This window comes from Nonomuraea sp. NPDC003201 (genome assembly GCF_053590415.1).
The window spans coordinates 1-45,948 of record NZ_JBSFTC010000062.1 but is presented as its reverse complement, the minus strand read 5'-3'; the positions used below and the strand labels follow the sequence as shown (position 1 = coordinate 45,948).

The window sequence follows — 45,948 nt, the reverse complement described above, 5'->3', positions numbered from 1 at the left end:
CCGAGCCGAGGCGCCGCGGAGCCCGGGGCGTGGCGAGCCCGGGGCGCGTCCAGCCTCGTGTGCGGCAAGCCCGGGCGTGGTGAGCCCAGTCTGTGGCGAACCCGGGGCGTGGCGAACCTGGGGCGTGGCGGACCCGGGCGTGGTGAGCCCAGGTTGTGGCGAGCCTGGGACGCGTTCAGCCTCCTGTGTGGCGACCGGAGCGTGGCCGGCTCCGAGTGTGGCGGGTCGGGGCGGGTGTCGGCGGGCCGGAAGCGGTGGGCCGAGGCCGTGGTCGGCGGCGCGAATCGGTATCAGAACGTGATGGTCGGCCCGTCCTTAAGCACACTCCACTTGAGCCACTCCTTCCAGTTCTCCTGCCAATGACCCCACCCGTTCGTGGGCTCCAGCTTCCGCGGCGACCCCGTGATGATGATCGGATCCCCGATCAGCGTGTTCTTGACGAACCAGATCGCGTTCTCCGGGCTGATGTTCACGCACCCGTGGCTGACGTTCGAGTTGCCCTGCGACCCCACCGACCAGGGCGCGCTGTGCACGTACTCGCCGCTGTTGGAGATGCGGACGGTGTGGTAGACCATCAGCGAGTAGTAGCCCGACTGGCCGGGCCCGATCCCGGGCGAGGTCATGAGCGTGGAGTCCTCGCGCGACATCGCCAGGTGGATGCCGCCGGTGGTGTAGTACTTCCACTGCCCGCCCTGCCCCGCGCTCATCGGCATCTCGCGGATCTTCTTGCCGTCGCGCCGGACGTAGAGCACGTGCTCGTCGGTGCTGCCCTTGGTGATCTGCGAGCGGCCGATCTTGAAGTCGAGCCGTACGTCGCGCTTGCCGTACAGGCCGGGGCCCCCGCGCACGCCGGCCAGCTTCGCGTCCAGCCGCACCTTCGTGTGCGCGGGCCAGTACTCCAGCGGCCGGAAGTCCACGTGGCTGTCGTCGAACCAGTGCCAGGCGCCCTCCACGGGCCTGGAGCTGCGGACCGTGAGGTTGCGCTCGACGGACACCCGGTCGGCGACCGGCTTGTCGAAGGCGATCATGATGGGCATGCCGACGCCGACCGTCAGCCCGGTGTCGTCCTTGTTCGGGGTGATGGTCTGGATGTCGAACGTCTTGTTGCCCTTGACCGTGGAGAACGTGCTGGTGGTCTGGGTCTGCTTGCCCGCTTCGTCCGCGGAGACGGCGGTGATCGTGTAGCTCGACCCGGGGCGGGCGGTGACGGTGCTGCGCCAGTTGGTGCCGTCGGCGCTCAGGACGCCCTTGAGCGCCCCGGACTTGCCGCCGTCCACCCGTACGCTCTTGAGTGTGCCTCCACGGGCCGAGACGACCACAGGCTGGTCTGTGGCCACGTTCGCGGCCTTGTCCTGCGGAGAGAACGTCACAGCGGGCCCCTGGGCCCCGCCGGCCATGGCGACCCCCTCAGGCTTCGGGGCCGAGGCCCCCGAGCACGCCGCCAGCAGCGCCAGCGCCAGCAGGCCGGCCGATCCATTCGCTACGCGCCCCACGTATGACCTCCCTCGTCCGACAACGAACCCCTTGACCTGCTCACCACCCGGTTGTGCCCGAAAAGGCCCTTAGCGGCGGTCCGCATAGCAGACTTCTCATTACTACCCTCAGTGATCGAATAACCACATCGGATCACCGTTAAAGAACACAAAAAAACGGGCGTCCCCCCTCAAGGGAGACGCCCGCTCAGGCAGCCCGGGTCAGTGCGAGAAGTTGCCCCGGTAGTACTGGAAGACGAAGCCGATCATGGCCATGATGACCAGGAAGATCCCGATCAGGAACATCCAGAAGCCGATCACGAACCCGGCGAAGGCGAAGGCCGCCGCCAGGCACAGGAACAGCGGCCACCAGCTGCTCGGGCTGAAGAACCCGATCTCGCCCGCGCCGTCGCTGATCTCGGCCTGCTTGTCGTCCTCCGGCTGGGCGCCGATGCGCCGCGCGGTGAACATCAGGTAGTAGCCGACCATGAACGCGAACCCGACCGAGATCGCCATGGCCGTGGTGCCGACCGGCTCACCGTGACCCGTCGCCGCCTTGGTCCAGAACCAGTAGGCGACGTCGACACCGGCGAAGAACAGGCCGCACGCGAGGAACAGCCAACCCTGGACCTTCATCAGGCCTCGACCTCCGATGCCGTCGGCTTGGCGGACACGTGCGGGTAGTGCAGGTCGAACGCGGGACGCTCGGACCGGATGCGCGGCAGCGAGGTGAAGTTGTGCCGCGGCGGCGGGCAGGAGGTCGCCCATTCGAGCGAGCCGCCGTAGCCCCAGGGGTCGTCGACGGTGACCTTCGGCGCGCTGCGCCAGGTCTTCCAGACGTTGTAGAAGAACGGCAGCGTCGAGGCGCCCAGCACGAACGCGCCCACCGACGAGATCATGTTGAGGTCGGTGAAGCCGTCGGCCGGGCTGTAGTCGGCGTAACGACGCGGGAAGCCGAGCATGCCCAGCCAGTGCTGGATGAGGAACGTCGTGTGGAAGCCGATGAACAGCAGCCAGAAGTGCAGCTTGCCCAGCTTGTCGTCGAGCATCTTGCCGGTGAACTTGGGCCACCAGAAGTAGAAGCCCGCGAACATGGCGAACACGACGGTGCCGAAGACCACGTAGTGGAAGTGGGCCACGACGAAGTAGGTGTCGCTGATGTGGAAGTCGAGCGGCGGCGAGGCCAGGATGACGCCCGTCAGGCCGCCCAGGAGGAACGTGACGAGGAAGCCGACCGAGAACAGCATCGGCGACTCGAAGGACAGATGCCCTCGCCACATCGTTCCGACCCAGTTGAAGAACTTCACACCTGTCGGCACCGCGATGAGGAACGTCATGAATGAGAAGAACGGCAGCAACACCTGCCCGGTCGGGAACATGTGGTGCGCCCAGACCGTGATGGACAGACCGGCGATCGAGATCGTCGCGACCACGAGGCTGATGTAACCGAAGACCGGCTTGCGGCTGAAGACCGGCAAGATCTCGCTCACGATGCCGAAGAACGGCAGCGCGATGATGTACACCTCAGGGTGTCCGAAGAACCAGAACAGGTGCTGCCAGAGCAGCGCGCCTCCGTTGTCGGGGGCGAAGACGTGCGTGCCGAGCTTGCGGTCCGACTCCAGCACGAGCAGCGCGGCGGCCAGCACCGGGAAGGCCATCAGCACGAGCATGCTGGTCAGCAGGACGTTCCAGACGAAGATCGGCATGCGGAACATGGTCATGCCGGGCGCGCGCATGCAGATGATCGTGGTGATGAAGTTCACCGAGCCGAGGATCGTGCCGAGGCCGGACAGGGCCAGGCCCATGATCCACAGGTCGCTGCCGATGCCGGGCGAGTTGATCGCGTTGGACAGCGGCGTGTAGGCGAACCAGCCGAACGAGGCCGCGCCACCCGGCGTGAAGAAGCCAGACACGGCGATGATGCTGCCGAACAGGTAGAGCCAGTAGCTGACCATGTTGAGGCGCGGGAACGCCACGTCGGGGGCGCCGATCTGCAGCGGCATCAGCTCGTTGGCGAAGCCGGCGAACAGCGGCGTCGCGAACATCAGCAGCATGATCGTGCCGTGCATGGTGAACAGCTGGTTGAACTGCTCGTTGCTGGTGAACTGCATGCCCGGCTGCGCCAGCTCGGCCCGCATGATCAGCGCCATGACGCCGCCGATCAGGAAGAAGGCGAAGGACGTGATCAGATAGAGGTGCCCGATGATCTTGTGATCAGTGGAGGACAGCCACTTGGCGATCACCTGGCCCTTGGTGACGGGCCTGGCCGGCGCGCGAAGGGGTTCGTGGATGGCGGTCACTGGGCACTCCCAGCCTGGTTCGAAGCGATGTACTGGTTCCACTCGTTCGAGTCGACGAGCTTCACGTTGAACAGCATGCGGCTGTGGTCGACACCGCAGAGCTCGGCGCACCGGCCCGCGAAGATCCCCGTACGGGCCAGAGTGGTGATCTCGAACTTACGGCCCGGGTTGCCTTCCTTGATGCCGGGGATGACGTCCCGCTTGAACAGGAACTCCGGCACCCAGAACGAGTGGATGACGTCGTCGGTCGACAGGTCGAACTCGACCTTCGTGTTCGTCGGCAGCATCAGCTGGGGCCCCTGGTGATAGTCGCTCACCGGCGTGCCGGCGACGGGGGCCAGTGTCTTGCCGTTGACCGTCGTGGTGAAGCGCCAGCTCCACTGGAAGGCCTCGACCTTGACCTTCACGGTCGCGTCGCCGTCCACCTTGGCCAGCACCTGGCTGTCACGCGCGGTGAAGAAGAAGAACACCGACACCATGACGAGCGGGATCAAGGTGTAGAGCATCTCGATCGGCAGGTTGTAGCGCACCTGCGGCGGCAGATCGGCCGAGGACTTGCGCTTGCGGTGGAAGATGGCCGCCCACACGATCAGAAAGATGACGACCGCACCCGTGGCGAGCGCGGCGATCCAGGCCCCGTTCCACAGAGTCTGGACCACGCCCGCCTGCTCGGTGACATGGTCGGGAAGAAGACCACGAGACCAGTCGGCCTTCGGAACGTCATTAGCACACGCCGTAGCAGTGGCCAGCAGCAACGCCAAAGCGGCGGCACGCGGCACCCTGCGCCGGGCCAACGAACGCCGCATCGTACGGCGAGTCGGACTCACGGATCGCCTACCCCACAGATGAAGCCCAAGAGTCTTTCTCTTGGGCGCTCTTATTTCCAGATGCACAGCTGATTGCAGACACATTAGCGTGCAGGTGCTTCGCCCTGCCGCGCGACCCCTCGATGGCGCCGGAAGTGGGACGATGAGTCTCGTGGCGTATTTCGACGCGGCTTCGAGCGAGCCGCTCCACCCTCAGGCACGCGAGGCGCTGCTGGCGGCGATCGACGTCGGCTGGGCCGACCCCGCGAGACTGTACGGCCAGGCCCGCCGCGCACACCTGCTGCTGGAGCAGGCCCGCACGGAGGTGGCCGAGGCGCTCGGCGCGCGCCCGGACGAGGTGTCGTTCACATCGTCGGGCACGCAGGCCGTGCATCTCGGCGTGCTCGGCACCCTACACGGCAGACGCAGGGCCGGGCGCCACCTGGTCACCAGCGCGGTCGAGCACTCCAGCGTGCTGCACGCCGGTGGCGTGCACGAACGCGACGGCGGCACGACCGAGACGGTGGGCGTGGACCTGACGGGGCGGGTGGATCTCGAGCGGTTCACCGAGGCGGTCGCCCGGCCCGGCACCGCGCTGGCCTGCCTGCAGACGGCCAACCACGAGGTCGGCACGGTGCAGCCGGTGGCGGAGGCGGCCGCGGCGTGCCGCTCCCACGGGGTTCCGCTGCTGGTGGACGCGGCGCAGACGGCCGGCAGGATGCCGGTCCCGCCCGGCTGGTCGGTGCTGACGGCCAGCGCCCACAAGTGGGGCGGCCCCGCGGGGGTGGGCGTGCTGGTGGTGCGCAAGGGCACGCGGTTCCGCTCGTTCCTGCCCGAGGACGAGCGGGAGCGGCGGCGGGTGCCGGGGTTCGAGAACGTGCCCGGCATCGTCGCGGCGGCGGCCGCGCTGCGCGCGATGGCCGCGGACGCGGCGCAGGAGCAGGCGCGGCTGTCGGAGCTCGTGGCCAGGATCAGGGAGACGGTGCCGAAGATCGTCCCGGACGTCGAGGTGATCGGCGACCCGGTCGACCGGGCGCCGCACATCGTGACCTTTTCGTGTCTGTACGTCGACGGCGAGGCCTTGCTGACCGAGCTGGACAAGGCTGGTTTCGCGGTTTCGTCAGGAAGCTCGTGCACCGCTAGTACGCTTCGTCCATCGCACGTTCTTGAAGCGATGGGCGTGCTGACGCATGGCAATGTCCGGGTGTCGCTGCCCAGGGGGGCCTCCGCGGCCGAGGTCGACAGATTCCTCGCCGTGCTGCCCGATCTGGTGCGCCGCATCCGGCAGGACGCAGGAGTCGCATGACCGAGGTTACCCAGCCGGCTTTGACGATCGACGCGCTCGGGAAGAAGTGCCCGATCCCGATCATCATGCTGGCCGAGCAGATCAACTACGTCCCGCTCAACGCGGTGGTGGCCGTGCTGGCCGACGATCCGGCGGCCTACACGGACGTGCCGGCGTGGTGCAGGCTGAAGTCGCACCGGCACGTCGGCTCGTACGAGCTGCCCGAGGGCGGCTGGGCCATCCACGTCCGGCGCAACTACTGACATTCCCCCCGAAAGTGGGGTAGAGGCTTCCCGTACGAAGTCACCGACTTTCGGGGGAAAGCCATGACCAGAGGACATCCGCACGAGACCGCCCGTGACGTGATGCATCCGGGGGCCGAGTGCATCGGCGCGCACGAGACGCTCGACAGGGCGGCTCAGCTGATGCGCAACATGAACGTGGGGGCACTGCCCGTGTGCGGCCCCGACGAGCGGGTGAAGGGGATCATCACCGACCGCGACATCGTCGTCAAGTGCATCGCCTCGGGGCACGACCCGTCGAGGACGACGGCGGGCGAGCTGGCCGGGGGCCTGGTCTTCGTCACCCCGGAGACGTCCGTGGACGAGACGCTCACGCTGATGGAGCAGCACCAGATCAAGCGGCTCCCCGTGCTGTCGGACAACCGCATCGTCGGCATGATCACCGAGGCGGACCTGGCCAAGCACCTGCCGGACGACAAGCTCGCCGAGTTCCTGCACCACGTCTACGCGAGGAGCTGAGCCGTGCGGGCCGCCCCGGGGCCGCTCACAGCGGGCCGGGGCGGCCGAGCGGCGCCTACGGGTGGTAGCAGCGCACGTGGTCGGCGATGTCCGCCGTGGCCTCCTTGCCGTACGCGGCGCCGAACCGCTCGAGGAAGACCTGCTGCCCGAGCTCGTACTCCTGGCCGCCGACGCGCTCGAGCACGTGGGTGGCGGTCAGGTTGCCGACCTGGCCGCAGCGCTCCAGCGGCAGCCCCCAGGCCAGCCCCGACAGGAACCCGGCGCGGAAGGCGTCGCCGACGCCGGTGGGGTCGGCCTTGCCCAGCTCGGGGGCGGGGGCGACCTGGATGGACGGCTCGCCCCTGCGGTCGATGACGGCGCCCTTGGGGCCGAGCGTGGTGATCCGGACGCCGACCCGGTGCAGGATCTCCTCGTCGGACCAGCCGGTCTTCTGCTCGATGAGCCCCTTCTCGTAGTCGTTGGAGAAGAGGTAGGCGGCGCCGTCGACGAGCTGGCGGATCTGCTCGTCGGCCATGCGCGCGAGCTGCTGGGAGATGTCGGCGGCGAACGGGATGCCGCGCTGGCGGCACTCGTCGGTGTGGCGCAGCATCGCGTCGGGGTCGTTGGGGCTGATCAGCACCAGGTCGAGGCCGTCCAGGCGGTCGGCGACGGGCTTCAGCTCGATCAGCCGGGCCTCGGCCATGGCCCCGGTGTAGAACGAGGCGATCTGGTTGTGGTGCTGGTCGGTCGTGCACAGGAAGCGCGCGGTGTGCTGGGTCTCCGAGATGTGCACGGAGTCGCAGTCGACGCCGTGGCGCTCCAGCCATGAGCGGTAGTCGGCGAAGTCGTTGCCGACGGCTCCCACGAGAACCGGCTTGAGGCCGAGGCAGGCCATGCCGAACGCGATGTTCGCGGCGCAGCCGCCACGACGGATCTGAAGGTCATCGACCAGGAACGAGAGTGACACCCGATCGAGCTGCTCGGCGATGAGCTGTTCGCCGAAGCTTCCTGGGAAGGTCATCAGGTGGTCTGTCGCGATTGAGCCGGTAACGGCGATGCGCACGGGATTCTTCTTCCTCGTTGTCAGCAGGCCTATGAGCCCCACGAGAATACGCGAAGGTCCCGCACGCACAAAGGCGAGCGGGACCCGGCGGCCACCGACTAGTTGAAGGAGTCACCACAGGCGCAGGAGCCCGTGGCGTTGGGGTTGTCGATGGTGAACCCCGACTTCTCGATCGTGTCGACGAAGTCGATCGAGGCCCCCATCAGGTACGGAGCGCTCATGCGGTCGGTGACCACGCTGACTCCCCCGAAGTCCGACACCACGTCGCCGTCCATCGACCGGTCGTCGAAGAAGAGCTGGTAGCGCAGGCCGGAGCAACCACCCGGCTGCACGGCGACCCGCAGCTGCAGACCTTCCTCACCCTGCTGCTCAAGCAGGCTCTTGACCTTGGCGGCGGCCGCGTCAGTCAGGATCAGGCCCTGCGCCGTGGTCTCGCTGCTCTCAACCGTCATCTGCTGACTCCCTAACCCGGCTGTCTGTTTCCGACGTCCTACTAATGACGCTACCAACACCTGGCCCATGCCACACATTCCCGGGGTCGCCGCCCCCTGGAATAAGTAGGTATCCCCCATATGTCATGATGAGTATCGTCACTTCGACGATAAGGGGGTTTGGCCATGGCCACCCAGACTGGGCTGCCGCTCTACGTCCTCGGCCAGGGCGCCGATCCGCACAGCGAGAAGGGGGTCGAGTGCCCGGGCGAGCTGCCGCCCGCCTCGGACCCCGACCTGGTGGAACGGGCCCGCAAGGCGAAGGAGGCGCTCGGCGACCGGCTGTTCGTGCTCGGGCACCACTACCAGCGCGACGAGGTCATCCAGTTCGCCGACGTCACGGGCGACTCGTTCAAGCTCGCCCGGCTCGCGGCGGCCAGGCCGGAGGCGGAGTTCATCGTCTTCTGCGGCGTGCACTTCATGGCCGAGTCGGCCGACATCCTGACCGGTGACCACCAGAGGGTGGTGCTGCCGGACCTGGCGGCCGGCTGCTCGATGGCGGACATGGCCACGTTCGACCAGGTCGAGGAGTGCTGGGAGGCCCTGGAGGACGCCGGCCTGGCCGATCAGGTGATCCCGGTCACATACATGAACTCCAGCGCCGACATCAAGGCCTTCTGCGGCAGGAACGGCGGCGCGGTCTGCACCTCCTCCAACGCCCGCCGCGCCCTGGACTGGGCGTTCTCGCGCGGCGAGAAGGTCCTGTTCCTGCCCGACCAGCACCTGGGCCGCAACACGGCGGTGCTGGAGATGGGCATGTCCCTGGAGGACTGCGTCGTCTGGAACCCGCACCGCCCCAACGGCGGCCTCACCCAGGAGCAGCTGGAGCGGGCCAGGATGATCCTCTGGCGCGGCCACTGCTCGGTGCACGGCCGCTTCACGGCTGAGTCGGTCGACGACGTGCGCGCGCGCATCCCCGGCGTGAACGTCCTGGTGCACCCGGAGTGCCGGCACGAGGTCGTGCTCAAGGCGGACCACGTGGGCTCGACCGAGCACATCATCCAGACCCTGGAGGCGGCCCCCGCGGGCTCCAGCTGGGCGATCGGCACCGAGCTGAACCTGGTCAAGCGGCTGGCGCAGATGTTCCCCGACAAGAGCATCTCGTTCCTGGACAAGACGGTCTGCTACTGCTCGACCATGAACCGGATCGACCTGCCGCACCTGGTGTGGGCCCTGGAGTCCCTGGTGCTCGGGGAGGTCGTCAACCAGATCACGGTGGACGAGGACACCGCCCACTGGGCCCGGGCGGCCCTGGACCGCATGCTCGCCCTCCCCTGACCCACCCCTCTAATCCGTGCCGGCCACGAACGCGCCCACCGCGGCCCGGAAACCCTCCGGATCCTCGACCCAGGGCAGGTGACCGGCGCCCGGCAGGATCACCCGCGAGACGTCCGGCAGCGCCCGCTCCAGCGAGTCCACCGCCCGGCGGGGCCGGATGTCCTCGGCCCCGTCGACGATCAGCACCGGCACCGCCAGCGCCGCGCAGGCCTCCCGCAACGCGGGTGTGCCCCAGTCACGCCTGCCCTCGGCGTTCAGGACGGCGTTGCACTCGAAGTTGACGCCGAGCCAGGGGGTCGCCATGCGTTCGGCGTGCTCCATGGCCCGGCCGCGGTCGGCGAAGTCCGCCGACCACTGCAGCACCGCGAACTCACGGTCCTCCGCGGCCGTGCGTTCGCGGCTCTCCAGCTCAGCCCAGCGCGCCACGTCCCCGCTCACCGCGCCGCGCAGGCGGAGCCGGTACTCCTCGCGCCAGGTGTCGCTCGGGTCGATGCCCGTGCCGGAGACGTAGACCAGGCCGCGTACCCGATCAGGGTGCTCCAAGGCGTAGCGCAGGGCCAGCTGGGCGCCCCACGAGTGGCCGAGCAGCACCATCGCCTCCAGGCCGAAGTGGCGGCGGACGGCGTCGAGGTCCGCCACCGTCCGGGCCGTCGAGTACGGCCCGAGCCGCTGTGAGCGGCCGCAGCCGCGCTGGTCCCACCGGTGGACGGCCGCGACGCCGGACAGCAGCCCGGCCACGTCCTCGAAGGTGTCCCACAGGCCCGGCCCGCCATGACAGAAGACGACGGGACGGCCCTCGCCGCTCCGCACCGCCCAGAGCCGCACGCCGTCGTCGGTCAGCACCGTCTCGTCCATGGAGGGCATGATCCCGTGTGGGCCGGGCTCAGCGGAAGGCGGCGGCGTTGCGCCGGGCCCAGGCGGCGAACGGCTGAGGGGCCCGGCCGAGCACGCGTTCGACGTCCGGGCTGATGCGCCGCTCGGCCTCGGTCGGCTCGCCGAGGATGTCCAGCGTGGTGTCCGCGACCGGCGCGGGCATGAACGCCAGCATCTGCGCGCGGGCCTCCTCCCGGGTCTGCTCGACGAACGCGACCGGCTCGCCGATCGCCTGGCCGATGGCCTCGGCGTTCTGCCGCGGCGTCACCGCCTCCGGCCCGGTGAGCTCGTAGGTCCGGCCGTCGTGGCCCGGCTCCCGCAGCACGGCGGCGGCCACCGCGGCGATGTCGTCGGGGTCGATGATCGGCAGCCCGACGTCGCCGAACGGCGCCGCCACCGTGCGGTCCGCGCGGATCGACCCGGCCCAGGCGTACCTGTTGGAGGCGAATCCGCCCGGCCGCAGGATCGTCCACCGCGCTCCCGAGTCGACGACCGCGCGTTCCATCTCCGCTCCGAAGCGGCCGTGGGACGCGCTGTCCGGGCGGGTCACCACGCCCTGCGAGGAGAGCAGGACGATCCTGCCCGGCCCGCTCACCGCGGCGACGATCTCCTTGGGCTCGATGGCGAACAGGTCGCCGCCCGTCAGGAGGAACACCGCGTCCGCGCCCTCCAGCGCCGCGCTCATGCTGCCGGGGTCGGCCAGGTCGGCGGCGACCGCCCGCACGCCCTGCGGCACGTCGGCGTCGGTGATGCGGCGGGACACGGCGGTGACCTGCTCCCCCGCCTCGGCCAGCAGCCGGACCAGCGTCCGCCCGACGTTCCCCGTGGCTCCCGTGACTACGATCATGATCTCTCCCAGTTGTTAGTTAGTCGGCTGACTCACTTGAGGGAGACCATAGCACGGCTCCGCCGCATATAGTTAGTCAGGTGACTGACTCAACGGGTTCGCGGGCGAGGACCGCGGCCGCCAAGCGCCAGCGGCTGATGGCCGCCGCCGCCCAGGTCGTGCACCGGCAGGGGGCGGAACGCACCACCATCGCCGACATCGCCCACGCCGCCGACGTCCCCGTGGGCAACGTGTACTACTACTTCAAGACCAAGGACGACCTGGTCGCCGCCGCCCTCGCCGAGCACGCGCGGCAGCTGGCGCTCCTCACCCACCGCCTGGACGGGCTCGACGACCCCAGGGAGCGGCTGAAGGCCCTCGTGGAGGGGTGGGTCAGCCAGCGCGACCTCGCGGCCCGCTACGGCTGCCCGACCGGGACGCTCGCCGCGGAGCTGGACAAACGCCCCGAGGGCGGCCTGGACGCGGAGGCCGGCCGCGTCATCCGGCTGCTGCTGGACTGGGTCGAGCGCCAGTTCCGCGAGCTCGGCCAGCCTGACCCCTGGGACCTCTCCCTGACGCTGGTGGGCGCCTACCAGGGCATGTCCCTGCTGGCCAACGCGCTGCGCGACCCCGACGTCATGACCCGCCAGTGCGCCCGCCTGCTCGACTGGCTCGACTCCCTGCCCGAGGCCCCCGCCGCCTGAAGGCCTCGGCCCCCGCCGGGCACGTACTTCGTGACGTCCGCCGCCCCTCTTCGTGAGGTGGGCGGCCGGAGGTAACGGACTCCGATCCTTTTTCGCGGCATCCGCGGGAGGCCGGGACACCATGAGGATGTCCTGACGATCACCCTCCGCGGAACCGCACGGAGGGCTCCCACGTGGAGAATCTCCAGAAGGAGCGATCATGGAACGTCCGTCGAGGCGGGGATTACTGGGTGGCGCGGCACTGGTGGCGGGTGCCGTGACGTTGCCCGCGGCCCCCGCCGGAGCCGCGTCATCCGGCGGGACGGTCACGGGCCCGATCACTGGGCCGGTCACCGTGTACCCCGCCGACCCCCGCTACCAGGAGCTGACCGTGGGCTACAACCAGCGCTGGGTCGGCGCGCCCGACTATGTGCGCGTGGTCAGCTCGACCGCCCAGGTCGTCGCCGCGGTGCAGGAGGCGGTCGACGCGGGCAAGCGGATCTCGGTGGTGTCCGGCGGCCACTGCCTGGCCCCGTTCGTGTTCAACTCCGACGTGGACGTCGTCATCGACCTGTCCGGGCTGGACGAGGTGTACTTCGACCAGCAGCGGGGCGCGTTCGCGGTCGAGGGCGGCGCCCGGCTGTCGGGCGTCTACGACACGTTGTTCAAGAAGTGGGGCGTGACCATCCCCGGCGGGATGTGCCCCACGGTCGGCATCGGCGGCCACGCCACCGGCGGCGGGTACGGCTTCCTGTCCCGGCAGCTCGGGGCCGTGATCGACCATCTGGCGGCGGTCGAGGTCGTGGTCGTGGACCGCTCGGGCACCGCCCGCGCCGTGACGGCCTCGCGCGACCCGGGCGACCCCAACCGCGACCTGTGGTGGGCGTGCGCCGGCGGCGGGGGCGGCAACTTCGGCATCGTCACCCGCTTCTGGTTCCGCACGCCGGGCACGAGCGGCTCCAACCCGAGCCGCCTGCTCGTCAACCCGCCCAAGGACGTGCTGCTCAGCGCCGTCGGCATCCCGTGGAGCATGCTGGACCGCACGAAGTTCGCCACCCTGGTCACGAACTGGGGCGCCTGGTACGAGGGGCACGCCGCGCCCGACTCCCCCGCCAGGATCCTGTCCGGCGTCGCGTCGCTGGCGCACCGCTCGAGCGGAAACGTCTTCCTGCTGACCCAGGTCGACGCCACCGCCCCCGACGCGGCGCGGATCCTCGGCGACTACCTGGGGGCCCTGACCGCCGGACTCGGCGTCGACGCCGTGGTGGCGGCCCAGCCGGCGCAGCGGCTCCCGTGGTTGCGCGCGGTCAAGCTGATCGCCGCCAGCATCCCCTCGTTCATCAACCCGACCCTGCGCGGCTCCTCCAAGTCGGCCTACCTGCGGCGCTCGTACACGGCCGAGCAGGCGGGCGCGATGTACGACGCGCTCACCCGTACGGACTTCGCCAACCCGGCGGCCGCGGTGACCCTGGCCGGGTTCAGCGGCGGCGCGATCAACGCCGTCCCCGCCACGCGGACCGCGCTGGCGCACCGCGACGCCGCGTTCTGGACGCTGTTCGAGACCCAGTGGCAGGACCCGGCCGCCGACGCCGCCAACATCGGCTGGCTGCGCGACCTGTACGGCTCGGTGTGGGCGGCCACCGGCGGCTACCCGGTGCCCGGCGACCAGGCCGACGGCTGCTACATCAACAACCCCGACCCCGACATCACCGACCCCGCGTTCAACCGCTCGGGCGTGCCGTGGCAGACGCTGTACTACAAGGGCAACTACGCCAGGCTCCAGCAGGTCAAGGCGGCCTACGACCCCCGCGACGTCTTCCGGCACGCGCAGTCGGTCTCGCTGCCGTAGCGGCACCTGGCCAAGTGCCGCACCGTACTTGACTTTGTCAGCGCGGCGCCGCCGGGCGCGCTTCCCGGCGCGGATGCGCGCTCCTAGCGTCGGACACACCGAGTGACGGAGGAGAACACCGTGATCCATCAACTCATCTTCGCCGCGCCCAAGCCCGGGATGACGGAGGAGGAGTTCCAGCAGTACTGGCTGAACGTGCACGCCGTCCGGTACGCGAGCAAGATCCCGCAGATCAGGAAATACCTGATCGACACCCGGATCCCGCTCCGGCCCGACGAGGGCGAGCCGCTGTGGAGCGGCGTCGCGGAGATCTGGCTGCGCGACGAGCGGGAGCAGCTCGAGTCGCTGCAGACGCCCGAGTTCCTGGAGGGCGCGCGGGCCGACGAGCCACGCTGGGCGGCGTTCTGGCGCACGCTCGTGCTCGACACCGACGCGCACGAGCCGGTGCCGGGGCCCGAGCTCGCCCCGCCGTCGGGCGTGAAGCTGATCGTGCTGGTCAAGCGGAAGGAAGGGCTGCCGCTGGCCGACTTCAGGAGCGCCGACCTCGGCCCGCACGCCGAACTGGTCGCGCAGGTGCCGGGGCTGCGCCGGTACCTCCAGTGCCACGTCAGAGACGGCGCGTACGCCATCGGCGAGGCGGTGCTCGACGCCGCCCACCTCCTGTGGTTCGACGACAGGGACGCCATGGAGGCCGCGCTCGCCTCGCCCGAGTACGCCAAGGTCGTGGCCGACATGGAGACGCTGGTCGAGCCGAGGTACGTGCACCGGATGGCCGTCACCGAGCACTGGGTCATCGGGCCGGAGAGCCGCTGATGTCCGCCGGTGACCAGAAGATGGAATACGACTACATCGTCGTGGGCGCCGGCGCGGCCGGGGCGGTCGTCGCCGCCAGGCTCGTCGAGCGGACCGAGGCACGCGTGCTCCTGCTGGAGTCCGGCGGCGACGCCGGCCTGGCGGCCATCCGCCAGACGGGCATCCCCGGCATGGCCTCGCTGTGGCAGGACCCCGCCGTCACCTGGCCGTACGTCACGGTCCCGCAGGCCGGGCTGGGCTGGCGGACGATCCCGCTGCCCCAGGGCAAGGTGCTGGGCGGCGGCAGCTCGGTCAACGCCATGCTGTACGTCCGGGGCAACCGCCGCGACTACGACGGCTGGGCCGCCCAGGGCAACGAGGGCTGGTCGTACGACGAGGTGCTGCCCCGCTTCAAACGGGCCGAGGACTACGAGGAGGGCGCCGGGCCTTACCACGGGGCGGACGGGCCGATGAAGGTGGCCCGCCTGTCGTCGATGTCGGAGGTGTCGCGCGCCTTCCTCCAGGCCGCCTCCGAGCTGGGCTTCCCCGGCGGGGAGGACTGGGACTACAACGGCGCCGCACAGGAGGGCGCCTTCGCCTACCAGTCCACCAGGACGAAGGACAACCAGCGGTCGAGCACGGCGTCCGCCTACCTCGACCCGCTGCGCGGCCACCCCCGCCTCACCGTGGAGACCGAGGCGACGGCGACCCGCGTGCTGCTGGACGGCACGACGGCCACGGGCGTGGAGTACCTGCGCGACGGCGCCCTCCACCGCGCCGGTGCGAGCGCCGAGGTGATCGTCTCCTGCGGCGCGCTCGCCACGCCCAAGCTGCTGATGCTCTCCGGGATCGGCCCGGCCGAGGCCCTGCGCGAGCACGGCCTCGCGGTCGCCGCCGACCTGCCCGGCGTCGGCGCCAACCTGCACGACCACCTCATCCTCGGCGTGGCCTACGCCGCGCGCTCGATCCTGCCGCTGCCCGAGCTGCTGGCGGAGGTGGGGCTGTTCCCACCGGACGACCCCGATCTCCAGATGCTGTTCGGCCCCGTGCAGTTCGTGGCCGACGAGTACCGCGTCGACGGGCCCGCCTTCACCTTCGCCCCCGTGCTCGCCCGGCCGCGCAGCAGGGGCCGGCTGGCCCTGCGGTCGGCGGACCCCGCCGACGCGCCCCTGGTCGACCCCCATTACCTTGAGGACCCGGCCGACCTGGCGGCGCTCGTGCGCGGGATCGAGCTGTCCAGGGAGCTGGCGCACAGCAGCTCGATGTGCTCGTTGCACGACCGCGAGAGCGCGCCCGGCCACGGCGCCGACCTGCCCGCCTACGTCCGCGCCACGGCGACCACCGTGTGGCATCCGGTGGGCACCTGCCGCATGGGTCGCGACCCGCTGGACGTGGTCGACGCGGCGCTGCGCGTGCACGGCGTCGAGCGGCTGCGCGTCGCCGACGCCTCGATCATGCCGTCCATCCCCGCGGGCAACACCGCCGCCGCCACCGTCATGATCGGGGAGCGCGCGGCCGACCTGCTCACATGAAGGAGCCGACCGTGCCAGACAGCTACAGGTACATCGTCATCGGCGCCGGCGCGGCCGGATCGGTGGTGGCCGCCCGGCTCAGCGAGGATCCCGACGCCTCCGTTCTCCTCCTCGAGGCGGGCGACGCACAGGTCACCGACGCGGTGACGACGCCGTGGCGGTGGAACGAGGTGCTGCTGACCGACCTGGACTGGGCGTACATGAGCGAGCCCCAGCCCGGCCTGGACGGCAACCGCGTCTACTCGGCCGCCGGCCGGGGCCTGGGCGGCACCTCGAACATCTACCACATGATGCACACCAGGGGCCGTCCCCAGGACTACGACGACTGGGCCTACCACGGGTGTCCCGGCTGGTCCTTCGACGACGTGCTGCCGTGGCTGCAGCGCCTGGAGGACCAGCGCGACGGGCACAACCCGTTGGCCGGCAAGGACGGTCCGATGACCGTGGCCGACGCGGGCGAGACGGGCAACCCGGTGTCGGAGACGTTCATCGAGGCCTGCGTCGAGCTCGGCCATCCGCGCCTGGACGACTTCAACGCGGGCCTGTTCGGCGCGGGCTGGCACCACGTGAACATCAAGGACGGCCGGCGCAGGGGCGCCCGCGAGTCGTACCTGGATCCCGCGCTCGACCGGCCCAACCTCACGGTGCTGACCGCGGCCCTCGCGGCACGGCTGCTGTTCGAGGGGACGCGCTGCGTCGGCGTGGAGTACCTGCGCGAGGGCCGCACGCACACGGCGCGGGCCGAGGCCGAGGTGGTGCTGTGCGCGGGCGCCATCCAGTCGCCCAAGCTGCTGCTGCTGTCGGGCCTGGGCCCGGCCGGCGACCTGGCCGAGCTCGGCATCCCGGTCGTGGCCGACCTGCCCGGGGTCGGGGCCAACTTCCACGACCACCCGCTGGTCATCGGGCCGATCGGCTACCTGGCCGAGCCGGGCGACGACCCGCGCGGCAACGTCACCGAGGTCGCGCTCTTCTGCGGGTCGCAGGACGGGCTGCCCGTCCCCGATCTGGAGGTCGCGCTGGTGCACCGCGCGCCGTTCGGCGAGAAGTTCTTCGCCAACGTCATCCGCCGCGTGCAGACCGGCCAGCCGGTCGCACCGGTGCGGGAGCTGGTGGACCCGCACGTGATCCTCAGCCTGACCGGCCTGGTGTCGCCGGTCTCACGGGGATGGGTACGGCTGGCCGGCACCGACCCGACCGCCTATCCGCGGATCAACGCCAACTACTTCGGCGACCCGGTCGACCTGGAGCGCACGGTCACCGCTGTGGAGGTCGCCCGGGACATCTACCGCACCAAGGCGTTCACCGGCCGGTGGGGGCTGGCCGAGGTCGCCCCCGGGCCCGGCGTGACCACCCGCGAGGAGCTGCGCGCCTGGGTGAAGGCCAACACCGGGTCGTACTACCACTTCGCCGGCTCCTGCCGGATGGGCACCGACGCCTCGGCCGTGGTCGACCCCCGACTGCGGGTGCGCGGCGTGGAGGGGCTGCGCGTGGCCGACGCCTCCGTCATGCCCTCGCTGGTCAACGCGCATCCGCACACCACGGTCGTGATGATCGGCGAGCGCGCGGCCGACCTCGTCCGTACCTCTAGGTAGAAGTCCCACAGGTAGAAGTCTCATAAGTAGCAGCGAGAGTGCCAGCACAACCTCGTCCTGTCAGCCGGCCCGGATCATTTCAATAATTCGAGGAAAGGGGGATGTTCGATTTATAGGGGTTGGTCGCATGGCCATCTACTCGGATTTGCATTCGCGAGAGTTTTGGCTCTCTCCTTTCTGTGAGGACTTGTTCACGTCCTTCCTCCGCTCCGATCAGCGCCGATGGGGCGAGGTCTACGTCCACGGCCTGGTCTCCGTCCCGGGCCGCAAGTCGATCCGCCGGATCTCCAACCACGTCGTGGGGCGGCCCGTCGACCAGTGCCTCCAGCAGTTCATCAACCAGAGCCCCTGGGACTGGGCGCCCGTACGGCAGCGCCTGGCCCAGCTGCTCGTCGAGGCGATCCGCCCGAAGGCGTGGGTGCTGGAGGAGGTCGTCTTCCCGAAGAACGGTTCCAAGTCGGTGGGCGTGGCGCGGCAGTTCGCCAACTCCGCGGGCCGCCTCCTCAACTGCCAGATCGGCCTGGCGGTCGTGATGGTGGGCGAGGACGGCGGCTGCCCGGTCAACTGGCGGCTGCTGCTGCCCCGCTCGTGGGACGAGGACGACGGCCTGCGCAGCCGGGCCCGCGTACCGGCCCACGAGCACAGCCGGCCGCACTGGCGGCACCTGCTGCAGGCCGTCGACGAGATGGTGGTCGACTGGGGGCTGCCTCCGGCGCCCATCGTGGTGGACGGCAGGTCGATGCCCGGCGTGGAACTCCTCCTCGCCGGGCTCGCCGAGCGCGGGCTGCCCTACCTCGTCCGCGTCTCCCCCGGCACGCTGCCGGCCGGCGGGTCCGGCCTGCCCGCCCGCCCGGTGCTGGAGCCGTTGCGGCCCCGGCTGCAGGTGGTGCAGGGGCAGGCGGGCGCGCGGCCGCTGTACCAACAGCAGGGACAGGGCCACCGCTGGTACCCGCGCTCGGGGGCCCGGGCGATGTGGCTGACCGACCTGGGCCGCAATCGGGTGTCCGACCTGGCGGGACTGGTCGGGCTGCGCAACAGGGCGGCGTCCGTGCTCGCCTCGGTCGCCGCCGAGTCCGGCCTGCAGCACTTCGAGGGCCGCTCCTTCCAGGGCTGGCACCACCACGTCACGCTGGTGTCGGTGGCCCACGCGTACCGGCTGCTGGGCGGCCTGGACGGACGGGAATCGGAGGAACTGTGCCTGCGCCCGCATGGCTGACCGCCCGGCTCTCCGCGATCGAGCTGTTCGCCGGGCTGTCCGACGAACAGCTCGACTGGCTCGCGTGCGCCGGGACCGTCAGGGAGCTCGGCGACGGGCAGGCGCTGTTCGTCGAGGGCGCGCCGGCCGACGGCTTCTACATCCTGCTGGACGGCGAGATCGTGGTCTCGAAGCTGGTCGGCGGGCGGGAGCAGGTGCTCACCCGGCACCTCGGCGACGCGCTGGAGCACCAGTTCATCGGCGAGCTCCCGCTGCTCACCAGCGACGAGTACCTGGCCACCGCGCTGGCCGTGGGGCCGGCGCGGGTCGTGGCCTACGGCAAGGGCGCGTTCTTCGACATGCTGGAGCGCTGCCCGCAGGTCTGCCGGGTGCTGCTGCCGGTGCTGGCCGGGCGCATCAACGCCATGGAACGCCAGGCCGGGCGCAGCCGCATGCTGGAAGGGCTGGGCATGCTGGCGGCCGGCCTGGCCCACGAGCTGAACAACCCGGCGGCGGCCGCGCTGCGGGCCGCGCGGGAGCTGCGCGACCTCGCGCCCCGGCTGGCCGCCACCGCGGTCGAGTGGGGGCGCACGGGCGAGGAGACCGAGGTACGGCTCGTCGCGCGCTTCCAGGACCGGGTGGGCTCCGGGGCCGCGCTGGACCCGCTGGCCGAGGCGGAGGCGGCCGACGACGTCGCCGACTGGCTCCGCGAACAGGGCCTCGGCCCCGACCGGGCCGTGGAGCCGGCCGACGACCTCGCCGAGCACGGTGTGGACCGCGCCGCGCTCGACGAGCTGGCCGCCGGGCTGCGGCCGGACGCGCTCGCCGCGGCGCTGGCGTACCTGGTGCCGGTGCTGCGCATCCGGACGCTCGCCGGCGACGCGGCCGAGGCCGCCGAGCGGGTGGTGGAGCTGGTACGGCGCACCTCGGCGTACACGAACCTGGACCGCGCGCCCCAGCGGGACGCCGACCTGCGCGAGGGCCTGGAGGCCACGCTCGCCCTCATGGCCCCCAAGCTGCGCAACATCCGCGTACGCCGGGAGTACGGCGGCGTCCCCGACCTCCAGGCCTTCCCCAGCGAGCTCAACCAGGTCTGGACCAACCTCATCGACAACGCCGTGGACGCCATGGGCGGCGAGGGCGAGCTGACGATCAGCACCAGGCGGGAGGGCGACCACGCCGTGGTGGAGTTCCGCGACACGGGCCACGGCATCCCCGCCGAGGCGCTGCCGAACGTGTTCCAGCCCTTCTTCACCACCAAGGACCTGGGCAAGGGGACCGGTCTCGGGCTCCATGTCAGCATGGACATCGTGGCGCAGCGGCACGGCGGCACGATGGAGGTCGACTCGCGGCCGGGCGACACGCGGTTCGTGGTGCGGCTGCCGCTGGCCCGGGTCCCCGGGTAAGGGGGGTCAGCTCTCCGAGTGGTAGCGGTGGATCATCGACACCGCCATGGCACCCTCGCCGACGCCCGAGGCCAGCCGCTTGACGGAGTTGGCGCGCACGTCGCCGGCCGCGAACACGCCCGGCACGCTCGTCTCCAGCAGCAGCGGCTGCCTCGGCAGGTCCCAGCTGGCCAGCCCCGCCACCGGACCGAGGTCGGGGCCGGTCAGCAGGAAGCCGTGGGCGTCCCTGCGCACGAGGTCGTCCAGCCACTCGGTGCGCGGCCGGGCGCCGATGAACACGAAGACGTGCTCGGCCTCCCGCGTGGCCAGCTCGCCGCTGCGGGTGTCGCACAGCGTGATGTGCTCCAGCCGGTCCACGCCGCCGGTGGCGACCACGCGGGTGTTCGTCATGACCGTGATGTTGCCCGTCGCGGCGATCTCGTCCACCAGGTACGCGGACATGCCGCTGGCCAGGCTGTCCGCGCGCACCACCATGGTGACGTGGCAGGCGTGCCGGGAGAAGTGCAGCGCCGCCTGGCCGGCGGAGTTGGCGCCGCCCACGATCCACACCTGCCGCCCCACGCACGACTCGGTCTCCGTCAGGGCCGCGCCGTAGTAGATGCCGGCCCCCTCGAAGCGGGCCGCGTCCTCGGCGTCGAGACCGCGGTACGACAGGCCCGGCGACAGCAGCACGGTGGCCGCGGTGATCTCCTTGCCGTCGGACAGGTTCAGCACGCAGGCCCGGCCGGCCCGGCTCAGCCGCCTGGCCTCGACCGGGGCCAGCACGTCCACGCCGAACCTGCGGGCCTGCGCCATCGCGCGGTTGGTCAGATCGACGCCGGAGATGCCGGACGGGAAGCCGAGGTAGTTCTCGATCCGGCTGGAGGTGCCGGCCTGGCCGCCCGGGACGTACGCCTCGATGAGCAGCGTCGCCATCCCCTCGGACGAGGCGTAGACCGACGCGGCCAGCCCGGTCGGGCCGCCTCCGACGATCGCCACGTCGTAGTGCGGGTGGCTGAGCTCCGTCGCCAGGCCCAGGGCCGCCACCACCTCGCCGTGCCCGGGGCGGGCCATCCGGCGCCCGTCGGGCAGCACGACCTCGGGGACCTCCGGGGCGCCCGGCTCCGCCTCCTCGAACCTGAACGGCAGGCGGTAGCGGGTCAGCAGGTCGCGCAGCCGGTGCGTGGCGGGCGCGAACCGGTGGCCGACCAGGCGGATCCCCTGGTACGGGGGCTCGTGGGCGGACTCCCAGTCCGACAGCAGGTCGTCGAGCACGGGGTAGAGCCGCTCCTCCGGCGGCTCCCACGGCTTGACGAGATAGTGGTCCAGCCGCACCTCGTTGATCGCCGAGATGGCGACGCTCGTGTCGGCATAGGCCGTCAGCAGGACGCGGCGGGCGGCGGGGAAGCGCCGACCGGCCTCCACCAGGAACTCGATCCCGGTCATCTCAGGCATGCGCTGGTCGGAGAGGATCAGCGCGACCTCCTCACGGCGCTCGCGCAGCCGGTCGAGGATCCGCGTGGCCTCCACCGGCGACCTAGACGCCAGCACCCGGTAGCGCTCCTGGTAGGCGCGGGACAGATCGCGCCGCACCGCGCGGAGCACGTGATCGTCGTCGTCCACGGCCAGCAGAACCGGCCGCCGCTGCTCGGGCATCACGAGCCTCCAGAATCGGCTACGGCCATTGTTCCGTCATTTTCCGGGCGACCGCCCCCGGCACCTGACGAAGTGCCGGCGACTTTCACGGACTTGACGGAATAGGCGGGCCGGGCTTGTCCTGGAAAACCACATATTGTTTGAATCCACGCATGACGCGCACCATTCTTATTGTTCTCTCCGAGTACGGATATTGGGGAGAGGAACTCGTCGGCCCGCTGGCCGCCTTCGACCGGCAGGGCTACCGGAGCGTGTTCGCCACCCCCACCGGCAAGCGCGCGCGGGCACTGCCGCCCAGTCTCGACCCCGGGTACGTGGATCCGCCGCTGGGCCGCTCCGTGACCACGCCGGAGGTGGCCGTGGCCGCCAGGCAGCTCGACGAGTCGGACCGGCTGGACTCCCCGGTCAGCCTCGCCGAGTGGATCCCCGAACGCCCCTACAACAGCGAGGACGGATACCTCCGCAAGGTCGAGGCCTACTACCGGGAGCTCGGCCGGCTGGACCGGGACGTCGAGAAGTACGACGCCCTGGTCCTCGTGGGCGGCAGCGGCCCGATCGTGGACCTGGCCAACAACGGCCGGGTGCACGACCTGATCCTCTCCTTCGTCCGGGCGGACAAGCCGGTGCTCGCCGAGTGCTACGGCGTCGCCTGCCTGGCCTTCGCCCGCGACTGGGAGGACCGCGCGAGCATCCTGCGCGGCAAGCACGTGACGGGCCACTGCAAGGAGTACGACTACAAGGACGGCACGGGCTTCCTGGGAGTGGACTTCAACATGGGGCCGCCGCCGTACCCGCTGGAGTACATCCTGCGCGACGCCACCGCGCCCGACGGCCGCTACCACGGCAACGTGGGCAAGGAGACGTCGGTCATCGTGGACCACCCGTTCGTGACGGGCCGCTCGACCCCCGACTCGTACCTGTCCGGCGAGAAGCTGGTCGAGGTGCTCGAGTCCGGCCTGCGCCGGTACGGCTGGTGACCATGGCGACCCGTCCCGCCAAAGAGGCGATCTTCGAGCAGTTCGCGGCCGACGGCATCTCGGTGATGTTCGGCAACCCGGGGACCGTGGAGCAGGGGTTCCTGGACGTGCTGGAGGAGACGCCGGGCTTTCGATACGTGCTGGCGCTGCAGGAGTCGGCGGCGCTCGGCATCGCCGACGGCTACGCCCGCGCCACCGGCGGGCCCGCGCTGGTCCAGCTGCACAGCGGGGTCGGCCTCGGCAACGGGGTCGGCCTGCTCTACCAGGCCAAGCGCGGCCACTCGCCGCTGGTGGTGATCGCCGGCGAGGCAGGGGTGCGGTACGAGGCGATGGACGGCCAGATGGCGGTGGACCTGGTGGCGATGGCCCGGCCGGTGACCAAGTACGCGACCAGGGTGACCCACCCCGGCTCGGTGCTGAGGGTGCTGCGGCGCGCGGTCAAGATCGCGATGACGCCGCCGCGCGGGCCCGTCTTCGTGGCACTGCCGATGGACGTGCTCGACGAGGACACCGACGAGCCCGCCGTGGCCAGCACGATCCCCAGCCGGGCGACGGTGCCCGTGCCTGAGGAGCTGGAGCGGGCCGCGGCGGTGCTGCGCGCCGCCCGGCGGCCCGTGGTGCTGGCCGGGGACGGGGTCTCGGTGTCCGGCGCGCAGGAGGAGCTGGCCAGGGTGGCGGAGGCGCTCGGCGCCCCGGTGTGGACGGTGAACTCCTCGGAGCTGACCATCGACACCACCCACCCGCTGCACCGGGGCGACCTCGGGCACATGTTCGGCGAGCACAGCGCCGCCGCGCTGGCCGGGGCCGACGCCGCGCTCGTCGTCGGGACGTACCTCTTCCCCGAGGTGTTCCCGCTGCTGACCAGCCCCTTCCCGGAGACGGCGAAGATCGTCCACATCGACCTGGACGACTACGAGATCGCCAAGAACCTGCCGGCCGACGTCGCGCTCGTCGCCGATCCCAAGCCGACCCTGGCGGCGCTGGCCCGCCTGCTCGGCCCCGCCCGTACCGAGTCCTCCCTCGAGTCGGCCCGCGAGCCGGCGGAGGTGTACGGCGAGACCATGATGGACCTGTTCGCCGGCGAGCTGGCCGCCCGGGCCGGTGACAGGCTGGTGGTCTTCGACGAGGCGCTGACCTCCGCCCCCGCGCTGCTCAGGCGGCTCCCGCCGCGCCGGCCCGGCACCTACTTCCAGACCAGGGGCGGCTCGCTCGGCGTCGGCATCCCCGGCGCGATCGGGATCAAGCTGGCCCGCCCCGAGGACGAGGTGGTGGCCTTTACCGGCGACGGCGGCAGCATGTACACCATCCAGGCCCTCTGGACCGCCGTCAGGTACGGCGTGGCCGCCCGCTTCGTGATCTGCGACAACCGCCGTTACCAGCTGCTCGACGACAACCTCGAACAGTACTGGCGCGAGCGCGGCATCGCCGCGCACCCCCACCCCCAGGGCTTCGACCTGTCCCATCCCCAGATCGACTTCGTGAAGCTGGCCGCGAGCCTGGGTGTCCCGGGCGTCAAGGTGAGCAAGCCCGCCCAGGTGGAGGCGGCGGTCCAGCGGATGCTGGCGACGCCGGGGCCGTTCCTCGTCGATCTGATTACCACCTGAGAGGTACACCGTGCGTGAGAAGCGATTGGCCGGGCGCACCGTCGCGATCCTCATGGAGAGCGACTACGTCGAGCAGGAGCTCCACTACTACCAGCGGCGTTTCACCGAGGAGGGGGCGCGGGTCGAGTTCCTCACGCGGTTGTGGGGACAGGACTCGCTGACCTTCCACGGCCACGAGTTCAAGGAGCCGTTCACGGTGAGCGGCGACCTGGAGAGCGCCGACCTGAGCCGGATCGACGTGCTGATCGTGCCGTCCGGCATGGTCTCGGACCGGCTGCGCTACACCGAGGACGTCCACGAGCTCGCCCCCGCCGTACGGCTGCTGAAGGAGGCCTTCGACGACCACCGGATCGTCAAGGGCATCATCTGCCACGGCCTCTGGCTGGCGGCGCCCATCGCCGAGGCGGTCAAGGGCCGCCGCGTGACGTGTCACAACAACCTGGTCGGCGACGTGCGCAACATGGGCGCCGTCTACACCGACCAGGACGTCGTGGTGGACCGCGACCTGGTGACCGGCCGGACGGCCGAGCACTGCGCCGCCTTCGCCCGCATGATCATCGACCTGGTGGCCGCCGACCGCGGCTCCGAGACGGTCTACCGGCCCGACTTCACCTTCTCCGACCTGGTGGCCGGCTATGTCACCGGCTTCGAACACGGCGAGATCAGCCTGCGCACCAACGACGGGCGGCCGGTGCGGGTGCGCCTGACCGGCACCACCTCCGCCGAGTTCGTGCGCAACCTCTCGGAGCCGTACCTCGACGCCTCGGCGCACCTGGAGCAGCTGCTCACGCCGGGCACCTACGTGTTCGTCAAGGGGATCTTCTACCACGAGAACGGCGCCTACACGATCGAGGCCAAGACGCTGATCTTCCTGGGCAGGCAGCCGGGCCAGTACGCCTTCGAGCAGCCCGACTGGTGGGTCAAGCAGATCCGCGAGCTGGGCAGGTTCTACCGCAAGGCGCAGTTCGGGGCCGACGGCCCGATCGACTACTCCGCCTACCGGACCATGCTGCGGCTGGGCGGCGAGAAGGCCGGCCAGGACGTGCAGGAGACCGACACGATCTCCCGGATGATCTACGGGATGTCCTCGGCCTACATGCTCACGGGCGAGGAGGACTTCCTGGAGGTGGCCGAGCAGGGCACCGCCTACCTGCGCGAGCACATGCGCTTCGTGGACCGCGACGAGGACGTCGTGTACTGGTACCACGGCATCGACGTGCGCGACGGGATCGAGCGCAAGCTGTTCACCTCCGAGTTCGGCGACGACTACGACGCGATCCCGATGTACGAGCAGATCTACGCGCTGGCCGGCCCGACCCAGCTCTACCGGCTCACCGGGGACCCGCGCATCGCCTCCGACATCGACGGCACGCTGCGGCTGTTCAAGAAGTTCTTCCACGACCCCGAGCGGGGCGGCTACTACTCGCACATCGACCCGATCCTGCTCAGCCCGCACCACGAGTCGCTGGGCCCGAACCGGTCGAGGAAGAACTGGAACTCCGTCGGCGACCACGCCCCCGCCTACCTCATCAACCTGTTCCTGGCCACCGGCGACGAGCGGCACGCCGACATGCTCGAGGAGACGTTCGACCTCATCGCCAAGCACATGCCCAGGAAGGACAGCCCGTACGTCCAGGAGCGCTTCCACGCCGACTGGACGCCGGACACCACCTGGCACTGGCAGCAGGACCGGGCGGTCGTCGGGCACAACCTCAAGATCGCCTGGAACCTCATGCGGATGATGTCGATCCGGCCCAAGGACGGCTACCGGACGCTGGCGACCGAGATCGGCGAGAAGATGCCGGGCTTCGGCAGCGACCCGCAGCGCGGCGGCTGGTACGACGTGGTCGAGCGCAGGCTCGCCCCCGGCCAGCACGTCCACCGGTTCGTCTGGCACGACAGGAAGGCCTGGTGGCAGCAGGAGCAGGCGATCCTCGCCTACCAGATCCTGGCGGGGCTGGTGGGCGAGGAGGAGTTCACGCGCAGGGCGCGGGAGTCGGCCGCCTTCTACAGCGCCTTCTTCCTCGACCACGACGAGGGCGGGATCTACTTCAACGTGCTCGCCGACGGCCACCCGTACCTGCTCGGCAACGAGCGGTTCAAGGGCAGCCACTCGATGAGCATGTGTCACGCGGCCGAGCTGTGCTTCCTGGCGACCGTCTACCAGCGGCTGCTGATCGACAAGGAGCCGTTGACGCTGTGGTTCCGGCCGCGGCCCGACGGGTTCACCGACCGCGTCCTGCGGGTGGCGCCCGACGCGCTGCCGCCCGGCCGGGTCCGGCTGGAGTGGGTGGAGGTGGACGGCTCGCCGTACCAGCTCTTCGACGCCGCGGCGATGACGGTGAAGCTGCCCGACTCCGCCTCGCCGATGACGGTGCGCGCCCATCTCGCGCCCGTGGAGGAGTGACATGGCCATGCGACTGCGGAAAGAGCTGCGCGGCGGGGTGACCGTCATCAGCCTGGACGGCCAGCTGGACAGCGAGACCTCGCCCCAGGTCCAGCAGGACCTGCGGGCGCTCCTCCCCGAGGACGGGCTGGTGGTCCTGGACCTGTCCCGGACCCTGTACATGTCGAGCGCGGGGCTGCGGGTGCTCCTGCTGGTCTACCGGCAGGCCCAGCACGGCACGGTACGCCTCGCGCTGACGGGCCTGTCCCCCGACGTGCGCGCGATCATGGAGGCGACCGGCTTCCTCGGGTTCTTCACCGTGGTCGAGTCGGTGGAGCAGGGCGTGGAGGCGTTGACTGTATGACCATCCTGGAGCCGATCGACGCTTACCCCACGCAGCGGATCGCCGGATACCCCGTGCGCGCTGGGCGGTCGCTGCCGTTCGGCGCCACGCGGGTGCCCGGGGGCGTCAACTTCTCGGTCTACTCCAACCACGCCACCTCGGTGACGCTGGTGCTCTATCGGGAGGGCGAGCCCGAGCCGATGGCCGAGCTGCCCTTCCCGGAGACGTTCCGGGTGGGCAGCGTCTACGCGATGACCGTGTTCGGCCTCGACGTCGAGCGCCTGGAGTACGGCTATCGCGTGGACGGCCCCCGCCGGCCGTGGGAGGGCCACCGCTTCGACCCGGACCTCGTGCTCAGCGACCCGTACGCCAGGATGCTGACCGGTCACGGCCCCTACCGGCACAGGTCGCGGGTGACGCTCGACGACTTCGACTGGGAGGACGACCGCCCGCCGCACCTGCCGCACGAGGACCTGGTGATCTATGAGCTGCACGTGCGCGGTTTCACCAGGCACGACTCCTCCGGGGTCGCGGCGCCCGGCACGTACGCGGGGCTCGTGGAGAAGATCCCGTACCTGCTGGAGCTGGGGGTCAACTGCGTCGAGCTGATGCCGGTGTTCGAGTTCGACGAGACCGACAACGTGTTCACCGGCGTCAACTACTGGGGGTACAGCCCCATCGGGTTCTTCTCCCCCAAGGCGTCCTACGCGGCCACCGGCCGGGACCACATGCAGGTCGACGAGTTCAAGCACATGGTCAAGGAGCTGCACCGGGCGGGCATCGAGGTGCTGCTCGACGTGGTGTTCAACCACACCGCGGAGGGCGACGAGCGCGGCCCGGCGATCAGCTTCAAGGGACTGGACAACGCCACCTACTACATGCTCACCCCCGACGGGCACTACTACAACTTCAGCGGCACGGGCAACACGCTCAACTGCAACCATCCGGTGGTGCGCGGGTTCGTGCTGGACTGCCTGCGCTACTGGGCCGCCGAGTGCCACGTGGACGGCTTCAGGTTCGACCTGGCGGCGATCCTCGGGCGGGGGTCCGACGGCGAGCTGCTGCACAACCCGCCGCTGCTGGAGTCGCTGGCGTACGACCCGATCCTGCGCGACCGCAAGCTGATCGCGGAGGCGTGGGACGCCGCCGGGCTCTACCAGGTGGGCAGCTTCCCCCACTACAGCCGCTGGTCGGAGTGGAACGGCCGCTACCGCGACACGGTGCGCAGGTACGTCAAGGGCGACATCGGCGTCACCGGGGAGCTGGCCACCCGCATGGTCGGCTCGCCCGACATGTACAGCCGGAGGGGCGTCGCGGCCACGGTCAACTTCGTCACCTCACACGACGGGTTCACGCTGCGGGACCTGGTCTCGTACGACCACAAGCACAACGAGGGCAACGGCGAGGGCAACAGGGACGGCGACGACGCCAACAACTCCTGGAACTGCGGGCACGAGGGTGTGACCGACGACCCGGCGGTGCTGGCGCTCCGTGCCCGGCAGCAGCGCAACGCGCTGCTGCTCCTGCTGGCCAGCCGGGGCGTGCCGATGCTGCTGGCCGGCGACGAGCTCGGCCGCACGCAGCTCGGCAACAACAACGCCTACTGCCACGACGGGCCGGTCACGTGGCTCGACTGGGGGCTGCGGGAGGAGAACGCCGACCTGTTCCGCTTCACGCGGCACGCCATCGCCTTCCGGCGGGCGCACCCGGTGCTGAGGGGCGGCTCTCCCGGATCGGTCCACTGGCACGGCGTGAGCGCCTGGTCGCCGGACTGGTCGGCGCACTCGCGGGTGCTGGCCGCGCTGTTCGACGGGGGCGGGAACGACTGCGTCTACGTCGCCGCCAACTCCCACTGGGAGTCGCACACGCTCGAACTGCCGCCCGCGCCGCGCGGGCAGAGCTGGCACCTGTTCGCCGACACCGCCGCCGCCCCGCCGATGGACGCCTTCGAGCCGGGCTCGGAACCGCCGCTGGCCAACCAGTCACAGTTGTCCATCGGCCCCAGAAGCGTCGCGATCTTGGTCACGCATTAGCGAAGGGAACCATGTCATGTCCTTCAGGATGAAGATGAGCGTGGAGGGCGACACCGCCACGATCCGGCTGGCCGGCGAGCTCGACGGCAGCTCCGCCCCCGAGCTCAACGAACTGGTGTCGCAGGCCGTGGGGCGGCAGGTGGGCAAGCTGGTGCTGCTCCTCGACGAGCTGACGTACATGTCGTCGGCGGGGGTGCGCTGCCTGGTGTTCGCGCACCAGAAGCTGCCGCGCGGCTCGGAGATCACCTTGGTGGGGACCAACCCGGAGGTGGCCGAGACGATCCGGCTCACCGGTTTCGACCGCAGCATCGTGATGCAGTGATGCTCGCCTGCCGGCTCAAGATCGATGTCCAGCACGTGTCCCTGCCGGGTGTGGTGGCCGATTTCATCGAGGCGCTGGCAGACGGGGCGGGGCTGACCTCCCGACAGGCGTACTGGCTGCGACTGGCGACGGACGAGATCACCACGAACATCGCCCAGCACGGCTACCGAGGCGGGGCGGGCGTCGTGGAGCTGTCCGGGGAGATCGAGGACGACCGGCTGCAGGTGAGCATCGAGGACGACGCTCCGCCGTTCGATCCCGCCGGATACGATCCCGCGCCGCGGCTGGCGCTGCCGCCCGCGCTGCGCGAGGAAGGCGGCTACGGGCTGCTCCTCGCCATGGGCAAGGTGGACGAGTTCCGCTACGAGTACGTCGGCGGACGCAACCGCAACACCCTGATCATGCGACTGCTTGGAGGCGCGAATGCCGACGGCTCTGGTGGTTGCCGAGCCGGCTAACCCCACGTCCACCGCGGTGCTCGAACTCGACGGGGCACTGCGCGAAGAGGGCTTCGACGTCCAGCTCGCCGTCCCGGACGACCTGGTCCTGCGCCACCCGCACCCCGACCTGCTGCTGATCTCGGCGGCGCTGGGGCTGCAGCGGATGGCGCTGGTCAGCCAGCGGTTCCTGGTCGACGGGCGGATGCCCACGATCGTGGCCTTCCCCGACGACGACATCGCCGCGCTGGAGGAGTGTGTGCGCGGCGGGTTCGACTACGTGACCCGCCCGTTCCTGCCCGGCCTGCTGCGCAGCCGGGCGAACTCCTGCTGGGAGCGCTATCAGCTCAGCACCACGGTGGAGGAGATGGCGGCGCTGGCCAGCCTGCGGGAGTACGAGCGCGAGCTGCGCATCGCCCGCGACATCCAGGCCGGGTTCCTGCCGGAGTCACTGCCGAGGCTGGACGGATGGGAGATCGCCGCCAGCTTCCGGCCGGCCCGGCAGGTGGCCGGCGACTTCTACGACGTGTTCACCCTCGTCAACGGGCGCCGGCTGGCGCTGGTGGTGGCCGACGTGTGCGACAAGGGCGTGGGGGCGGCGCTGTTCATGGCGCTGATCAGGACGCTGCTCCGGCACACGGCCGAGCACACCGGGTTCGTCCAGGACGTCAGCGACGACACCGCCGTGGCGCTGGACGGCTCGCCGGGAGAGTCCGCGCTGCCCCTGCTGTCGCTGGGGGCGGGGCCGCTGATCCAGGCGGTCGTCGGGACCAACCGTTACATGGCCCGCAATCACATCAAGCAGGCGTATTTCGCGACGATGTTCTTCGGGGTGCTGGACCCGTACTCCGGGGACCTGGTCTACATCAACGGCGGGCACAATCCGCCCGTCGTGGTGCGGGCCGACGGCCGCCAGACGATGCTGCCGCCGACGGGGCCCGCGGTCGGGATCCTGGCCGACAGCTCCTACACCCTGGGTCACGTGCAACTGGGGCCCGGCGACGCGCTGTTCGCCTACACCGACGGGGTGGTCGAGGCCAGGAACTCCGCCCACGGCCTGTTCGGCACCCCCCGGCTCCAGGAGGTGCTGGGCGGGGCCGGGGGGCACGCCTCCGGTCTGCTCGCGGCGGTCGACACCTCGGTGCGCACGTTCGTGGGGGCCGCCGAGCAGTCCGACGACATCACCACTCTGGCGCTGAGCAGGAACCCCTCCTGAGGGGACAGGCCCGGACCACGGCCGCGGCACGTGGTCCGGGCCTCTCAGGCGGCGACCATCGACATGGCGACGGCGACGTCCCAGCCGGAGGCGGGCTCCCCGCCGTGGAAGCCCTCCGCCATCAGCGTCGCCTCATCCGCCCGCCCGGCCAGCAGCAGCGCGTCGATCAGGTACGCCGTCAGATGCGCCGCCAGCCAGGGCGGCCCCGCCTCCGCTCCCCCGGCGGTGAGCGCGAGCGCGCGCCGCAGGTGGAAGACCGCCTCCTCGGGCCGGGTCCGCAGGCGGGTCATCGCCTGCGCCGCGTGCACGAACAGGGCGGTCTCCCTGTCGGTACGCGTGATCGTGCCGACGTCGTCGGCGGGGCGGCCGTTCAACGCCATGATCCAGGCCCGGTAGGCGAGCAGCAGCGGCCGCTGCGCCGGCCCGGCGGCCACCGCCGCGCGCAGCAGGAACTCGGCGGCGGCCTCCGGCCGGCCCTGCCCGCAGGCGAGGTTGACCGCGCGGGCGAGCGCCAGATGCGGCGTGCTGTCCACCATTCCCTCGGGCAGCGAGTCCAGGAACGACATGCTGTCGCGCCCCCTGCCGCGCAGCAGCAGCAGGTGCGCCAGCGGCACCGAGACGGTGTGCCCCTCGCCGCACCACGCCGCCGCCTTGCACAGCTCGAAGGCCCGGTCGAAGGCCAGCGCCGCCCAGGCGTCCCAGGTGGCCTTCACCAGGTGCGGGGTGGCCGCGGACGGGTCCATCGGCGGCAGCCACTCGGTGGCGCACTGGAACTCCCACCCGGCGGCGCCCCGGGTCAGGCGTTCGGTGAGCCGACGCCCGACCAGGAAGTCGTGCAGCAGGCGGGGGTTGCCGCCGGTCGCCGAGTGCAGGGCGCCGGCGGTGGCCTGCCGTACGTGGCCGCCGGCCACCTCGGCCAGCAGGGCGGCCACCTCCTCGACCGCGAGCGGCGGCACGTCGACCGTGTACGCGCCCGGCTCGAAGCGCAGGCAGTCCACCGGGTCGGGGCGCCGCGCCGCGGGCCCGGACAGCGTCGTGACCAGCACCCTGGCCCCCGGGCTCCCGCCCGCGGCCGTGCGCAGCGCCCTCAGGCTCTCGTCCTCGCTCACCTGCGCGTCGTCCATGACGAGCAGCAGCGGGCGGCCCCCGGCGGCCGCCTCGACGCGGGCGGCGACCTCCCCGGGACCGTCCGCGGCACGCAGCCGGACGATGTCGTAACGCGCCGCCTCGGACGATTCGAGCACGCGCTCCACCAGCCTGCTGCGGCCCGAGCCCGGCTCTCCGGCCAGGACAATCGGGCCTGCTCCGGAAGCCCCGAGGGCTGACCGAATCGCGGCGATCTGCTCGCTCCGGTCGATGAAATGCCACTTCATCTGGTTAATCCCCTCAATTGAATGGATTAAATTCATGCTTTGGGAACAATGCCGTAACGTCAATGCCGAAATGACGCAATCGGGCTAGAGGTGACAAATATTCCGTGAGGCTTCTAGACTCAGCCTTGCGATCCTGATCTGCTGACGCGGTGGAGGCACTCACGGGGGGTTCTGTGTCAGGCGACGGCTGGAGCCGGCAGGAGCTCGCGCGATTCCTGCGCAGCAGGCGCGCACGGGTCACGCCGGGGCAGGTGGGCTTCCCCGAAGGGGGGCGCAGGACGAAGGGGCTGCGGCGGGAGGAGGTGGCGGTGCTCGCCGGCCTCAGCCCGACCTGGTACACGTACCTCGAGCAGGGGCGTGACATCAGGCCCTCCATCCAGGTGCTCGACAGCCTGGCCCGGGTGCTCGACCTCAGCGAGGACGAGCGCCGCTACATGCACACGCTGGTGCACGGCCAGGTCACCAACCCGCAGCCGCTCGAAGGGCAGACGTGGTCGGGCGACGTGATGGGCCCGCTGGTGAGCCTCATGAGCGCCAGCGCCTATCCGGTCTACGCCACCGACATCCACTGCGACCTGACCGCCTGGAACGACGCCGCCGCCGAGTGGTACGACGACTGGGGCAGCTACACGCCCGAGCACCGCAACATGCTGCGCTGGCTGCTGGTCTCACCTACGGCGAAGGAGCGGCTGCCCGACTGGGAGCGCGTCACCTGCGACGTCATCGCCCGGTGGCGCTCTGAGCTGGCCAGATGGCCGCACGACGAGCGGCTGACCGCGAAGATCGCCGAGTTCTCCCAGCTGAGCCCGCTGTTCGCCGGCCTGTGGCGCAAGCACGAGGTACAGGAGCACCGCAGCCTCACGCGCCGCTTCCGGCATCCTCGGCTGGGCCTGCAGACCCTGCGCATGGCGCTCATGATCACCCCGGATGAGCCGCTGGTCGGGCTCGTGATCCATTTTCCGATGCACGCGGGCGAATAACGCGGTTTTCACCGCCCCGGTATTTCGTCATCTGTTAATTGACACCCACGTGGGCGAGCCGGACCTTAGGTGATGTCGTTCGGCCAACCAACAAGGGCGCCCGGGCGTCGTCTAATTCACGATGACCCGGGCGAGAACGGGAACGGGGCCCCATGCACAACAACAGCGGGCGAGATCCCATCGCCATCGTCGGTGCCGCCTGCCGGTTGCCCGGTGCGCAGAGCCCGGCCGACCTCTGGCAGATCGTCAGCGGGGGCCGGGACATGATCGGCGTGATCCCTCCGGAAAGATTCGACATCGAAACCACCTCCGGCCGCCGCCGGCCCGATGTGCTGCGGGGCGCGGGCGGCTACCTGGACGACATCACCGGGTTCGACGCGCGCTTCTTCGGCGTCACGCCGTTCGAGGCCCTGCGGATGGACCCGCAGCAGCGGTTGCTGATGGAGGTCACCTGGGAGGCGCTCGACGACGCGGGCATCCCGGCCGAGAGCCTGGCCGGGAGCGACACCGGCGTCTACACGAGCCTGCTGTCCTCGGGGTACTGGGACCTGCTGCGCCGCTCGGGCATGTACGACATGCACGCCGCGCTCGGGGCGGCCGTCAGCGGCATCTTCCCCGGCCGCGTCTCCACCCAGCTCGACCTGCGCGGTCCCAGCATGGGGGTGGAGGCGGCCTGCGCGACGTCGCTGCTCGCGGTGCACATGGCCTGCCGGGCGCTGTGGTCGGGCGAGATCGACCTGGCCATCGTCGGCGGGGCGAACCTGCAGATCGTGCCGGACCTGTACTTCGCGCTCGCGGACGCCGGCGTGCTGTCCAGCTCGGGCCGGTGCAAGTTCGGCGACGTGTCGGGGGACGGGTACGTGCGCAGCGAGGGCGTGGTGGCCCTGATACTCAAGCCGCTCTCGCGGGCCCTCGCGGACGGGGAGCACCCGTACGCGACGATCCTGGGCAGCGCCGCCACCCACGACGGCCGCACCGGCGGCTCGCTCGTCTCCCCCGGGCTGGAGGGGCACGAGACGATGCTGCGCAAGGCCTATCTCGACGCCGGAGTCTCCCCCGGCGAGGTCGACTACGTCGAGGCCCACGGGCCCGGCACCCCCGCCGGCGATCCGACCGAGCTGGCCGCGCTGGACCTGGTCATGCGGGAGGGCCGGGACCCTGAGCGGCGCTGCCTGGTGGGCTCGCTCAAGTCCAACATCGGCCACACCGAGTTCACGTCGGGGATGGCGGGGCTGCTCAAGACGGCCCTGGCGCTGCGGCACCGGACCATACCCGCGACGCTGCACGTGGTGGAGCCGCACGCCGTCCTGCGGGAGCCGACCGCGGCCGTCGAGCTCGCGCTGCTCACCCAGGACTGGCCGGACCGGGGGACGCCGGGGCTGGCGGGCGTCAACTCCTTCGGCATGTCGGGGACCAACGTCCACCTCGTGCTCTCCGAGGCGCCGCAGGCGTCCCGTCCCCGGCTCGGCCAGGGCCGGCCCAGCTACGTCCTGCCCCTGTCGGCGCGGGACCCGAGGGCGCTCGACGAGCTCGCGGGCGCGTACGCCGAGATGCTCGACACTGTCGTGGAGGACGCGGGACCCGGCCTTCACGACGTGTGCTTCAGCGCGGGCGCCCGGCGCTCGCACCACGAGTACCGGCTGGCCGCGGTCGGCGACGACGCGCGCTCGCTAGCCGCGTCCCTGCGGGAGTTCCGCGCGAGCGGGCGGGGTGACGGGCGGTCGGTGCACGCCGGCGAGCGCCGCGCGGCCCGGAGGCCGAAGGTGGTGTTCGTCTTCCCCGGCCAGGGCGGCCAGTGGGCGGGCATGGGCAGGCAGCTGCTGGCCGCCGAGCCGGCCTTCGCCCTGCGCCTGAACGAGTGCGCGCGGGCGGTGGCCGCCGAGCTCGGCTGGTCCCCCGTGGACGTGCTGCTGCGCGGGGAGCGGCTGTCGCGCGTGGACGAGGTGCAGCCGACCCTCTGGGCGATGCAGGTGGCGCTGGCCGCCGTGTGGCGCGAGTGGGGCGTCGAGCCCGACCTGCTCGTCGGCCACAGCATGGGCGAGATCGCCGCGGCGGTCACCGCGGGCGCGCTGAGCGTGGCCGACGGCGCGGCCGTGGTCGCCAGGAGGAGCCGGCTGCTGCGCGAGCTGCGCACGCCCGGCGCCATGTGGGCCGTGGCGCTCGGCGAGGAGGCGGCCCAGCAGGCGATCGGCGAGCACTCCGGCCAGGTGAGCGTGGGGGTGGTCAACAGCCGGCACTCCACGGTCCTGTCCGGCGACCCCGCGAGGCTGGAGCGGATCGTCGCGCCGCTGCGCCGCGACGGCGTCTTCTGCCGTCAGGTGGACGTGGACTACGCCTCGCACGCGCCGCAGGTGGAGCCGGTGCGCGAGGCGCTGCTGGAGGCGCTGTCGAGCGTCAAGCCCGGCCCCTGCGCCGTGCCCATCCATTCCAGCGCCCGGGACCGGGTCGTCGACGGCACGGAGCTGGACGCCGGTTACTGGTTCGAGAACCTGCGGCTGCCCGTGCGCTTCGCCGACGCCTGCCAGGCCGCGCTCGCCGACGCCCGGCCCACCGTGTTCATCGAGATGAGCCCGCATCCGGTGCTGCAGACGGCGCTGGAGGAGGAGGTCGAGGCGGCGGGCGCGACCGCGAGCGTGGTGCCCTGCCTGCGGCGGGACGTGCCGGACGCCGCGGCCCTCAGCGCGGCGCTCGGCCAGGCGTACGTGCTGGGCTGCCGTCCCCGCTGGGACCGCGTCCACCCCGAGGGCGAGTACGTCCGGCTGCCCGGCTACCCCTGGCAGCGGCGGCGGTTCTGGCCCGGCTCGGCCACCTCCCCCATTCCTCCCGAGCCCGCCCGAGAACCGGCCCGAGAACCGGCCCGAGAACCGGCACTGGCCGGACGCCCGGATCTGGCGGCCCTCTCGGAGACGGAGTTGACCGCCGTGGTGACCGACCTGGCGTCCCAGGTTCTCGCGGTGCCCGGACACGAGATCGGGATGGACGTGCCGCTCACCCTGCTGGGCCTGGACTCCGTGCTGGCGACCAGGTTCCGCGAGCGGGTGCGGCGCGAGCTGGGCGTGGACGTGCCGGTCCGCAGCCTGCTCGGCCCGGGCACGCTGCTGGACCTCACCACCGAATTACGCTCGGCGGCCACCGTGTGAGGCGCGGCCGCCGCTGTCGAGACGGGGCTCCGGGTCGTCCGGAGCCTCGTCTCCGCTCTTTTGAAGGTGGCATTCCGACTGCTAGCACTAACTAATTCTTGGGCATTCCAGTCAAGAGCCGGAAGGATACGGGCATGGTGACAGCCGTGTTGGGAACGCTGGCCGGCGCCGCGCTCGTGGCGGCGGTGTGGCTGAGCGTCGTGCTGACCGTGTTCACCCCCCGGGGCAGGCCGACCCGGCTGGTCCGCGGCGTCCTGCGGGCCTTCGCCGGTCCCATGCTCGCGATGGCCGGCCGGGTCCCGCCCGTCCTGCGGGAGCCGCTGCTCGACCTGTGCGGGCCGCTGGCCGTCGTCACGGTGGCCGCGATCTGGCTCGGCGTGTCCTCGGCCGGGTTCGCGCTGCTGGAGGGCACGCCGCTGCGCGAGGCCGAGTGGGCGTCCAGGCTGCTGATGGTGGCGGCCATCACGACGTACCTGGGGCATTTCCTGGCCGCCTACTCCCGGCGGGAACGGCTGGTCGCCAGGCTGGCCGGCAGCGTGTGCAACCCGCGCGACGCCGACACCATGCTCGCGTCCTACCTCAAGACCGGCTCGCGCGACCACCTCGACACCATGTTCGCCGAGTGGACGGTGTGGATGGCCGAGGTGGAGCACTCCCACCTCGCCCATCCGGCGCTCACGTTCCGCCGCCCCGCGGGCGACCTCGACTGGCTCAAGGCCGCGGTCATCGTCCTGGACGTGGCCGCCCTCATCGAGGCGCTCGCGCCGAGCTGGGCTCCGGCGCACACGAAGGCCCTGCTCGCGACGGGGACGCGCTGCATGCACCGGCTGACCCACGGGCTGTGCATCACGCTGCCGCCCATCCCGGTGAGCCTGCAGGGGCGGGAGGAGCGCAACTTCTCCGACACGCTGCTGCTGGCCCACGAGGCGGGGCTGCCGGCCGAGCGGGACCCGATGGAGGCGTGGACCGTCTTCCAGGACCTGCGCACCGGGTACGCGCCGCACGCCTACGCCATCGAGACCCGGCTCCGTTACGACCGGGTCGAGGAGCCGGACGACGTCGGCGACTGACGCCCGCCGGAGTGCCCGGCCCCGGTCACGGTCTGTCCCGGATAGGCGATGACGCCGCTGAGACCGGCGCCCTCGGCGACGCGCACCTCGTGGCCGAGGGCGGTGAAGCCGTCGATGACGGCCGGGCGCTCCAGCGACGAGTCCACCCGCGCCATCACGCCCACGTACGCGTCGCTGAGCCGCGCGCCCGGCCCGATGATCGCGCCGTCCAGGCAGGCCACCCGTTCCAGGCGGCACCACGGGTGCAGGTCCGCCTCGTCGCCCACGTACGAGTCGCGCAGCACGACGCCGGGGCCGATCTCGACGTCCCGGCCGATCCACGCGCCGGGGCCCACGTGGACGAGCCCGGCGGCCAGCTTCTCCGCCAGCGTCAGCCCGCTGACCTCGTCGCGGCGCGCCAGCGAGGAGGGGTGGATCACGGGCCCGTCCGGCAGCCGCAGGCTCGGGTAGCCGCCGGCCAGCGCCTCGGCCATGGTGAGCAGGTAGTCGCGGGGGTTGCCCAGGTCGCCCACCTTGGCCAGGGGCGAGCACATGACCCGGTGGCCGCGCGACACCAGCCACGGCAGCAGGTCGCCGCCCCAGTCGAGCCCCCGCCCGGCCAGCGCCGCCAGCTCGTCGGTGCCGCCCAGAGCGCGCAGCCTGGCGCAGTCCACCAGGTAGAGCCCGGCGTTGATGGGCACCCTGTCCAGGTCGGCGGTCACCGCCGCGATGGTCTCCAGGGGCGGTTTCTCGATGAACCGCTGGATCCGGCCGGCGCCGTCCGCGAGCACCAGCCCGTACGTGCCCGCCACCTCCGCCGCCGTCCGATGGACCAGGCCGACGGTCACCACCGCCCCGCTCGCCAGGTGGTCGCGCACCAGCGCCGCCAGGTCGAACTCGAACAGCGAGTCGGTCGGCAGCACCAGGGCGTGGCCGAGCAGGCCGTGCTCCTCGATCAGGCTGAGCGTCGCCTGCCCGGAGCCGGTGTTGAACCGGTCCGTACGCGGCCGCGAATAGCGCACCGAGACCCCGAGCCGCTCGCCGTACCCCAGCGCCTCCTTGACCTGATAACGATTCTCCCGGCCGTTGGCCGCCACGTGGAAACTCGTTATTCCCTGGTCGCGGAGGCCCGCGACGAGCCATTCGATGACCGGCCGCCCGAGAAAAGGGACGGCGGCCTTGCTCCTTATGTGACCGGAACCTTCGAGGGTGAGCGGGCGGGCGCGGAGGCCGCGGCCGCCGGCCAGTGCGATGGCGGCAATAGAAGGCATGGCAACCTCCAAGGACAACGGGCGGTGACTTATTCGTACCATTCGCTCCGGGAATATGGCCCGTTTCGGCCGCCGAACGCCGGGATTTCGTCAGGTCCGCCTCTGACAAAAGCACCGTGGTTTCCGTTAAGTCAGGGTGCCGCCGGCGCGGGCCGGATATTTATCGTGGGCCTCCCTGACGTGTCTCGCCGAGGAGGAGACCGTGCGCGCAGCCGTCATCACGCAACTCAACTCCCCATGGGAGTTCCAGGACCTCCCCGATCCCGAGCCCGGGCCCGGGCAGGTCGTCGTACGCATCCAGGCGTGCGGCATGTGCTTCAGCGACGTACTGGTCCACCGCGGCCACTGGCCGGTGCGGCTGCCGATCGTGCCGGGGCACGAGCCGGTGGGCGAGGTGGTGGCGCTCGGCCCCGGCGCCACCACCCTGCGGGTGGGCGACCGGGTCGGCGTCTCGTGGATGCAGCGCGGCGAGGGGCGCTGTATCCAGTGCCAGAGCTGGCATCCGGTGGCCTGTGAGCACACCACGACCTGGATGGACATGGGCGGCGGCTACGCCGACCTGATGGTGGCCTGGGAGTCGGGGTGCACGCTGCTGCCCGACGGCCTGGACTACACCGACGCGGCGGTGGCCTTCTGCGCCGGCTTCACCTCGATGAGCGGCCTGCGCAACGCCGACCCCCGGCCGGGCGAGCGCGTCTGCGTGCTGGGCGTCGGCGGGCTCGGGCACATGGCGGTGCAGCTGGCCGCCGCCATCGGCCTGGAGACGGTCGTGCTCACCACCTCGCCCGACAAGGCGGAGTACGCCAAGGAGCTGGGCGCGGCGGAGGGTGTCGTGGTCGGCGACGACCCCGGCAAGGCGCTGGCCGACGCCGGGGGCGCCGACATCATCCTGGCCACCACCACCTCGGCGGACCTGGTCGCCCGCGTGCTGTCCGGCCTGCGCTACGGCGGGCGGCTGGTCACGATGGGCGTCACCGGCCCGCTGAAGATCGACGACATGATGACGCTGCTGTTCAAGCAGTGCTCCATCAAGGGCAGCACCCACAACAACCGCTCCGACCTGGTCGAGGTGCTCACCCTGATGGCCGCGGGCAAGGTCAGGCCGCGCGTGGAGACCTACCCGTTCGCCGAGGTCAACGAGGTGCTCAAGCGGGTGGAGGCAGGCCAGGTGCGCTACCGCGCCGTACTCACCCCCAACTGAGGAGGATCCCCGCATGTCCGAGCCCCCGATCGTCATAGCGAACCGGGAGCACCTGTGGTGGCTGCTCAACGAGGCCTCACAGCTGGAACACATGATCCTGAGCCAGTACCTCTTCGCCGAGGCCAGCCTCAAGAACGGGACGGGGGACGGCCTGACGGCCGAGCAGGCGGGCGCGGTCGCCCGCTGGCGCGGGGTCCTGCACTCCATCGCGGTCGAGGAGATGCTCCACCTGGCGCTGGTGTCCAACCTGCTGGCCGCCATCGGCGCGGCGCCGACCTTCACCCGCCCGAACTTCCCGCAGCGCTCGGGATACTTCCCGTCGGGCATCCAGCTCGATCTGCTGCCCTTCGGCGAGCAGGCGTTGCGCCACTTCCTGTACCTGGAGCGCCCCGAGGGCATGCAGTTGCAGGACGCCGAGGAGTTCGAGCCGGTGCCGCCCAGCCGCGTCCGGCTCGACCCCGCCGACCTCATGCCCAGGGGCCAGGAGTACGAGACGATCGGCCACCTGTACCGCGGGATCGAGGAGGGGCTGCGGGCGCTCTGCGCGGAGCTCGGCGAGCGCGCCGTGTTCGTCGGGTCCCCGCGCGCCCAGGCCACGCCGGAGCTGTTCCGCTGGCCCCAGCTCGTCGCGGTCACGGACCTGAAGTCCGCGTTCACCGCGGTCGATCTCATCATCGAACAGGGCGAGGGCGCGCGTGGCGACTGGCAGCAGGCCCACTACGGGCGCTTCCTCGCGGTGTGGCGGGAGTACGAGGAGCTGCGGGCGCTCGATCCGGGCTTCGACCCGGCGCGACCGGCGCTCGCCGCCTACCTCAAGCAGCCCTACGACATCGTGGAGCCCCAGCCGCTCATCACCGACCCCGGCACCCGCCGCACGGCCGAGCTGGCGGCGGTCGCCTACGAGCTGGTGCTGCACCTGCTGACCAGGTTCTTCACGCACACCGACGAGAGCGAGGAGCAGCTGGGCCTGCTCGTCGGCACGTCGATCAGCATGATGGCCGAGGTGCTGCGGCCGCTGGCCACCGCCATGACCACCATGCCCGTCGGCCCGGAGCACCCCGGCCGCACGGCGGGCTTCGCGTTCGAGATGTACTACGCCATGAGCAACTTCGTGCCCTGGCGCGAACCCTCCTGGGCGCTGCTGCACGAGCGCATGAGAGTGCTCGTGGAGCGCTGCAGGGCCGCCGAGAAGGCCGGCGGGCCGGCGTCCGCGGTCGCCGCGGCGGCCGGCGTCCGGACGGCCGAACTGGCCGAGCGGGTGCGCGCGCACGTGCCGCCGGCCCTGCTCCCGTCGTAGGACTTCACGAATTACCTCGCGCCGCCCGGCCGACTTGCCAATGTACGACCCGGCTCTTTGACGTCGGCCGGGCCGCCGGAAAAAGAATTGACTCATGCGAGGTGTGATGGAAACCAGCGCCGAATTCACGGTCGCCGAACTCTCCGGCCGATGGCGCAGCCCGGTCGCCGCCGAAGTATTCCCGGGAATATTCGGGGTGGACGACTTCTGGCTGCACAGTCCTTTCTGGGCCATTCATTTCAATGCCTACAAGGACCCCGGCTGCGACAGCCGGCTCTTCGAGCTCATCATCACGGGCATGTTCGAGCTCCTCGGCCCCAGCGAACAAACACCCGGCGCGCGCGACGCCGATTTCTCCCGGACCAAGGTCTGCCTGCGCCTGTTCGACACCGGGCTCGTCGCCGGCGCCGACGAGGTGAAGGCGGGCGACGGCAACTGGCAGCCCGGCGAGTGGCAGGACGTCTCCCACGGCGGCTGCTCGATCCTGGACCTGCCGGGGGTGGACGAGTGCCCGCGGGAGTACGACCTGCTCGGCCTGGCCCGCTCGCACGGCCGGGACGAGGATCGGCTCTACTTCGGCCAGCGCCACCACGACGAGCTCGGCTCGATCTGGACCCGCCGGGCCCCCGGTCTGCTCGACTACTACGTGGTCCGCGTGGTCGGAGCTCCGCCTCAGGTCGGGGATGGCGCGGAGTGGGGGCCGGCGGAGTGGACCCACGTCACGAGCTCGTACACCCTCACCCCCGACGATCGGAGACACTCGTGACCACCACCCAAGCCGCAGTCGTCGAATCGCCGGGAGCGGCGTTCACCCTCCGGGACGTCGAGCTGGACGCCCCGCGCCAGGGCGAGATCCTCGTCCGGATGAAGGCCGCCGGCATCTGCCACACCGACCTCACGGTGGCGGCGGGGCACATCCCGTTCCCGCTGCCGGGCGTGCTCGGGCACGAGGGGGCCGGCGTCGTGGAGGAGACGGGCCCGGGCGTGACCAAGGTCAAGCCGGGCGACCACGTCGTGCTCACCTTCACCTCGTGCGGGAGCTGCGCCTCCTGCCGGATCGGCCACCCCGCCTACTGCACCACGTGGATCCCGCAGAACCTCATCGGCGGCAAGCGGCCCGACGGCAGCTCACCGATCAGCAGGGACGGCGTCGCGCTCGGCGGCCGGTTCTTCGGCCAGTCGTCGTTCGCCCGCCACTCCATCGCCGACGAGCGCAGCGTCGTCAAGGTCGACCCGGACCTGCCGTTCGAGCTGCTGGCCCCGCTGGCCTGCAGCGTCCAGACCGGCACCGGCGCGGTCTGGAACACGCTGCGCCCGGAGGCCGGCACGTCCATCGCGGTGATCGGCACCGGCGCGGTGGGCCTGGCCGCCATCATGGGCGCGGCGCTCACCCCGGTCAGCCAGATCATCGCCGTGGGCCGGCAGGCGGCGCAGCTCGAACTGGCCGCCAAGATCGGCGCCACCCACACCGTCGACTCGACCGGCCTCGACCTGGCCGACGAGCTGCGGAAGATCACCGGCGGCGCCGGCGTCGACTACGTGGTCGAGGCGGTGGGCAACCCCGACGTGCTGCGTGCCGGCATCGAGGCGCTCGCCCCGCGCGGCGCGGTGGCCGTCGTGGGCGCTCCGCCGTACGGGGTGGAGGTCTCGGTCGACGTGCACCGGCTGCTGCCGGGGCGGCGGATCCTGGGCGTCTGCGAGGGCGACAGCGACCCCGACCGGCTCATCCCGCTGCTGGCGCGGCTGATCCGCGGCGGCCGGCTGCCCGTGCAGCCGCTCATCAAGGAGTACGACTTCGCCGACATCCAGGCGGCGGCGGACGACTTCAGGTCCGGCAAGAACATCAAGACGATTCTGCGGTTCGACGCGTGAACGACGTTTGGAGCCAGGAATGAACACCTTCGAGCTCGGCGACTTCCCGCTCACCTCAGGTGACACGCTGCCCGGCGCCCGGCTGGCGTACCAGACCTTCGGTGAGCTCAACCAGGCCAAGGACAACGTGGTCGTGTTCCCGACCTTCCTCGGCGCCCCCGCCGAGGTGCTCAACGGCTGGATCGGCGAGAACCGCGCGCTCGATCCCCGCACCCACTTCATCGTGCTGCCCGGCCACTTCGGCCTCCCGCCGTCCTCCGCGCCGAGCAACACCCCGTCGCGGCCCTTCCCGGTCATCTCCATCGCCGACGACGTCATCGCCCAGCAGCGGCTGCTGGAGGAGGTCTTCGGTGTCCGCGAGATCCGGCTGGCGCTCGGCTGGTCGATCGGCGCGATCCAGGTGTACGAGTGGGCGCTGCGCTTCGGCGACCTCGTGCGGAGCATCGCCCCCATCGCCGGGGCGCCCACCCCGCCGCCGTGGACCAAGCTCTGGCTGAAGACGGTGGTGGAGGAGCCCATCACCGCGGACCCCAACTACGCCGGGGGCGCCTACACGGACGCGGCGAGCGTCAGCGGCGGCCTGGCCCGGGTCGGGCACGGCTCGGCGCTGACCGCCCCGCCCCGCACGTTCTACTACGCCGGCGCCGACGTCTGGCGCACCCTGGGCTTCGACAGCGTGGACGCGTTCGTCGAGGGCTTCTGGGAGGGCTTCTGGCTCCCGCAGGACCCCAACGACGTGGTCACCCAGGCCCGCAAGGCCCGCGCCGCCTGGCCGGGCGCCGAGGGCGAGTCCCTGCGGGAGGTCCTGGGCCGGATCAAGGCCAAGACCACGATCGCCGGCTTCACCGGCGACGCGCTGTTCCCGCCGGACGAGCTCAGGCAGTACGCCGAGTGGATCCCCGGCGCGACGTTCCGCCAGATCGACAGCGTCTACGGCCATCTGGCCACGTTCGGGCTGGCCGAGCCCGACGTGAAGGCCATCGACGACGTCATCAGACACGCGCTGGAGAGCTAGCCGTGGCCGAGGCGGAGTTCGTGAGGTTCCTGGAGGCGGCCCGGTCGGATCCCGGTCTGCTGGCCCGTTACTCCCCCATGGACCTTCCCCGGATCCTGTTCCACGCCCGCAACGACGGGTTCGCCTTCACCGAGGACGACGCCGAACGGGTCATCGGCCGGCTGGAGGCGGACGTCGTCATCAACAAGGACAGGGAGCCGTTCGACGGGAGCAGCACCCTGTGGCGGCACATGTGGGGCGCGCGTTACCTCGACTACCTGGTCGACCACGTGGTCGCCCGCTACTCCCGCGAGGAGCTGGCATGAGCGAAGCCAACGTCATCGGGTTCCTGCGCGACCTGGCCGGGCGGCCGGACCTGGTCGACCGGCTCAAGGACAAGTCCAAGGACGAGGTCATCGCGGCGGCCGCCGCGGCCGGGCAGCCGTTCACCGCGCAGGAGTTCAACTCGTTGATCTGGGAGCTGGAGGGGCGGCTGGCGCACGAGCGCGGCGAGGAGTTCAACGAGCGGTTCCCGCTCTGGGGCCTGCTGTGGGGCCGGTACTACCTGGAGTTCCTCGTCTTCGACCTCGTCCCCAGCCTCGACGAGACCGGCCTGCTGGTCGGATTGGAGCACAAGTCATGATGCGAAACGCCCTCTACATCGGGCGCGAATGGAACGTCGAGCACAACCTGCGGGCGCCGGTGACCGGCGCCGAGCTCAGGTACACCGTGCTCGGCGAGGGCGAGCCCGTGCTGTGCATCCACGGCACCAGCATCGCCGACAGCCTCATCACCCCCATGCGGTTCTACCCCCCGCTGCTGCAGGACTACCAGCTCATCAGCTACTACCGGGCCGGCTACAACGGCAGCACGCTGGACAAGCCCGAGCTGAGCATCGAGGGCGGCGCGCAGCACGTCGCCGAGCTGCTCGACCACCTGGGCATCGAGAAGGCGCACATCATGGCCTTCTCGTTCGGCGGCGTGATCGCCTTCCAGTTCCTGCTGTCGTACCCGGAGCGGGCGCACAGCGCGATCCTGCTGGAGCCGTACCTGCCGCGTGAGGCGCCGGACGCGATCCAGGCCAACATCGACGCCTACATGAACGCGATGAAGCTGTACGAGACGGGCGACAAGCTCGGCGCGGCGCAGCTCTACATGGAGGCGGTGTGCGGGCCGAGCTTCCTGCCCGCGGTGGAGATGACCGGGCCGCTCGACGTGTGGGACCGCGTCGAGGCGTGCGTCGACACGACCTTCACCGTCGACTTCCCGGCGATCTCGCAGTGGGGCTTCAAGCCGTCGGAGGCCGACCGGCTGGTCACGCGGAAGCCGGACATGCCGGTGCTGGCGGTGATGGGCCTCGACAGCGAGTCGGCGATGCCGGGGTTCCGCGACGCGCAGCGCTTCCTCATGGACTGGCTGCCGCAGGCGGAGCGGTGCGGCATCCCCAACGCCACGCACGGGCTGCAGAGCATGAACCCGGTGGCCGTCGGCGAGGCCGCCCACACCTTCCTCAAGCGCAACCCGATGTGAGACCCGTGGGCCCCCGCCCCCCGGCGGGCCACGAAAAACCCCCCCCCCCCACAGGCCCCCCCCGCCCCCGAAAAAAGAGACGACCCCCACGCGGGCGGGGAGGGG

41 protein-coding genes are annotated in these 45,948 nt (G+C 71.1%); 30 read left to right on the top strand and 11 right to left on the bottom strand.

The window, feature by feature from the left end; genetic code table 11:
- Positions 1-290 precede the first annotated feature (290 nt).
- The 4 genes from ACWDX9_RS22940 to ctaC all read right to left on the bottom strand — a co-directional run bounded on the left by ACWDX9_RS22940 (position 291) and on the right by ctaC (position 4,578).
- On the bottom strand, positions 291-1,493 hold the full coding sequence (locus ACWDX9_RS22940; RefSeq protein WP_449957121.1) for an Ig-like domain-containing protein: 1,203 nt from the start codon (positions 1,491-1,493) through the stop codon (positions 291-293).
- Between the two features lie 201 nt (positions 1,494-1,694).
- A complete protein-coding gene (locus ACWDX9_RS22935; RefSeq protein ID WP_350728931.1) occupies positions 1,695-2,108 on the bottom strand; it encodes a cytochrome c oxidase subunit 4 in 414 nt (137 codons plus the stop codon).
- Positions 2,108-3,772, bottom strand: coding sequence for an aa3-type cytochrome oxidase subunit I (ctaD, locus tag ACWDX9_RS22930; RefSeq protein ID WP_449957119.1), 1,665 nt, complete (start codon positions 3,770-3,772; stop codon positions 2,108-2,110). The genes ACWDX9_RS22935 and ctaD overlap by 1 nt, the downstream gene beginning before the upstream one ends.
- Entirely contained in the window at positions 3,769-4,578 is an 810-nt protein-coding gene (gene ctaC, locus ACWDX9_RS22925) for an aa3-type cytochrome oxidase subunit II (protein WP_449957117.1), read from the bottom strand. Before ctaC ends, ctaD begins: the two co-directional genes overlap by 4 nt.
- A 163-nt stretch (positions 4,579-4,741) precedes the next feature.
- Here ctaC and ACWDX9_RS22920 point away from each other — a divergent pair, with 163 nt between their 5' ends.
- From ACWDX9_RS22920 to ACWDX9_RS22910, 3 genes are all read left to right on the top strand, one after another.
- Complete coding sequence (locus ACWDX9_RS22920) at positions 4,742-5,884, top strand: cysteine desulfurase family protein (protein WP_449957115.1); 1,143 nt, start codon at positions 4,742-4,744, stop codon at positions 5,882-5,884.
- On the top strand, positions 5,881-6,126 hold the full coding sequence (locus ACWDX9_RS22915; RefSeq protein ID WP_043638353.1) for a sulfurtransferase TusA family protein: 246 nt from the start codon (positions 5,881-5,883) through the stop codon (positions 6,124-6,126). The genes ACWDX9_RS22920 and ACWDX9_RS22915 overlap by 4 nt, the downstream gene beginning before the upstream one ends.
- Before the next feature lie 63 nt (positions 6,127-6,189).
- Entirely contained in the window at positions 6,190-6,624 is a 435-nt protein-coding gene (locus ACWDX9_RS22910) for a CBS domain-containing protein (RefSeq protein ID WP_350728925.1), read from the top strand.
- Positions 6,625-6,679: 55 nt separating this feature from the next.
- On the opposite strand, the gene ACWDX9_RS22905 is transcribed toward ACWDX9_RS22910, so the two are convergent.
- Positions 6,680-7,666, bottom strand: coding sequence for a carbohydrate kinase family protein (locus ACWDX9_RS22905; protein ID WP_449957113.1), 987 nt, complete (start codon positions 7,664-7,666; stop codon positions 6,680-6,682).
- A gap of 98 nt (positions 7,667-7,764) precedes the next feature.
- Positions 7,765-8,118, bottom strand: a complete 354-nt coding sequence (erpA, locus tag ACWDX9_RS22900) for an iron-sulfur cluster insertion protein ErpA (protein ID WP_192792115.1) — start codon at positions 8,116-8,118, stop codon at positions 7,765-7,767.
- Between the two features lie 165 nt (positions 8,119-8,283).
- Between erpA and nadA the strand changes: the two genes are divergently transcribed.
- Complete coding sequence (gene nadA / locus ACWDX9_RS22895) at positions 8,284-9,435, top strand: quinolinate synthase NadA (protein WP_350728921.1); 1,152 nt, start codon at positions 8,284-8,286, stop codon at positions 9,433-9,435.
- Between the two features lie 9 nt (positions 9,436-9,444).
- Here nadA and ACWDX9_RS22890 read toward each other — a convergent pair whose 3' ends face one another.
- Both ACWDX9_RS22890 and ACWDX9_RS22885 read right to left on the bottom strand, forming a co-directional pair.
- The gene (locus ACWDX9_RS22890) at positions 9,445-10,290 is read right to left on the bottom strand and encodes an alpha/beta fold hydrolase (RefSeq protein WP_449957111.1); all 846 of its coding nucleotides are present in this window, start codon (positions 10,288-10,290) and stop codon (positions 9,445-9,447) included.
- Positions 10,291-10,318: 28 nt separating this feature from the next.
- Positions 10,319-11,155, bottom strand: a complete 837-nt coding sequence (locus ACWDX9_RS22885) for an NAD(P)H-binding protein (RefSeq protein ID WP_449957109.1) — start codon at positions 11,153-11,155, stop codon at positions 10,319-10,321.
- 80 nt (positions 11,156-11,235) lie between these two features.
- Between ACWDX9_RS22885 and ACWDX9_RS22880 the strand changes: the two genes are divergently transcribed.
- The 7 genes from ACWDX9_RS22880 (at position 11,236) to ACWDX9_RS22850 (ending at position 20,183) form a co-directional block, all read left to right on the top strand.
- Positions 11,236-11,838, top strand: a complete 603-nt coding sequence (locus ACWDX9_RS22880; protein ID WP_449957108.1) for a TetR/AcrR family transcriptional regulator — start codon at positions 11,236-11,238, stop codon at positions 11,836-11,838.
- A gap of 199 nt (positions 11,839-12,037) precedes the next feature.
- Entirely contained in the window at positions 12,038-13,666 is a 1,629-nt protein-coding gene (locus ACWDX9_RS22875) for an FAD-binding oxidoreductase (RefSeq protein ID WP_449957107.1), read from the top strand.
- Between the two features lie 120 nt (positions 13,667-13,786).
- Positions 13,787-14,479 carry an EthD domain-containing protein gene (locus tag ACWDX9_RS22870; protein ID WP_364251139.1) on the top strand — a complete coding sequence of 231 codons (693 nt, stop codon included), beginning with the start codon at positions 13,787-13,789 and terminating at the stop codon, positions 14,477-14,479.
- Positions 14,479-15,990: a GMC family oxidoreductase gene (locus ACWDX9_RS22865; protein WP_449957105.1), complete on the top strand. Its 1,512-nt coding sequence runs from the start codon at positions 14,479-14,481 to the stop codon at positions 15,988-15,990. Before ACWDX9_RS22870 ends, ACWDX9_RS22865 begins: the two co-directional genes overlap by 1 nt.
- Positions 15,991-16,001: 11 nt before the next feature.
- Positions 16,002-17,582: a GMC family oxidoreductase gene (locus ACWDX9_RS22860; protein ID WP_449957103.1), complete on the top strand. Its 1,581-nt coding sequence runs from the start codon at positions 16,002-16,004 to the stop codon at positions 17,580-17,582.
- A gap of 127 nt (positions 17,583-17,709) precedes the next feature.
- The gene (locus tag ACWDX9_RS22855) at positions 17,710-18,798 is read left to right on the top strand and encodes an IS701 family transposase (protein WP_449957102.1); all 1,089 of its coding nucleotides are present in this window, start codon (positions 17,710-17,712) and stop codon (positions 18,796-18,798) included.
- On the top strand, positions 18,777-20,183 hold the full coding sequence (locus tag ACWDX9_RS22850) for an ATP-binding protein (protein ID WP_449957100.1): 1,407 nt from the start codon (positions 18,777-18,779) through the stop codon (positions 20,181-20,183). Before ACWDX9_RS22855 ends, ACWDX9_RS22850 begins: the two co-directional genes overlap by 22 nt.
- 6 nt (positions 20,184-20,189) lie before the next feature.
- On the opposite strand, the gene ACWDX9_RS22845 is transcribed toward ACWDX9_RS22850, so the two are convergent.
- On the bottom strand, positions 20,190-21,818 hold the full coding sequence (locus ACWDX9_RS22845) for an FAD-dependent oxidoreductase (RefSeq protein ID WP_449957098.1): 1,629 nt from the start codon (positions 21,816-21,818) through the stop codon (positions 20,190-20,192).
- Between the two features lie 152 nt (positions 21,819-21,970).
- On the opposite strand from ACWDX9_RS22845, the gene ACWDX9_RS22840 reads away from it, so the two are divergent.
- From ACWDX9_RS22840 to ACWDX9_RS22805, 8 genes are read left to right on the top strand one after another with little or no spacing between them, the layout of a single operon-like run.
- The gene (locus tag ACWDX9_RS22840) at positions 21,971-22,795 is read left to right on the top strand and encodes a type 1 glutamine amidotransferase domain-containing protein (protein ID WP_363963443.1); all 825 of its coding nucleotides are present in this window, start codon (positions 21,971-21,973) and stop codon (positions 22,793-22,795) included.
- 2 nt (positions 22,796-22,797) lie between these two features.
- The gene (locus ACWDX9_RS22835) at positions 22,798-24,399 is read left to right on the top strand and encodes a thiamine pyrophosphate-binding protein (RefSeq protein WP_449957096.1); all 1,602 of its coding nucleotides are present in this window, start codon (positions 22,798-22,800) and stop codon (positions 24,397-24,399) included.
- Positions 24,400-24,409: 10 nt separating this feature from the next.
- The gene (locus ACWDX9_RS22830; RefSeq protein ID WP_449957094.1) at positions 24,410-26,806 is read left to right on the top strand and encodes an AGE family epimerase/isomerase; all 2,397 of its coding nucleotides are present in this window, start codon (positions 24,410-24,412) and stop codon (positions 26,804-26,806) included.
- A gap of 7 nt (positions 26,807-26,813) precedes the next feature.
- Entirely contained in the window at positions 26,814-27,149 is a 336-nt protein-coding gene (locus tag ACWDX9_RS22825) for an STAS domain-containing protein (RefSeq protein ID WP_355191502.1), read from the top strand.
- A complete protein-coding gene (locus ACWDX9_RS22820; protein WP_449957092.1) occupies positions 27,146-29,161 on the top strand; it encodes a glycogen debranching protein in 2,016 nt (671 codons plus the stop codon). The genes ACWDX9_RS22825 and ACWDX9_RS22820 overlap by 4 nt, the downstream gene beginning before the upstream one ends.
- Positions 29,162-29,177: 16 nt before the next feature.
- Complete coding sequence (locus tag ACWDX9_RS22815) at positions 29,178-29,483, top strand: STAS domain-containing protein (protein ID WP_350728893.1); 306 nt, start codon at positions 29,178-29,180, stop codon at positions 29,481-29,483.
- Positions 29,483-29,941 (top strand): ATP-binding protein, encoded by a 459-nt coding sequence (locus tag ACWDX9_RS22810; RefSeq protein ID WP_357730146.1) that lies wholly within the window; start codon positions 29,483-29,485, stop codon positions 29,939-29,941. Before ACWDX9_RS22815 ends, ACWDX9_RS22810 begins: the two co-directional genes overlap by 1 nt.
- Entirely contained in the window at positions 29,907-31,136 is a 1,230-nt protein-coding gene (locus ACWDX9_RS22805; RefSeq protein ID WP_449957090.1) for a PP2C family protein-serine/threonine phosphatase, read from the top strand. Before ACWDX9_RS22810 ends, ACWDX9_RS22805 begins: the two co-directional genes overlap by 35 nt.
- Before the next feature lie 44 nt (positions 31,137-31,180).
- On the opposite strand, the gene ACWDX9_RS22800 is transcribed toward ACWDX9_RS22805, so the two are convergent.
- Positions 31,181-32,509 (bottom strand): hypothetical protein, encoded by a 1,329-nt coding sequence (locus tag ACWDX9_RS22800; protein WP_449957088.1) that lies wholly within the window; start codon positions 32,507-32,509, stop codon positions 31,181-31,183.
- 173 nt (positions 32,510-32,682) lie between these two features.
- Here ACWDX9_RS22800 and ACWDX9_RS22795 point away from each other — a divergent pair, with 173 nt between their 5' ends.
- From ACWDX9_RS22795 to ACWDX9_RS22785, 3 genes are all read left to right on the top strand, one after another.
- Complete coding sequence (locus tag ACWDX9_RS22795) at positions 32,683-33,489, top strand: helix-turn-helix transcriptional regulator (protein WP_355191496.1); 807 nt, start codon at positions 32,683-32,685, stop codon at positions 33,487-33,489.
- 152 nt (positions 33,490-33,641) lie between these two features.
- The gene (locus ACWDX9_RS22790; RefSeq protein ID WP_449957086.1) at positions 33,642-36,629 is read left to right on the top strand and encodes a type I polyketide synthase; all 2,988 of its coding nucleotides are present in this window, start codon (positions 33,642-33,644) and stop codon (positions 36,627-36,629) included.
- Positions 36,630-36,763: 134 nt separating this feature from the next.
- Positions 36,764-37,699 carry a hypothetical protein gene (locus ACWDX9_RS22785; RefSeq protein WP_355191492.1) on the top strand — a complete coding sequence of 312 codons (936 nt, stop codon included), beginning with the start codon at positions 36,764-36,766 and terminating at the stop codon, positions 37,697-37,699.
- On the opposite strand, the gene ACWDX9_RS22780 is transcribed toward ACWDX9_RS22785, so the two are convergent.
- Positions 37,660-38,949: a sugar phosphate nucleotidyltransferase gene (locus ACWDX9_RS22780; protein WP_449957084.1), complete on the bottom strand. Its 1,290-nt coding sequence runs from the start codon at positions 38,947-38,949 to the stop codon at positions 37,660-37,662. The two genes, ACWDX9_RS22785 and ACWDX9_RS22780, sit on opposite strands and share 40 nt — an antisense overlap.
- Positions 38,950-39,151: 202 nt before the next feature.
- Here ACWDX9_RS22780 and ACWDX9_RS22775 point away from each other — a divergent pair, with 202 nt between their 5' ends.
- From ACWDX9_RS22775 to ACWDX9_RS22740, 8 genes are all read left to right on the top strand, one after another.
- Positions 39,152-40,150: an alcohol dehydrogenase catalytic domain-containing protein gene (locus ACWDX9_RS22775; protein ID WP_449957082.1), complete on the top strand. Its 999-nt coding sequence runs from the start codon at positions 39,152-39,154 to the stop codon at positions 40,148-40,150.
- A 13-nt stretch (positions 40,151-40,163) separates the two neighbouring features.
- Positions 40,164-41,447, top strand: coding sequence for a ferritin-like domain-containing protein (locus ACWDX9_RS22770; RefSeq protein WP_449957080.1), 1,284 nt, complete (start codon positions 40,164-40,166; stop codon positions 41,445-41,447).
- A 106-nt stretch (positions 41,448-41,553) separates the two neighbouring features.
- The gene (locus ACWDX9_RS22765) at positions 41,554-42,213 is read left to right on the top strand and encodes a hypothetical protein (protein ID WP_355191484.1); all 660 of its coding nucleotides are present in this window, start codon (positions 41,554-41,556) and stop codon (positions 42,211-42,213) included.
- Complete coding sequence (locus tag ACWDX9_RS22760) at positions 42,210-43,319, top strand: NAD(P)-dependent alcohol dehydrogenase (protein WP_350728880.1); 1,110 nt, start codon at positions 42,210-42,212, stop codon at positions 43,317-43,319. The genes ACWDX9_RS22765 and ACWDX9_RS22760 overlap by 4 nt, the downstream gene beginning before the upstream one ends.
- A 19-nt stretch (positions 43,320-43,338) precedes the next feature.
- Positions 43,339-44,334: an alpha/beta fold hydrolase gene (locus tag ACWDX9_RS22755; protein ID WP_449957078.1), complete on the top strand. Its 996-nt coding sequence runs from the start codon at positions 43,339-43,341 to the stop codon at positions 44,332-44,334.
- A 2-nt stretch (positions 44,335-44,336) separates the two neighbouring features.
- Positions 44,337-44,639 (top strand): Nif11-like leader peptide family natural product precursor, encoded by a 303-nt coding sequence (locus ACWDX9_RS22750; RefSeq protein WP_449957076.1) that lies wholly within the window; start codon positions 44,337-44,339, stop codon positions 44,637-44,639.
- Positions 44,636-44,956, top strand: a complete 321-nt coding sequence (locus ACWDX9_RS22745; RefSeq protein ID WP_449957074.1) for a Nif11 family protein — start codon at positions 44,636-44,638, stop codon at positions 44,954-44,956. The genes ACWDX9_RS22750 and ACWDX9_RS22745 overlap by 4 nt, the downstream gene beginning before the upstream one ends.
- Positions 44,953-45,843 (top strand): alpha/beta fold hydrolase, encoded by an 891-nt coding sequence (locus ACWDX9_RS22740; protein WP_363963412.1) that lies wholly within the window; start codon positions 44,953-44,955, stop codon positions 45,841-45,843. The genes ACWDX9_RS22745 and ACWDX9_RS22740 overlap by 4 nt, the downstream gene beginning before the upstream one ends.
- Positions 45,844-45,948 lie beyond the last annotated feature (105 nt).

What these genes read in the sequence shown, in the direction of transcription:
- ACWDX9_RS22935 (WP_350728931.1), bottom strand. Translation starts at nt 2,108, where the DNA reads ATGAAGGTCCAGGGTTGGCTGTTCCTCGCGTGCGGCCTGTTCTTCGCC.
- ctaC (WP_449957117.1), bottom strand. Translation starts at nt 4,578, where the DNA reads ATGCGGCGTTCGTTGGCCCGGCGCAGGGTGCCGCGTGCCGCCGCTTTG.
- ACWDX9_RS22920 (WP_449957115.1), top strand. Translation starts at nt 4,742, where the DNA reads ATGAGTCTCGTGGCGTATTTCGACGCGGCTTCGAGCGAGCCGCTCCAC.
- ACWDX9_RS22915 (WP_043638353.1), top strand. Translation starts at nt 5,881, where the DNA reads ATGACCGAGGTTACCCAGCCGGCTTTGACGATCGACGCGCTCGGGAAG.
- ACWDX9_RS22910 (WP_350728925.1), top strand. Translation starts at nt 6,190, where the DNA reads ATGACCAGAGGACATCCGCACGAGACCGCCCGTGACGTGATGCATCCG.
- erpA (WP_192792115.1), bottom strand. Translation starts at nt 8,118, where the DNA reads ATGACGGTTGAGAGCAGCGAGACCACGGCGCAGGGCCTGATCCTGACT.
- nadA (WP_350728921.1), top strand. Translation starts at nt 8,284, where the DNA reads ATGGCCACCCAGACTGGGCTGCCGCTCTACGTCCTCGGCCAGGGCGCC.
- ACWDX9_RS22890 (WP_449957111.1), bottom strand. Translation starts at nt 10,290, where the DNA reads ATGGACGAGACGGTGCTGACCGACGACGGCGTGCGGCTCTGGGCGGTG.
- ACWDX9_RS22885 (WP_449957109.1), bottom strand. Translation starts at nt 11,155, where the DNA reads ATGATCGTAGTCACGGGAGCCACGGGGAACGTCGGGCGGACGCTGGTC.
- ACWDX9_RS22875 (WP_449957107.1), top strand. Translation starts at nt 12,038, where the DNA reads ATGGAACGTCCGTCGAGGCGGGGATTACTGGGTGGCGCGGCACTGGTG.
- ACWDX9_RS22865 (WP_449957105.1), top strand. Translation starts at nt 14,479, where the DNA reads ATGTCCGCCGGTGACCAGAAGATGGAATACGACTACATCGTCGTGGGC.
- ACWDX9_RS22855 (WP_449957102.1), top strand. Translation starts at nt 17,710, where the DNA reads ATGGCCATCTACTCGGATTTGCATTCGCGAGAGTTTTGGCTCTCTCCT.
- ACWDX9_RS22845 (WP_449957098.1), bottom strand. Translation starts at nt 21,818, where the DNA reads ATGCCCGAGCAGCGGCGGCCGGTTCTGCTGGCCGTGGACGACGACGAT.
- ACWDX9_RS22840 (WP_363963443.1), top strand. Translation starts at nt 21,971, where the DNA reads ATGACGCGCACCATTCTTATTGTTCTCTCCGAGTACGGATATTGGGGA.
- ACWDX9_RS22835 (WP_449957096.1), top strand. Translation starts at nt 22,798, where the DNA reads ATGGCGACCCGTCCCGCCAAAGAGGCGATCTTCGAGCAGTTCGCGGCC.
- ACWDX9_RS22825 (WP_355191502.1), top strand. Translation starts at nt 26,814, where the DNA reads ATGCGACTGCGGAAAGAGCTGCGCGGCGGGGTGACCGTCATCAGCCTG.
- ACWDX9_RS22820 (WP_449957092.1), top strand. Translation starts at nt 27,146, where the DNA reads ATGACCATCCTGGAGCCGATCGACGCTTACCCCACGCAGCGGATCGCC.
- ACWDX9_RS22815 (WP_350728893.1), top strand. Translation starts at nt 29,178, where the DNA reads ATGTCCTTCAGGATGAAGATGAGCGTGGAGGGCGACACCGCCACGATC.
- ACWDX9_RS22810 (WP_357730146.1), top strand. Translation starts at nt 29,483, where the DNA reads ATGCTCGCCTGCCGGCTCAAGATCGATGTCCAGCACGTGTCCCTGCCG.
- ACWDX9_RS22805 (WP_449957090.1), top strand. Translation starts at nt 29,907, where the DNA reads ATGCCGACGGCTCTGGTGGTTGCCGAGCCGGCTAACCCCACGTCCACC.
- ACWDX9_RS22800 (WP_449957088.1), bottom strand. Translation starts at nt 32,509, where the DNA reads ATGAAGTGGCATTTCATCGACCGGAGCGAGCAGATCGCCGCGATTCGG.
- ACWDX9_RS22790 (WP_449957086.1), top strand. Translation starts at nt 33,642, where the DNA reads ATGCACAACAACAGCGGGCGAGATCCCATCGCCATCGTCGGTGCCGCC.
- ACWDX9_RS22785 (WP_355191492.1), top strand. Translation starts at nt 36,764, where the DNA reads ATGGTGACAGCCGTGTTGGGAACGCTGGCCGGCGCCGCGCTCGTGGCG.
- ACWDX9_RS22780 (WP_449957084.1), bottom strand. Translation starts at nt 38,949, where the DNA reads ATGCCTTCTATTGCCGCCATCGCACTGGCCGGCGGCCGCGGCCTCCGC.
- ACWDX9_RS22770 (WP_449957080.1), top strand. Translation starts at nt 40,164, where the DNA reads ATGTCCGAGCCCCCGATCGTCATAGCGAACCGGGAGCACCTGTGGTGG.
- ACWDX9_RS22765 (WP_355191484.1), top strand. Translation starts at nt 41,554, where the DNA reads ATGGAAACCAGCGCCGAATTCACGGTCGCCGAACTCTCCGGCCGATGG.
- ACWDX9_RS22755 (WP_449957078.1), top strand. Translation starts at nt 43,339, where the DNA reads ATGAACACCTTCGAGCTCGGCGACTTCCCGCTCACCTCAGGTGACACG.
- ACWDX9_RS22745 (WP_449957074.1), top strand. Translation starts at nt 44,636, where the DNA reads ATGAGCGAAGCCAACGTCATCGGGTTCCTGCGCGACCTGGCCGGGCGG.
- ACWDX9_RS22740 (WP_363963412.1), top strand. Translation starts at nt 44,953, where the DNA reads ATGATGCGAAACGCCCTCTACATCGGGCGCGAATGGAACGTCGAGCAC.